Raw genomic sequence first — 53,633 nt, 5'->3', positions numbered from 1 at the left:
GGCCAGCTGAAGCGGCCCACGGCCCGGCCCGGCACGCTGAGCGTGGTCACGAAGCTGGCCGGGGTGGGCAGCATGCCCCCGTAGGCGGAGAGGCGCAGCAGGTTGTTGTCCGGGTCGGTGGCCGTCACCGTGCGCGTGAGGGTGGTGCCGGCCACCACGCACGTGTCGCGCGGCACCGTGATGGTCGGGCGCTGGTTGCTGCTGGCAAACACCGTTATCTGCATGTCGCGCACGACTTCCCCAATCAGGCGTTTGCCGCCGAACGCGTCGCGCCGCCATTCCTCCACCACAAACGCCACGTTGTACTCGCCCAGGCCCAGCGGACTCGGTGCGTTCCAGACGAGCTGCCCCGTGCGCACATCTATTTCCAAAATGGCGGCATTGCCGGGGGCGCCTACCGGCGGACCGGCATAGGCCACCTGTACGCCATTGCGGGAAACCGATTGATCTTGCGGATACACGTAGCCGGGCAGATCGACCGGGTTGGGCACGTTCCCGTTGTTTAGCACTCCCAAAACGCCGCGCGGTTCCCACTGGCACACACGCAGGCGGTACACCAAGGAGTCCCCATCGGCATCGAAAGCCGCAGGATTGTGCAAAAACACCTGCCCGGCGGCTGCCCGGTCCACGGCCGGGGCGTTGAGCACAGGCGAGTGGTTGACACCGACCAACGGACTGATGTTAATCTTGGTGTGGATGTAGAAGTTGCGCGAAGACGACTGCGGAACGTTGCGGATGCCTCCGTTACGATTCTCACCAATAAAGCTGATGGTGTAGCTACCGGCGGCGGCGTACGTGTGGTCAAAATAATACACGTTACGGTTTACACCGTTGCCAATATTGACGCGGCTCACCCGGCGCACGGCATTTTGCCCGCTACTGGTCCCGTCGCCGTAAAAGATGGTTTCCGTATCGTTGTTATCAGCAATCTGGGAAGCGTCCGTGTAGGTCACCATCTTAAAAAAGATGCGCAGCGGGTTGCGGGCGGCCGTAGTATCGGTCTGAGCCTGGATGTCGCCGGCGCGGATGTGGGTAGCCCGGGCCGGGAATGCAACCAGTATGCTAATTGCGCCTAAGAACGCCGAACCGGCCAAAGCCCGTAGGCAGCCGCGGAGTAATGAAAGAATCATACTGCTAGACGGTTAGAAAGCGTCGGCAAGAAAAAAAGACGGTAAAAAAGGATGATATCATCCTAACAAACGCCGCAAACAATCGGTTGTCCTAACGGCATCATCGTTGTAACGGCAAGTCCGGAGCACTGGTTCACCGGCCCGGCAGCCATTTGGCGGGAATGCAAAGCGAATTGTTTCGTTGCGGGTCGGGGTGTACCTTTGACCGGTTCAACCGACCTTTTTCTCACCCTTCCGTTCACCTATGAGTTGGCTTAGCAACGCGCTTACCAGCAGCATTGGCCGCAAAATCATCATGGCCGTCACGGGCCTGTTCCTGTGCTCGTTCCTGGTGGTTCACTTAGTCGGCAACCTCCAGTTGTTTAAGAACGATGGCGGCGCCGCTTTTAATATCTACTCCCATTTCATGGGGACCAATCCCGTCATCCGCACCCTGGAAATCGGGCTGCTGCTGGGGTTTGCGTTTCACATTTACGAGGCCGTTGCCCTGACCGGCAAGAACCGTAAGGCCCGGGGCGGCCAGGGCTACGTAGCCAACCACATCGAGCAGAACTCGCCCTGGCAGTCCCGCAACATGGGTCTGCTGGGCACCATCATCCTGATCTTCCTGCTGGTCCACCTCTACAACTTCTTCTACCGCGCCCGTTTCGGCGACCTGGACCCGGACATCAACAACAACGCCGACCTCTACACGCTGGTCGTCAGCTCGTTTCACCAGTGGTGGTACGTGCTGCTCTACGTGCTGGCGCAGGTAGCCCTGTGCTACCACCTCATCCACGGCTTCAAAAGCGCCTTCCAGTCCCTGGGCCTGACGCACCGCAAGTACACGCCGCTGGTTACGTACGCGGGCTACGCCTTCGCCGTGCTGGTATGCGCGGGCTTCGCGGCCATGCCGCTGTACTTCTTCTTCCAGTAACCCACCCGGTCTAGACTACTTATGATCCTGGACGCCAAAATCCCCGACGGCCCTATCGCCGAGAAATGGGACAAGCATAAGTTCAACGTCAAGCTCGTCAACCCCGCCAACAAGCGGAAGTACGACGTCATCGTGGTGGGCACCGGCCTGGCCGGGGCTTCGGCCGCCGCCTCGCTGGCCGAGCTGGGCTACAACGTGAAGGCCTTCACCTTCCACGACTCGCCCCGCCGCGCCCACTCCATCGCCGCGCAGGGTGGCATCAACGCCGCCAAGAACTACCAGAACGACGGTGACTCGGTGTACCGCCTGTTCTACGACACGGTGAAGGGCGGCGACTACCGCGCCCGCGAAGCCAACGTGTACCGCCTGGCCCAGGTGTCGGTGAACATCATCGACCAGTGCGTGGCCCAGGGCGTGCCCTTCGCCCGCGAGTACGGCGGATTGCTGGCCAACCGCTCGTTCGGCGGGGCCCAGGTAAGCCGCACGTTCTACGCCCGCGGCCAGACCGGGCAGCAGCTGCTGCTGGGCGCCTACTCGGCCCTGAGCCGGCAGGTGGCCTACGGCAAAGTGAAGCTGTACACCCGCTCGGAAATGCTCGACGTGGTGATTATCGACGGGCAGGCGCGCGGCATCATCACCCGCAACCTGATTACCGGCGAGATTCAGCAGCACGCGGCCCACGCGGTGGTGCTGGCCACCGGCGGCTACGGCAACGTGTTCTACCTGAGCACCAACGCCAAGTACTGCAACGTAACGGCTGCCTGGCGCGCCCACAAGAAGGGCGCCTTCTTCGCCAACCCCTGCTTCACCCAGATTCACCCCACCTGCATCCCCGTCTCGGGCGACTACCAGTCGAAGCTGACGCTGATGTCGGAGTCCTTGCGCAACGACGGGCGCGTGTGGGTGCCCAAGACGGTGGAAATGGCCGAGCGCCTGCGCGCCGGGCAGATTCACGTCAACGACATCAAGGAGGAAGACCGGGACTACTTCCTGGAGCGCAAATACCCCGCCTTCGGTAACCTGGTGCCCCGCGACGTGGCCTCGCGCAATGCCAAGCAGATGTGCGACGAAGGTCGGGGCGTGGGCTCCTCGGGCCTGGCCGTGTACCTCGATTTCAGCGAAATCATCAAGCGCATCGGCGCCGACGGGGTGAGCCAGAAGTACGGCAACCTCTTCGCCATGTACGAGAAAATCACCGACGAGGACCCGTACAAGCAGCCCATGCGCATCTACCCGGCCGTGCACTACACCATGGGCGGCCTGTGGGTGGACTACAACCTGCAGACCACCATTCCGGGCCTGTACGCCACCGGGGAGTGCAACTTCTCCGACCACGGCGCCAACCGCCTCGGCGCTTCGGCCTTGATGCAGGGCCTAGCCGACGGCTATTTCGTGATTCCCTACACCATCGGCGACTACTTGGCCAAGACCAAGCCGGTGCCCGTCGATGCCAAGCACCCGGCCTTTGCCGAGGCGGAAGCAGCGGTGCGGGAGCGAATCAGCAAGTTCCTGAGCATCAACGGCACGCGTACGCCGGACGACTTCCACAAGGCCCTGGGCCACATCATGTGGGAGTACTGCGGCATGGCCCGCACGGCCGAGGGCCTGCAGCACGCCAAAAAGGAAATCCAGAAGCTGCGCAAGGAGTTCTGGCAGGACCTGAAAGTGGTGGGCGTAAACGACGACCTCAACCAGACCCTGGAAAAAGCCGGCCGCGTAGCCGACTTCCTGGAGCTGGGCGAGCTGATGGTGGACGACGCCTACAACCGCAACGAAAGCTGCGGCGGCCACTTCCGCGAGGAGTACCAGGATGCCAAGGGCGAAGCCAAGCGCGACGACGAGAACTACGCCTACGTGGCCGCCTGGGAATACATGGGTGACAACCAGCCGGAGCGTCTCAACAAGGAGCCGCTGGAGTTCGAAAACGTGAAGCTGTCGACCCGCAGCTACGAGTAGGTTGAAGGAATTCTGAATTATGAATGCTGAATTCTGAATTAGTTGATGGCCCGGCCGTCCGTCAGAATCCACAGCACGACCCCAATTCAGAATTTATAATTCAGAATTCAAAATTTGAAATAGAAATGGCTGGAAGTAACCCCAATGCCAAACCAATGAACCTCACGCTGAAGGTGTGGCGGCAGCAAAACCGCAACACCCAAGGCAACATCGTGGATTACCAGGTGCGTGATATCTCCCCGGATATGTCCTTCCTGGAAATGCTCGACGTGCTGAACGAGGACCTGCTGCGCAAGGGCGACGAGCCCGTGGCCTTCGACCACGACTGCCGCGAAGGCATCTGCGGCTCGTGCAACCTGTTCATCAACGGCCGCGCCCACGGCCCGGAGCCGGGCACCACGACCTGCCAGCTGCACATGCGCAAATTCTCCGACGGCGACACCATCACCATTGAGCCCTGGCGCGCCGAGGCTTTTCCGGTGAACAAGGACCTGTCGGTGGACCGCTCGGCGTTTGACCGCATCATCCAGGCCGGCGGCTACGTGTCGGTAAACACCGGCGGCGTACCCGACGCCAACGAAATTCCCATCCCCAAGTCCATTGCCGACCAAGCTTTTGACGCGGCTACCTGCATCGGCTGCGGCGCCTGCGTGGCGGCCTGCAAGAATGCTTCGGCCATGCTGTTCGTCTCGGCCAAGGTATCGCAGCTCGCGCTGCTGCCCCAGGGCCAGGTGGAGCGCAAAACCCGCGTGGAGAACATGATTGCGCAGATGGACAAGGAAGGTTTTGGCGCCTGCACCAACATCGGCTCCTGCGCCGCCGAGTGCCCGGTGGGCATTTCGCTGGAAAACATTGCCATCCTGAACCGCGAATTCCTGGCGGCCAAGGCTACCTCGAATAACCTTGCCTAAGGCTTCGTAGTTTGCAACGCAGAAAAGCGAATCAGCCCGGCTGGTTCGCTTTTTTGTTGTTCTCCCGCGTCGGAATTGAGAATCAAGAAGGTCGAGCCTGCCTGCTGGGCGCCCTAATTCTTAATTTTTAATTCTTAATTTTTAATTGACCCGATGATAACCATCGTTGCCAGTACCAATCGGCCGAACTCCCGCGCCCGGCGCATCAGCGAGCTGTACGCCGCCCAGCTGCGCGAATTCGGGGCCGAGGTGCAGATTCTGGACCTGGCCGCCCTGCCCGCCGACTTCACGGCCACGGCGCTTTACCACAACGTGGGCAGCCACCCGGAATTCAACGTGCTGGTGGATATGGCCAGCTCGGCCGATAAGCTGGTGTTTGTGGTGCCGGAGTACAACTGCTCCTACCCCGGCGTGCTCAAGGCCTTCATCGACGGGCTACCCTACCCCGGCGGCATCCGCGACAAGAAAGCGGCGCTGGTGGGCCTCTCGTCGGGCACGCAGGGCGGGCTGCTGGCCCTGAGCCACCTTACCGACGTGCTGATGTACCTGGGCACGGCCGTGCTGCCCATGCGCGTGCGCCTGCCCAACATCGAAGCCAGCCTTACCACCACCGGCGAGCTGCGCAATCCGCTGTTCGAGCAGCTGTTGCGGGAACAAGCGGAACAATTGTTGCGGTTCTAAGTGCGAGGCGGCCAACCCGCGGCGCCGGAACCGCATCATCGGATAACAACCCGGCCTTCACGTTATCTTTAGGCCTGCCACTGCTTCTTTCGCCGCTATGCACCAGTGCCTGGTCGTGTTCCTTTCCCTGCTCATCCTGCTGCAGTCGTTCAGCCGGGAAGTGCTGGTTTTGGATTACGCCCTGCACCGGCAGCGCATCACGGAACAGTTTTGCGTGAACAAAAACCGGCCCCAACTGCGCTGCAACGGCCGCTGCCACCTGCGTAAGCAATTGGCTAAAACTGACGACGCGGAGAAGAAAGCGCCGCAAAACCACGCCAAGCTCAAGTTCGAAGCCCTGCCGCTGACTCGCTTCTGCTACCAGCCGCCCCGCCGCACCATGCCGGCCGTTCGGGCTGGGTTTGGGCAGCTGCGTGCGCCGCGCATTGGGATGGAAGTGAACCGGGACGTTTTTCGGCCGCCCGTACTGCGGCGCTGATTGCTCCGCAGCACGGGGCGCCCCAACGCCCCTTCTTCCCTACCACCCCAGCTTACCGTTCATGTCTTTCCGTACCCTCCCGGCAGCTCTTGCCACCCTGCTTCTCGGCGCCGCCATCGGCCTGACCGCCTGCGAAGACGATGATCAACCCAGCACCGTCACGACGGGCAAAATCAACTTCGAGTTTGAAAACGTAGTTGGCAGCCAAGCCCTGGTGATAGGCGACGCCTATTCGACGCTGGCCGGCGAACAGATTACCGTCAGCAAGTTCAACTACATCCTCAGCAACTTCCAGTTCACCAAAACGGATGGCACGGTGTGGGCGGAGCCCGAAAGCTACCACCTCGTGAAGCAGTCCGATACGAACTCGCGCAAGTTTGCCATCGAGGGCGTCCCGTTTGATACCTACACCAAAGTCACGTTTACCATCGGCGTCGACAGCGCCCGCAACATGGCGGGCGCGCAGACGGGCGCCCTGGCCCCGAACAACGACATGTACTGGGGCTGGGTCTCGGGCTACATCTTCCTGAAGCTGGAGGGCACCTCGCCGCAATCGACCAGCAACGGGGTCTACAGCTACCATGTCGGCGGCTTCCGCAAGCCCTACGTGAGCATGCGTACGGTGTCGCCGGCGTTGCCCACGGGCGTGGCGTCCTTGCAGGTCACGGCCAGCCAGTCTCCGGAACTCCACCTGAAAGCTGACGTGCAACGCGTATTTGCCGGGCCCCACCCCGTCAGCCTGCGGCAAATGAGCGGCACGGGCCACGGCGCCGACTCCAGTGGCGTGAAACTGGCCATCAACTACGCCGCCGGCATGTTCCGCATCGACCACGTGCACAACGGCGACTAAGCCTTCCTGCTCATGAAACGTGCTTGGACAGCCCCGCTGGCCGCCGTGCTGGCGGGGCTGCTCATGGCAGGGTGCCACCCCGATGCCGACGTGCTGACCTCGCCCGAGGCGGTACCCGGCAGCGTTGTGCCCCGTAATTTTCCGCCGCCCGCATACGGCCCCGAGCAAAACCCGCCCGACCGCGCTACCTTCGAGCTGGGCCGCAGCCTGTTCTACGACCCGCTGCTCTCGCGCGACAGCACCATTTCCTGCGGCTCCTGCCACCGCCAGGCCGATGCCTTTGCCGATGCCGGCCGCCAGTTGAGCCTGGGGGTGCAGGGTCGCCTCGGGCCCCGCAATGCGCCGCCCCTACAAAACATGCGCTGGCGCCGCACCCTGATGTGGGACGGTGCCGTGTCGCACATCGAGATGCTGCCGCTGGCACCGCTCGGCAACGCCCTGGAAATGGACGAAACCCTGCCGCACGTACTGGCGAAGCTCAACCGTCACCCCAGCTACCCGGCGCGCTTTGCCAGCATCTACGGCGCGGGCCCCATCACCTCTTACCAGTTGCTGCGGGCACTGGCGCAGTTTACGGCCGCCCTTACTTCCGCCAACAGCCGCTACGACCAGTACGTGCGCCACGAAACGGGCGGTACCTTCTCGTCCGCAGAACTGCGCGGCCTGGCCGTATTCCAGGCCAACTGCGCCAGCTGCCACGCCACCGACCTGTTCAGCGACGAAACCTACCGCAACAACGGCCTGGACGGTAGCTTTCCGCAGGATTCGGGGCGAGCGCACATCACTGGCCGCCCGGCGGAACGCGGCTTGTTCAAAGTACCGTCGCTGCGCAACGTGGCGCGCACGGCGCCCTACATGCACGACGGCCGCTTCCAGACGCTGGCCCAGGTGCTCGACCACTACGACCACGGCGTTGTTAGCTCCGCCACCCTCGACCCGCTGCTACGCCGACCCGATGGCCGCCTCGGCCTGCCCCTCAACGCGCAGCAGCGCACCGACCTGCTGGCCTTTCTGCAGACGCTTACCGATGACTCGTTTCTACACAATCCGCAATTGGCGCCGCCACAGTGAACCGCCCCCCGCGAATCGTAGTTACCTTTCCACCACCGCTATTCTCTTTCGCCTGTGCCGCACCTTGTCACGCTCCGCCGCTTGTTCTCCCTGGCTGCCGCCACCGCGTTGCTGGTGGCCGCCTGCAAGCCCGATAAGGACGTAGAACAGGCCTTTCCGGCACCCACGCCCCTGACGCTGGCCAGGCCTCAGGATTTTCCGGCCATAGTGCCCATGCCCGCCGACAACCCGCTGACGGAGGAAGGAGTGGCGCTGGGCCGGATGCTCTTCTACGAGAAGAAGTTATCGGGTGACGGCACGATTTCGTGTGGTTCCTGCCATCAGCAGAGCAAGGCCTTTACCGACGGTCGGGCACGGGCCATCGGCGTGGGTGGTCAGCAGCACGCTCGCGGCAGCATGGCTCTGATAAATATGGCTTGGGAGCAGGATTTCACCTGGGATGGAGCACATACCAAGCTGGAACAGCAAGCGCGTACGCCGCTGGAAAACCCGGTGGAAATGCATCAGTCGCTGGCGACGAGCGTGACCAAGCTGCAGGCCACAAATAACTACCCCAAGCTTTTCGGCCGCGCCTTCGGCTCGTCGCGCATCACCGAGGAAAACGTGCTAAAGGCGCTGGCCCAGTTTGAGCGCACGCTGGTATCGTCTAACTCGCGCTACGACAAAGCCAAGCGCGGGGAGTCTTACTTATTGCCTAATGAACTGCAGGGCAAGCAATTGATGGGCCACGCCACCACCTTTGTACGCGGAGCCGAATGCCAGCACTGCCACGATACGGAGCTGTTTAGCGGTCCGACCCATACGTTCTTCAACAACGGCCTCGACCTGCCGCCTTTCACCGATCCGGGCCGAGGCGGCATCACCGGCGTGGCGTTCGAACGGGGGATGTTCAAAGCCCCTACCCTGCGCAACATCGCCCTAACGGACCCCTACATGCACGATGGGCGCTTCAAAACGCTGGAAGAAGTGTTGGATCAGTACAGCGAGCATGTGCAGATCAGCCCTAACCTCGATCCGCAGTTGGTGAATAGTCCCAACGACCCATCCAAAAAAATCATGCTTACGGCAGCAGAGAAGCAGAAAATCATTGCTTTCCTCCACACCCTTACCGATTCCACCTTCATCACCGACCCACGCTTCTCCGACCCCAACCCGTAGTCGGTTTCGGGAAATACTTATAAACAGGAAGCCCCGCTCAGCAATTGAGCGGGGCTTCCTGTTTATAATCCGGCGGGTCGCTTAGTCCACGTTGTCGTGCAGGAAGCGGTTGTCGCCGAGCAGCTCGTTGTCGTCCGAGAGGTTGAAGCGCGAGATGTTGCGCTCCGACGAGGGCTGCACCTGCTCCAGCTTCACTTGGCGGCGCAGGTAGGCCGGCACTTCCAGCTGCTCCTTCATCGCGTCGTTGGAAATGCCGTTGCTCAGCTCCATCAACCGGCGACGGCGCTCCTCGGCGCGGGCATCAAGCGAAGGCCGCGAAGCCGGGGCGGCCTGCGGCGCCTCGGGGGCAGCCGTCGGCTGTTGCTGCACGGCCTGCAGCGGCTCCGGCGCCGACGGCGCGGGGTACACCACCGGCGGCACGAAGGGCGAGGGCGACTGTTCCAGATCGAAGCGGGCCTGGGGCTGCTCCGGCTGGGCCGACGGCGTCACGGGCGGATACTCGGCGCTGGCCACGGGGGCGGCTACCGGAGCAGGCGGCGTCGCCACGGGGGTAGCTGCCGGCCGCACTGCGGCTACGGGCTCGTGCCGGTCCTTGTCGAACAGGTTGATCTGCGGATCGGCCGTCACGGGCATGGTTTCCGTCTTGGCGGGCTGCAGGTCGCTGAAGCCGCCCATGATGGAGATGCTGTGCGTGTCGCGGGCGAAGCCGGTGGCAATAACCGTCACGCGGATGCTCTGACCCAGCGTGGAGTCGATGCCGTGGCCAAAAATCACCTCGGCATCCTGGCCGGCTTTGGCCTGAATGTACTCCGTGATTTCCGTCAGCTCGTCCATTTCCAGCTCGGCCTGGTCGCCCGACATGATGCTGAGCAGGATTTTTTGCGCGCCGTGGATGTCAGTGTTGTTGAGTAGCGGCGAGGCCAGGGCCTCTTCGGCCGAGCGCCGGGCGCGGTTCTCGCCCTCGGTGATGCTCGAGCCCATCACGGCCGCGCCCGAGTCCTTCATGACGGTTTTCACGTCTTCAAAGTCCACGTTCACGTCGGCCGTCACGGTGATGATTTCGGCAATGGACTTGGCGGCGGTGCTCAGCACGTTATCAGCCTTGGCGAAAGCCGAGCGGATGGGCAGGTTGCCGTACATCTCGCGCAGCTTGTCGTTAAGGATGACGAGCACCGTGTCGCAGTTTTCGCTCAGGTCGCGGATGCCCATTTCGGCCTGCTGCCGCTTCTTGCGCCCCTCAAACATGAAGGGTGCCGTCACGATGCCGACCGTCAGGATGCCCAGCTCCTTGGCTACTTTAGCAATGACCGGGGCCGCACCGGTGCCCGTGCCACCGCCCATGCCGGCGGTGATGAACACCATTTTGGTCCCGTTGCTGAGCAACTCGCGGATTTGCTCCCGGCTTTCGATGGCGGCCTGCTTGCCGCGCTCGGGGTTGGCGCCCGCGCCGAGGCCTTCGGTCAGGTCGACGCCGATTTGCAGTCTATTGGGCACCGAAGAACTCTGCAAAGCCTGCTTGTCGGTGTTGCAGATGACGAATTCGACGTCCTTGATGCCCTGGGAGAACATGTGGTTGACGGCGTTGGAGCCGCCGCCGCCCACGCCAATCACCTTGATGATGGACTTGCCCTGGGGGGTAATATCAAATTTAAAATCCATATGGCGGGGGAGTCAGATGGCGGGAGAAATGGCCGGGGGCTTGACGTACCAAATGGTTAAATGGCTGGGAGTTCGGGCGCCGATGTGCGCTGCTTGAACGTCCAACCATTTAACCATCTGACAATGTAGCCATTTAGTACTGTTTGTCGTCGAAATCGTCGATGAGCAGGCCTTTCGTACGGCTCAGAATGTCGCGGAAGAAACCGGCGGCCTTGCTCGGCTGCTTGGGTTGCTCGGGCTGCTTCGGCTGATCCGACTTGGCCTGCTGGCCCTGGGGCTGCACCGGCTGGGTGTTCTGCCGGGCCGGGGCCTCGTGGGGCCGGGTCATGGTGTACTCGTCGTACTGCTGGCGGCCGCCGCGGTCATCCAGGGAGCGGTAGCCCGACAGCACGAGGCCCACCGTGGTAGCGTACATCGGCGACTTGACGGCCTCGATGCGCGACTTGCCCAGGTGTTCGTTGGGGTAGCCGATGCGGGTATCCATGCCGGTGATGTACTCGGTGAGCTGCACTAGATTCTGCAGCTGCGAGCCACCACCCGTCAGCACGATGCCGGCGGCCAGGCCTTTCTCGAAGCCGGTGCGCTGAATCTCGGCGTACACCAGCTCCATGATTTCCTCCATGCGGGCCTCGATGATGTAGGCCAGGTTCTTCAGGCTGATTTCCTTGGGTGCCCGGTCGCGCAGACCGGGGATGCTCACGATTTCGTATTCGGAAGCTTCCTCGGCAATGGCCTTGCCGAACTTCACCTTCAGCTGCTCGGCCTGGTTCTGCATCACCATGCAGCCCTGCTTGATGTCCGAAGTGATGATGTTGCCGCCGAAGGGCAGCACCGCCGCGTGGCGGATGATGCCGTCCTTGAAGATGGCCAGGTCGGTGGTGCCGCCGCCGATGTCAATCAGCACCACACCGGCTTCCTTCTCCTCGTCCGACAGCACCGACATGCTGGACGCCAGCGGCTCCAGAATCAGGTTGTCGATTTCCAGCCCAGCCTTGGTGACGCACTTGTTGATGTTGTTGATGGCCGTGCTCTGGGCGGTGATGATGTGGAAGTTGCCTTCCAGCCGCACGCCCGACATGCCCACCGGGTCCATGATGCCCTCCTCGTAATCCACCTTGTAGTCCTGGGGCATTACGTGGATGATTTCCGAGCCGGGCGGCGTCACCAACCGATACATGTCGTTGGTGAGGCGCATCACGTCTTCCTGGGTAATTTCCGAATCGGCGGAGGCGCGGGTAATCGAGCCGTTGTGTTGCAGCGACTTGATGTGCTGCCCGGCAATTCCCACATTGACAATGCCGATATTAATTCCCGACTGCTCTTCGGCCTGGCGGATGGCGCGCTTAATGGCGTCCACGGTCTTGTCGATATTCGACACGATACCGCGCACCACGCCTTCCGACACGGCTTTGCCCATGCCCAGAATTTCGAGCTTGCCGAATTCATTTTTGCGGCCCACTAAGGCGCAGATTTTGGTGGTGCCGATGTCGAGGCCGACGACGATTTTATCTTGTTGCATGGGGTGAGTCAGGGCAGTGGAGAGGTGTTCGGGAGGGCAACTAGGGCAGAAAACGCAGAAATCCAGCGCATTTAAACGCTGGCGCTATTCGCAAATTATTTGGTTTTGGAATTCCACATTGACGCGGTGATAGGTGTCCCATCCTAAAGCTGGGGGAATTTGGCGGTAAAATACCATTAGTTTGGCAAATTTTTCCGGAATATTCTCCGGATATCCAAACTCCACGCGCTGGTCACCTACCTGCTGGGTGAAAATTATTTTCCCATTCGGGGACAAAAATACTTCGGCGACCTGAGCCCGCCAGAAAGCGTGTTCGTCTACGTAACGCAGAAATTCAAGATACCGCGTTCCGGTAGAATCTTGGAAAAATTGAGCATTTAATGGCGTACCTCCAACTCGGGCAATGGGCACGACCCGCGCCGAGTACAAGCTCGACAGTGGCAGCGGCTGCCCGTCGGCGTCGAGGTAGCGGTCCTGGGCGGCATCGGGGTGCACGAGGCGGGCAATGGGGCGGTTCTGGCGCACATCGGCGTGCAGGTTGCCGCCCAGGTCGCGGTACACCTGTGCGTCCTTCACGAACGGGTGCGTCTTGAGGCGGCCTTCGAGGGCGCGCAGGTCCAGGTCCTGCGGGGCGGCGCCGCGCAGCTGCTGGTTTCCGTCGCGCGTGAGCAGGGCCGTCACTTGCTGTTCGCTGATGAAAAAGTTGTTGAATTCGTTGCTGATCGTGACGATGACCGCGCCCACCGGCCGCGAGGCCTGCCGCACGGAGGCAAAGACCGACAGGGCCGTCAGCAAAAGCAGACAGCCAATACCGAAAAGTACATTTTTTGCCTTACGCTTCAGCGCCATACCACTTATTCCGCAAGATTTTTTTCAATTCCGGCACCAGCTGGTCGATGTCGCCGGCGCCCACGGTGGCAATGACCTCAAACTCGTCGTCGGCGTAGCGTTCGGCCTGGATGGCCTGCTCTTTCGAGAGCAGGGCCTTGCGCGGGCTGGTGAGCTTGTCGAAGATGATTTCGGAGGTGACGCCCGCCATCGGCAGCTCGCGCGCCGGGTAGATGGGCAGCAGGATGACCTCGTCGGCCAGGCTCAGGCTCTGGGCGAAGCCCTCGGCAAAGTCGCGGGTGCGGCTGAAGAGGTGGGGCTGGAAGATGACGCGCAGCTTCTTGCCAGGGTATAGGGCCCGCACGGAGCGCAGAAACGCCTCGATTTCGCGCGGGTGGTGGGCGTAGTCGTCGAGGTAGGCCCGCTTCTCCCCTTGCGTCACCACGAACTCGAAGCGGCGGTTGACGCCGCGGTAGGCGGCTACGGCTTCGGGCAGCCGGCGCCAGTCGAGCCCGACGAGGTGGGCGGCGGCGGCGGCGGCCAGCATGTTTTCCACGTTGTGAAAGCCGGGCACGGGCAGCTCTAGGCCGGGCACGTGGGCATTTCCCAGGCCCGGCGCCACCAGTTCGAAGCGGAAGGTGTGGCCGTGGGCGTGCACGTCGGCGGTGTGCAGGTCGGGGCCCTGCTCGGCGCTGAGGCCGTAGCGCAGCACCCGCACGCCAGGCTGCACCGCGGCGGCCACGCTGGCGTCGGCGGTGTGGTTGAGCAGCAAGGTGCCGCCGGGCTTGATCTGGCTGGCGAAGTCGCGGAACGACTGCACCAGCGCGTCCTTGTCGCCGTAGATGTCGAGGTGGTCGGCGTCGGTGCTGGTGACGATGGCCACGTCCGGGTGCAGGGTGAGGAAGCTGCGGTCGTACTCATCGGCTTCGACGACAATGGGCACTTCGGCGGTGGTCAGTCCTGGGTTGTCGGTTGCCAGTTGCTCGGCCGAGGGGGGCAGCAGCAGGTTGGAGCCCAGGTTCACCGAAATGCCGCCCAGGAATGCTCCGGCGGGCAGGCCGGCGTGGTGCAGCAGGTGCGCCACCATGCTGCTGGTCGTGGTTTTGCCGTGGGTGCCGGCCACGGCCACGGTGCGGCGGCCGGTAGTGAGCAGGCCCAGCACCTGGCTGCGCTTGCGAATGTCGTAGCCGTTGTCCCGCAGCCAGGCCCACTCCTTGTGGTCCTTGGGAATGGCGGGCGTGAGCACCACCAGGGTCTTGTCTTTGTTGTCGCGTACTTCGGCTGGCAGGTGCTTGGGCGCGTCGTCGTAGTGAATCAGGATGCCTTCCTGGCTGAGCGCCTCGGTGAGCGGGGTGCGCGTCTTGTCGTAGCCCCACACGTGGTGGCCGTTGGCCCGAAACCAGCGCGCCAGGGCCGACATGCCGATGCCGCCGATGCCGAGGAAGTAGACGTAGGGAAACTGGGCGACGGGGTTCATCAGCGGGCTTGCTTGGCGCGTTGGCGGTCAATGAGGGCTTCCAGCTCGTCGACGATGGTACTCGTCGCGGCGGGCCGGGCCAGGGGCTGGATGTTGCGGCGCAGCTCATCCTGCCGGGCCGGGTCGCTCAGCAAATCCAGGGCCACGTCGTAGAGCTTGTCGGCGGCTTCGGCGTCGGTGACGAGCAGGGCGGCGGCGCGCGTGGAGAGGGCGCGGGCGTTTTTGGTCTGGTGGTCTTCGGCCACGTTGGGCGAGGGCACCAGCACGCAGGGCTTGGCCGTCAGGCACAGCTCCGACACCGACAGGGCCCCGGCGCGGCTGACAACCACGTCGGCGGCGGCGTAGGCCAGGTCCATGCGCTTGATGAATTCCAGCGCGTGCAGGTTGGCGCCTTGGTAGTCGGCGGCCTGCTGCTCGGCGGTGGGGAAATAGAGCTTGCCGGTTTGCCAGAGCAGCTGCACGCCGGCCTGTTGCAGGCGCGGCAGGGCGGCGGCCGTGGCCTGGTTCAGGGTGCGGGCCCCGAGGCTGCCGCCGATGACGAGCAGGACGGGCTTGTTGGGGTCGAGGCCGAAGAACTTCAGCGCCTCGGCCCGGTCGCCGCCGGCAATTTCGCTGCGTACGGGGTTACCGGTCAGCACGAGGCGGTCGGCGGGGAAAAACTGCTCCATGCCCTCGTAGGCCACGCAGATTTTGTCGACGCGGCGGGCCAGCAGCTTGTTGACGAGGCCGGCGTAGGAATTCTGCTCCTGAATGAGGGCGGGCACGGCGCGGGAAGTGGCGGCCAGCAGCACCGGGGCCGAGGCGTAGCCGCCCACGCCCACCACCGCGTCGGGGCGGAACGACTCGACCAGCTTGCCGGCCTTGCGCACCGATTGAAACACTTTCAGCGGGAACAACAGGTTTTCGGGCGTGAGGCGGCGCTGCAGGCCGCTGATGTTCAGCCCCACGATGCGGTAGCCGGCCTCGGGCACCCGGGTCATTTCCATGCGGCCGTTGGCGCCCACGAACAGGATGTCGGCGTCGGGGCGGCGGCGCTGCAGCTCGTTGGCAATGGCCACGGCCGGGAAAATGTGCCCACCCGTGCCGCCGCCGCTGATGATGACGCGGCAGGAGGCATTGGGGTTGGGCTCGATATGAGTGGGTGCTGACATCAGGGTTGGGTATTCGATTTTGTCCACGCCTCTAGCGGCACGTCAAATTCTTCGCAGGCAAAATCCTTTGCCATTTCTTCCGTGTCCTGCGGGTAATCGTACAGGCAGACACCGTGGTAATTATAGACGTACAGGTAGCAGCCTACAGCCGGCAGGTCCGGCTCCAGCTCAAAACGCTGGTTGTTAAAGTAAGCCACAGAGGTCATTGGAGCGTCGGCTGTTGAATGCTACGCCAGGGCGGTTTGTTTTGGAATGCGCGCTTCGTCTTCCGGCTCGCCCGTCATCGGGCGGATTTCCCGCTCACCGCGGCTCACGCTCAGGATGACACCGATGCTGATGCCGGTGAAAATCAGCGAGGTGCCGCCCATGCTCAGCATGGGCAACGGCAGACCGGTGATTGGGCCCAGGCCCACAGCCACGCCCATATTCACCATGGCCTGCAGCACCAGGCTGAAGCACAAACCCGCCGAGAGTAGGCCTCCGAAGGCGCCGTAGCTGCGCATCACCGTGAGCAGGCCGCGGTAGAGAAAGGCGAGGTAGAGGAACAGCACCCCGATGCCGCCGAGCATGCCGTATTCCTCGATGATGATGGCGTAGATGAAGTCGGAGTACGGGTGGGGCATGATGTTGCGCTCGGTACTCTGCCCGGGGCCCTTGCCCGCCACGCCGCCGGTCGCAATGGCTATATAGCTGTGCTCCAGCTGAAACGGCACCGGCTTGCTCTTGTCGGTGAAGCTCTCGATGCGCGACTTCACCGTGCCCCAGCGCTGGCCCAAGGTCAGGGCCACGCCGCCCAGGCTCATCACAATCAGAATGGTGAGCAGCATGTGCTTCAGCGGCACGCGGCCGATAAACATCAGCAGCAGGCAGGTGAAGAACAGCAGCAGGGCCGTGGAGGCATTCGACAGCACGATGAGGCCGCAGATGACGCCCACCCAGAGAATCACGGGCAGCAGCGTGGTTTTGAAGTTGTCGATGTACTGCTGGCGGCGGCTGAGCATGCTGGCCAGGTGCGAAATCAGCGCCAGCTTGGCCAAGTCGGAAGGCTGGAAGGTCTGGTTAATCACCGGAATGGTCATCCAGCGGGCCGCCCCGTTCACGCTGCCGCCCATCAGGTAGGTAAACAGCAGCAGGGGCACCGACAGCAGCAGCGCGTACAGCGAGAGGCGCGAGTAGTGCCGGTAGTCGATGCGGTGGGCCACCCACATCAAGGCCAGCCCGACGAAAATCAGGCTGGTGTGCTTGAACAGAATCATTTCCACCGAGCCGGCGCGGCCGCGCAGCTCGTTTTTGTACGCCAGCGTGCCGGTGGCGGAGTACACCACGGCCATGCTGATGAGCGAAAACACAATCACGATGCCCCAGAGCACCGGGTCGCCCTTTAGATTGCGCTGCAGCCAGGTTTTGACGGGTTCCATCGGCAAGTGGTGAAATGGTGAGTTGGTGAAATGGTGAGTTGATGGGCAGCGAAACGGTTACGTCAGAACGACAAACTCACCATTTCACAATTTCGCCAACTCACCGACGGCGTGGGCGAATTGCCGGCCGCGGTCCTCGTAGTTCTTGAACAGGTCGAAGCTGGCGCAGGCGGGCGAGAGCAGCACCACGTCGCCGGGCTGGGCCAGGACGGCGGCGCGGCGCACGGCCTCGCGCACGTCCTGGGTTTCTTCCACCACCGGCACCACCCCGTCGAAGGCGGCGCGCAGCTTGGCGTTGTCGACGCCGAGGCAGATCAGGGCCTTCACCTTTTCCCGGGCCAGCGGCAGCAGCGTTGAGTAGTCGTTGCCCTTGTCGGTGCCGCCCGCAATCCAGACCAGCGGAGCCTTCACGCCGTCGAGGGCGTACCAGGCGGCCTCCACGTTGGTGGCCTTGCTGTCGTTGATGAAGGGCACTCCGTTGATTTCGCCCACCGGCTGCAGCCGGTGCGCGGCGTTGCTGAAGGAAGGCAGCGCCGCCTCCAGCTGCTCCACCGACAGGCCGGCCACCCGGGCGGCCAGGATGGCGGCGGCCATGTTCTGGCGGTTGTGCTGGCCAATCAGCGGCGAGCGGGCAATGCTCACGTCCTCCGGGCCTTCGTCCTGCACCTGCGGCACGTCGAGGCGCAGCGTGGTTTCCGACACGTAGCGGGCGGCGCAGCGGATATCGGGGCGCTGGTGCAGGCTGAAGGGCAAATCGTTGGTATCCACGAACACCGATTGGTACTCCTGCTGAATCAGCCGGTCGTCGGCGTTGTAGACGAAGTAGGAGTTGCTGTCCAAGTTGCGGGTGATGCGCAGCTTGGCCTGGGCGTACTCCTCGATGCGGTAGTGGTAGCGGTCGAGGTGGTCGGGGGTGATGTTGAGCAGCACGGCCACGGTGGGCGTGTAGTCGTAGGTATCGTCGAGCTGGAAAGAGCTCAGCTCCAGCACAAACCAGTCGAAGGTATCCTCGATGACCTGCTCGGCGAACGAGTGACCCACGTTGCCGGCCAGGCCCACGTTGTAGCCGGCCTCCTTCAGCAGGTGGTAGGTCAGCAGCGTGGTGGTGGTTTTGCCGTTGGTGCCCGTAATGGCAATGCTCTGGGCCCGGGTGTAGCGGCTGGCCAGGTCGATTTCCGACATAACCTTGATGCCCTTTTCGCGCACGGCCTGCATTACCGGGGCTTTTTCCGGAATGCCCGGGCTCTTCACGATTTCGTCGGCCGCCAGGATTTCTTCGAGCGTGTGCGTGCCCTCCTCGAAGCGGATGCCGGCCTGCGTGAGCTTGTCCTTGTAGGCCGGCTTCAGCGCCCCGCCGTCCGACACGAACACATTGTAGCCTTTGGCCTGCCCGAGCAGCGCCGCCCCTACCCCGCTTTCGCCGGAGCCGAGAATGACCAGTTTTTTGCCTTCGCCGGAGTGCTGCATGGGGTTAGCGCAGTTTCAGGGTCACGAGAGTGAGAACGGCCAGCATGATGCCCACAATCCAGAAGCGCGACACGATTTTGGACTCGTGGTAGCCCAGCTTCTGGTAGTGGTGGTGCAGCGGCGACATGCGCAGCAGGCGGCGGCCTTCGCCGTACTTCTTCTTGGTGTACTTGAAGTAGCTCACCTGCACGATAACCGACAGGTTTTCAATCAGAAACACCCCGCAGAGCACCGGAATCAGCAGCTCCTTGCGCACGATGAGCGAGAGCACCGCAATGATGCCGCCGATGGCCAGCGAGCCGGTGTCGCCCATGAACACCTGCGCTGGGTAGCTATTGTACCACAAAAAGCCCACGCAGGCGCCCACGAAGGCGGTACAGAAAATGGTCAGCTCGCCCACGTTCGGAATGAACATGATGTCGAGGTAGTCGGCCAGCACGGCGTTGCCGCTCACAAAAGCGAAGATGCCCAGCGTAGTGCCGATGATGGCCGAGGTGCCGGCCGCCAGCCCGTCGAGGCCGTCGGTGATGTTGGCCCCGTTCGACACCGCCGTGATGATGAAAATCACGATGGGAATGTAGAAGAAGGCGTAGTACTCGTTGAAAAAGTCACCGGCGGTGGCAAACAGGTCGCCGTAGTTCAGCTCGTTGTTTTTGGCGAAGGGAATGGTGGTAATCATCAGCTTCACGTCCTGATAATACCGGCTGGCATCGACGGCCGAAAACTGCCCGTTCGGCAGCAGGTACTGGCGCACCGTCACGTCGTGGCTGAAGAAGAGCACCCAGCCCACCGTCAGCCCCAGCCCGATCTGGCCCAGCATCTTGAAGCGCCCGGCCAGGCCCTCCTTGTCCTTTTTCACCACCTTGATGTAGTCATCGACGAAGCCGATGAGGCCCAGCCACACGGTGCTGAGCAGCATCAGGATGACGTAGATGTTGTCGAGCTTGGCGAAGAGCAACGTGGGCACCAGAATGGCCAGCAGGATGATCAGGCCGCCCATGGTCGGGGTGCCCTTCTTCTCCATCTGCCCGGCCAGGCCCAGGTCGCGGATGCCCTCCCCGATCTGCCGCCGCCGCAGAATGGCAATCAGCTGCTTGCCGAACAGCTGGGCAATAATCAGCGAGGTGACCACGGCCATGGCGGCGCGGAACGAGGTGTATTGCATTACCCCCGTGCCGGGCACGTTGTAGTGGCGGTGCAAATAATCGAAGAGGTAGTAGAGCATTGGTCAGGGCTGGTGCGACGCCGGTTCAGGCGTCAGGAAGCCGCAAATTTTCGGCTTTTTCGGCAGTGGTCAAACGTTGCGTTTGTCGTGATTTTGTGCTATTCCGGTGGTGTTGAACGAACTCACCTGAACGTCATTCCGAGCTTGTCGAGGAATCTCGCGTGCTGATGCCAGGTAGTAAAATCCTGTTGTCCGGCTATTACTCTCGGACGTCAGCACGCGAGATGTCTCGACTTCGCTCGACATGACGTTCTAACAACGGCCTCATAAGCTCAGCAACTCATACGCCTCCTGCAGCACCAGCCGGTCGTCGAAGGCGGTGCGCTGTCCCTGGATTTCCTGGTAGTTTTCGTGGCCTTTGCCGGCCACCAGCACGATGTCGCCGGGGCGGGCCAGGGCGCAAGCGGTGCGGATAGCTTCGCGACGGTCGGGCACGGTGAGGTATTTATCGGCGTCGGTGGGGCGCACGCCGGCCTGCATCTGGTCGAGGATAACCTGCGGGTCCTCGTAGCGCGGGTTGTCGGAGGTGAGCACGGCGCGGTCAGAGAGGCGGCAGGCTAGGTCGGCCATAATGGGACGCTTGGCCGCGTCGCGGTTGCCGCCGCAGCCCACCACCGTGATGACGGCCTGCTCGGGGCGGCGGATGTCGGCAATGGTCTGCAGCACGTTTTCCAGCGCGTCGGGCGTGTGGGCGTAATCCACGATGCCTACCACGCGCTTGCGCGGCGACACCACCGGCTCGAAGCGGCCCGGCGCCGAGGTCAGCCCCGACAGTACCGTGAGCGTTTCTTCGGGCTCCTCGCCCAGCAGCACGGCCGCGCCGTACACGGCCAGCAGGTTGTAGGCATTGAACACCCCGATCAGGCGAAACTGCACCTCGCGCCCGTCCACTTCCAGCAGCAGGCCTTCCACGCTGTTTTCGATGAGGCGGCCGCGCACGTCGGCGGCCCCGCGCAGGGAGTAGGTGGCTTTGCGGGCCTTGGTGTTCTGCAGCATCACCATGCCGCGCTTGTCGTCGGCGTTGGTGAGGGCAAAAGCCCCGGCCGGCAGCATGTCGAAAAAGCCTTTCTTGGCCTTCAGGTAGTTGTCGAAGGTGCCGTGGTAGTCGAGGTGGTCGTGGGTGAGGTTGGTAAACAGGCCGCCGGCAAACTGCAGCCCGGTCACGCGGTGCTGCACCACCGAGTGCGAGCTGACTTCCATAAAGGCGTGGGTACACTTGGCGGCCACCATGCGCGCCAGCAGCTCGTTGAGCCGGATGGCGTCGGGCGTGGTGTGCGTGGCCGGAATGACGTCCTCCCCGATCTGGTTCTGCACCGTCGAGAGCAAGCCGGCCTTGTAGCCGCGGGCCGAAAACAGCTTGTGCAGCAGCGTGGCGCAGGTGGTTTTACCGTTGGTGCCCGTCACGCCCACCAGCTGCAGCTGCTTGCTGGGGTGGCCGTAGAAGGCCGCCGCCATGTGGCCCATGGCCTCAGCGCTGTCGGCCACCAGCACGTAGCTCACCGCTTCGCTCAGCTCGGCCGGCAGCTCCTCGCACACCACCGCCGTAGCGCCCTGGGCCACGGCTTTCGGGATGAACTGGTGCCCGTCGGCCTGTACGCCGCGCAGGGCGAAAAACACCGCGCCGGGCGCGGCCTGCCGCGAATCGAGCGTGAGGCTGCGCACTTCGGCATCGGCCGGGCCGCGCTGCTCCCGCACCGTTACGGCCGCGAGCAGGTCAGTGAGTTGGTGAGAGGCGGATTGGGAAGAAGTCAAGGCGGAAAAGCGGGAAAGTCAGCGGAAGAAATTAGGCCCGGCGGCCGGCGCGGCTGCGGCCCACGGGCTGGGCGGCAGCCGATTTGGGCCGGGCCGGCTTCTGGCCCGGAAACAGCTCGTCGGGCCGGGTGATGGGCTGGCCCGTGGGCGACACCGGCTCGGGAATCACCGTGGGCTCGGGGGCCACGGTGGGCTTGGGCGGGGCGTAGGGCAGCACCGGCGCCGGGGCCTTGGCCACCAGCGTAGGGTCTTTCAGCTCCAGCACCACCGTGGCGCCGCGCGTCACCGGCACACCGGCCGGCACGGATTGGCGGGCTACCCGGCCCGCGCCCACGGTGCGCACGCGCAGGCCGCGGTTTTCGAGCAGAAACAGCGCGTCGCGGCGGCTGAGGCCGGCCACGCTGGGCATGCGGCCGCGGCGCACCGGCAGGGCATTCCACTGCACCTGGCGGGCGCCCTCGGCGGCCTGGCCCTGCACCCAGTCGTCGGGGGCGGTGCCGGCGGCCTGGTTGGTCACGCCCATGTGGTTGCAGATCAGCTGCAGATCCTCCTGCATGCCGCCGTAGCTGGCGGGCACCAGCGTTTTGCGCACCGGGGCGCGGGCCAGCAGGGGGCGCTGGCTGGCCTGGTCGCGGGCCATGGCCTTGTCGGCCACTTCGCGGAACACCGGGGCGGCCACGTCGGCGCCGTAGATGCGGCCGTTCTTGGGCGAGTCGACCACCACGATGCACGAGTACTTGGGCTTGTCGGCCGGGAAGTAGCCGCAGAAGGAAGTCGAATAGGTCTTGGTGTAGCGGCCGTTCTTGAATTTCCAGGCCGTACCCGTTTTGCCGGCAATGCCGAAATCGGGCGTGCGGATGCCGCGGGCGGTGCCGTGGGTCACCACGCCTTCCATCATGGCCTTCACCTTGGCCAGCGTGGCGTCGGAGCAGATTTTGGGGTTGAGCACCTTGGCCTCAAACCGCTCCAGCACCTGCTCGTCCTGGCGGATTTCCTTGACAATCATCGGCTGAATCTTCACCCCGTCGTTGGCCACGGCGTTGTAGAAGGCCAGGGTCTGCAGCGGGGCCAGCTTCAGCTCGTAGCCGATGCTCATGGTCGACAACGACGTGTGGCTCCAGGAGCGGTCCGTGGGGTCCTTCACATAGGGCTTGGCCTCGCCCGACATCTGGAAGCCCAGCGGCTGGTGCAGCCCGAACTTCTTCAGGTAGTCGGTGTAGTCGGCGGGCTTGGCGGCGAAATGGTCGTTGACCAGCTTGGCCACCCCGATGTTGGAGGACTTCTCGAACACCTGCTGCACGGTGATGCGGCCGTAAGGGTGGGAGTCGGTTTTGACGGCCCCGGCAATCTTCATCGAGCCGGTGCGGCCGGTATTCACGGTGTCGGTGAGGTCCAGCTCGGGGTTGTCTTCGAACAGGGCCATCATCGAGGCCAGCTTGAAGGTGGAGCCGGGCTCGGTGCGGCCCTGGTCGGCAATGGCGTAGTTGTAGTCCTCGCGGTACACGCCCTCGGCCACCTTGCCCAGGTTGGCTACGGCCTTGATTTCGCCGGTTTTCACCTCCATCAGAATCACCGTGCCGTACTGGGCGTTGTTGTCCATCAGGCTGCGCAGCAGGGCGTTTTCGGCCACGTCCTGCAGGTTGATGTCGATGGTGGTCCGGATGTCGAAGCCGGCCTGGGGCTTGATTTCCGAGCCGTCGTACACGGGCTTGAGGCCGCCGGGCAGGCGCTCAAACAGCGCCTCGCCGTCCTTGCCGGCCAGCTCCTTGTTGTAGGTGTACTCCAGGCCCGCGCCGTGCTTCTCTTCGTTCACGAAGCCGATGGTGCGCTGGGCCAGCCCGCCGAAGGGCCGGAACCGTTTGTCCACTTTCTCGAAGATGACGCCGCCCTTGCGCTTGGCCCGGAAAATGGGCCAGGAGGCCAGCAGCTTCTTTTCCTGGAAGTTGATCTGCCGCGAGTTCAGGCGGATGTAGCGGCTGTTCTTTTTATACGCGTTGACGAGCCGCTGGCGGTATTCGCGCGGGCTCCGGTCCCCGAAAAAACGGGAGAGCAGCAAAGCCAGCGAATCGGCCTTGCTGTCGAACAGCTCGCTGCTTACCACCGACGGGTCCCAGGCCACCCGGTAGAAGGGCAGCGAGGTGGCCATGATGCTGCGCCCATCGGCGGCGAAAATGCTGCCGCGGGTGGCAAACACCGGCTGGTACACGATGCGCCGCTGCTGCTCCAAGGAGCGCCACTTCTCCCCTTCCTGGTACTGAATGCGCTGAATCTTCCAGACAATGGCGCTGGAAAACAGCAGCACGCCCAGGAAGGCGAGGCGCACCCGGGTGACAATGGATTTCTTAACGCTGCCCTGTTGCTGCTTGCTCATGGCTGGTGGGCGTTAGTGTTGCGGTTCGGCTTCGGGGGCCGTTTCCGGTTCGGCGGCCGGTAGCACGGGCGCGGTGGCCGCGGCGGCCAGCGAGTCGCGCACTGCCTGGGCGGCAATGGAGTCGGCCGTCAGCACCGGCAGCTCGTCGAGCCTGGCTTCTTCCAGCCCGCCGGCCGGCACCTTGATGCTGAACGGCGGCGAGGAGCTTTCCACGAGGCCGTAGGCGGCCACTTTGCGGGCCACCTCGCTCTGCTTGCTGGCCTCCATGTAGTCGGCCGACAGCGTGGTGTAGTCGGCGCGCAGGTCTTCGGTTTCGGTTTTCAGGCGCTGAATGCTGCGGTTCATGCGGGCCGCGTAGTGCGTGTTGCCGATGTAGACCAGAATCAGGAACATCACGAACAGCGTGTGCGGCAGAAAGCGCACTGGCACCCCGTCGCGAAACAGCCCGTCGACGTTGACCACCCGCTCCACCAGGGAGAAGATGCTCCACGTCGACTGCTTGCGCGGCTTGGGCTCGGGGCGCGGGGCGCGCTCGGCTTTGGGCGCGGGCTCGGCGTCCGGTTCGGGCGCACGCGTGGGCTCAGGCGCCGGGGGCGGCACCACTTCGCGCGGCGTGTTCTGGCGCGGCTGGGCGGCGGGTGGACGAGCGGTATTTACAGCCACGGACGGTTCAGGACTTAGGGTTCAGCGGGAAATCGTTCCGGATTCCAATCCGCAATTTAGCGCTGCGGGCCCGGTTGTTCAGCTGCAGTTCTTCCTCCGACGCGGTAATGGGCTTGCGCGTCAGCACCTCGAAGGGCTTTTGGGGGTTGCCGTACAGGTCCTTGTCGGCCTCCCCGAAGAATTTGCCAGCCGCCAGGTAGTTCTTCACCAGCCGGTCTTCCAGGGAGTGGTATGACATGACCACCAGCCGGCCGCCGGGCCGCAGCACCTGCGCGCATTGCTCCAGCATGGCCTTCAGCACGTCCATTTCGTTGTTCACCTCGATGCGCAGGGCCTGAAACACCTGCGCGAGGTACTTGTTTTCCTTGCCGCGCGGGGTGCAGCTGGCAATGGTTTTCTTGAGGTCGGCAATGGTCTGAATGCCGCGAGTACCCCGGCCCTGCGCCACGGCTTTGGCCAGGGTGCGGGCGTTCTGCACCTCGCCGTACATGCCGAAGATGCGGTGCAGCTCGCCCTCCGAGTAGTCGTTCACCACGTCGGCGGCCGTGGGGCCTTCGTCGGGGTTCATGCGCATGTCCAGCGGCCCGTCGAAGCGGGTGCTGAAACCGCGCTCCGGGGTATCGAACTGGTAGGACGACACGCCCAGGTCGGCCAGCAGGCCGTCCACGGGAATAGCGCCGCGGTTGTCCAGCTCGCGCTGCAGCTCCCCGAAGTTGGCGCGGATGAAGGTAAACCGGTCGCCGCGCGGGCCCTGCTGCAGCACCTGGGCCTGCCGCTCGGCGTCGGCGTCCTGGTCGAAGGAAAACAGGTGGCCCTGCGGCCCGAGCTGCTCCAGAATAGCCCACGAGTGTCCGCCACCGCCGAAAGTCACGTCGACGTAGCGGCCCTCGGGGCGCAGGTCGAGGCCGTCGAGGCACTCCTGCAGCATCACGGGGCGGTGGTACGTGGCGTTGGGGGTGTCCATGCTCATGCGGCGAGGCCGCCGGCGGGCGGGGTATCGGTGGTAAGAAACTTCTGGGCCAGCTTGGAGAAGCTCTGCTGGTCTTTGATCAGGAACTCGTCGTAGCGCGTGGGGTCCCAGATTTCGCAGCGGTTGCCCATGCCCACCACAATGGCTTCCTTCTCGATGCCGGCGTAGCGGCGCATGGAGCCCGGCAGCCCGAAGCGGCCGATGTTGTCGAATTCGACCTCGGTCATGCCACGGAAGAAGTTGCGCTGAAACTGCCGGTATTCCTCGTTGAACTCGTCCAGCGCCATCACCTTCTCGTGAATCACCTGCCAGGCCGAGCGCGGGTAGAGCACCAGGCAGGGCTCGAAGCCGCGCACCAGCACCAGCTGATTGCCCGACTGCTCGGGCAGGTTGGCCTTCACCTTGGCCGGCAGCACGAGCCGCCCTTTCGGGTCAAGCTTGCAGTCGTATTCGCCGGAGAGCAGGTGCATGGTGAGGATGGAAAACAGGGTCGGTAAGCAAAAGTACGCAAGCCTCGTGAAAAGGCCACCACCTTTTACCATTTTCTACCACCTGATAAAATGCGCTTAACAGGCCTGTTTGGGCGGTTTTTAACTGTGCGTGGTAGCGAGTGGGGAAGAAAGTGGTAAATCCAGTAAGACCGTTGCCAAAATGGCAGACGCCAGAACGTGCCAGGACCGGCAAGGCTGTGGCGAAGGCTTGAGCCCGCGTCCGCCAGGAGCCATCCACTGATTTTGTTCAAGCGGACGCGAACGGAACCGCAGGCAGGCGAAGCCAAGCCCGCGCTGCGTTCCAAATCCTGCACGCACCGCGCCGCATTCTGTACCAGGTCATCCGCGCGGCGGCTTGTATCTTTGGGTTGTGAACCAACGCTCGTTGCTCCTGCGCCTTACCAGCCTGTGGCTGGCCCTGCTGGTCCTTACCGCTTCGGTGGGCCTGACGGTGCAGCAGCACACCTGCCACCTGAGCGGCCGCACCCAGCGGGCGGTGGTGCTCACGCCGCACCACGGCTGCGCCCCCGCCGGCATGACGGTAGCCGGGTGCCAGCGGCCGGCCCCGCTGAAACAGCCGAGCGTCAAGGATGGGTGCTGCGAGTTCAGCGCCCACCACCACAAGGTCGACGCCTCGGCCCACGACCTGGGCTTGGGCAAAGTGCCGGTGCCGGCCCTGGTGGCCGTGCTGCCCCCCGCGCCGATGTGGCCCCAGCCCGCCGCCGCTGCGGTTGCTGCCCAAACGCGTATTCTGCACGCCGCCGATGCCTCGCCCCCAGCCCGCGCGGGCCGGGCGCTGCTGACGTTCGTGTGCGTGCTCGTGGTCTAGAGCAGGATTCTTCGCGCCGCCAGGGCGGTACCCGCGGGTGCGCCCTGGTCCCATCAGCTCGACCGTAGCTGGTGCTCAACCGCCGGAAGAATTCTAACTTTCTGACCTCATGGCCGCTACTTTGCGAAGCTGCGTGCTGCGCGCCCTGCCCCTGCTCACGCTGGGAGCCGCGCCCGCCGCCTTCGCCCAATCATCCGCCGCCCCCGCCCGGGGCGAAGTCACCGACGGCGCCACCCGCGCCGCGCTGCCCGGCGCCGTGGTGCGCTGGCTCGGCACCGACCAGGCCACCACTACCGACGAGCGGGGCCTGTTTGTGCTGCCCTACTCTACCAAAGCCACCTCCGACCGCCTCGTCGTCAATGCCCTCGGCTACCGCGCCGACACGGTGCAGGCCGGGCCCTACGTGCGCATTGCGCTGAAAGCCAACGCCGAGCTGCAGGAAGTCGTCATCACCGACCGGGCGCCGAGCTACTCCTCGCTCACGCCCACGAATACCCAGGTCATCAGCAGCCGCGACCTGACCAAGTCGGCCTGCTGCAACCTGGCGGAGAGCTTCGAAACCAACGCCTCAGTGGAAGTCACGACCACCGACGCAGCCTCCGGAGCCAAGCAGATTCAGCTGCTGGGCCTCGATGGCAGCTATTCCCTGCTAACCGTCGACAACCTGCCGGCGTTGCGCGGGCTGTCGTCGCCGTACCGGCTGAACTACCTGGCCGGGCCCTGGATAGAGAGCATCGACATCATCAAGGGCATGGGCTCGGTGGTCAACGGCTACGAGTCGATTTCGGGGCAGGTGAACGTGCGCCTGAAGGAGCCGGAGAAGACTGACCGGCTCTTGTTCAACGCCTATGTCAACGACTTCGGCAAGTTCGACCTGAACCTGAACACCTCGGCCCGCATCAACGCGAAGTGGAGCACGGCCCTGCTGCTGCACACCGACCACCTCGGCACCCGCGTCGACCGGAATAAAGACGGTTTCCTGGATTTGCCGCTGGCCACCCAGTACAACGTGCTGAACAAGTGGAAGTACAAGTCGGGCAAGGCCGTGGTGAGCGAGTGGGGCATGGGCGCCCTGCGCGAAACCCGGCAGGGCGGGCAGGTGGATTTCCGGGCCGATGACGCCAGCAACGCGGCGTACGGCATCACCCAGCAGACCACCCGCTACACGGCCTACGGCAAGACCTCCTACACCTGGCCCACCAAGCCCTACCAGAGCCTGGGCCTGCTGGTATCGGGCACCAGCCACGACTTCCAGTCGAGCTACGGGGCCAGCACCTACGGCGTGAGCTTCGACTACACCCACGACCCGGACCACGCCGGGCACTTCCGCCCGCAGCGCCAGTACAACGGCCTGCAGCGCACCGGCCTGGCCACCCTGCTGTTCCAGAGTGCCATCGGCAACACGGCCCACGTGTACCGCCTCGGCGCCAGCTACCTCTACGACGACTACCAGGAGCACCTGCGCACCGGCTTCCGCGCGGGCGAAACGGCTGCGCAGGAGCGGCTGCGCAGCCTGCGCGCCCGCACCGAGCGCGTGCCCGGGGCCTTTGCCGAGTACACCTACCAGAACTCCAAGAACCTGACCGTGGTGGCCGGGGCCCGCGCCGACTACCACAACCTCTACGGCTGGTTTCTGACCCCGCGCCTGAACGTGAAGTTTGACGCCACCCAGAGCACTGTGCTGCGCCTGGCGGCCGGTCGGGGCTACCGCGTGGCCAACCCCATTGCCGAAAACACCGGTATGCTGGTAAGCAGCCGCCCCTTCAGCGTGGCCACCGATTTGCAGCCGGAAAAGGCCTGGAACGTGGGCGGCAGCTTCTCGCAGTACTTCACGGTGGCGGGTCGGCAGGCCACCTTCGTGGTCGACTACTACCACACGCTGTTCCAGAACCAGGTGGTGGCCGACCCCTACACGGTGCCGTCCCTGCTGCTGATCCGCAACCTGGAGGCCGGAGGCCGCTCCTTCTCGCGCAGCTTCCAGGCCGAGGTGCAGGTGGAGCCGCTCAAGGGCCTGCAGGCCAAGGCAGCCTATAAGTGGCTGGACGTGAAAACCACCTACGGCGGCGAGCTGCTGCCCAAGCCGCTCACGCCCCGGCACCGCCTGTTTGCCAACCTCAGCTACGCCAGCGCCTTCGACAAGTGGCGCGGCGACCTGACGGCCCAGTGGTACGGCCGCCGCCCCTACGCCCCCGGCCTCATGCACCAGCACGACGCCGGCAGCCCCGACAAGGTGCTCTACTCGCCGCGCTACGCCACGCTCAACGCCCAGCTCACCCGGGCCTTCAAGCGACTGGACGTGTACGCGGGTGTGGAGAACCTGACCAACTACCGCCAGCGCAACCCCATCGACGCGGCCGATCAGCCCTTCGGCCCGACCTTCGACGCGGCCATGAACTGGGGGCCCATCTACGGGCGTTTGACCTACGTGGGCCTGCGCTTCCGTCTGGAATAGTTATTGCCAACGCCCGGTGGCCCGCCGCGGCCGGGTATTTTCTTCTTGCTTGACTTCTTTGCTGATATGAACCTCTTCCGCTCCCTTCTGCTGACTTTCTCGGTTGTTTTCACCGCCGCCGCTGCCCAGGCCCAAACCGCCCCGGCCGCCAAAGCCAAGCCCGGCACCGAGCAGGTGCAGATCAAAACCTCGGCCGTGTGCGACATGTGCAAGGCCCGCCTCGAAAAGTCCCTGGCCTACGAAAAAGGCGTGCAGTCGGCCCTGCTCGACGTGCCCTCGCAGGTGCTGACAGTGACCTACCGCGCCGACAAAACCACGCCCGAGGCCCTGCGCGCCGCCGTATCGGCCACCGGCTACGACGCCGACGCCACTGCGGCCAACGCCAAAGCCTACGACCGGCTGCCCGACTGCTGCAAGAAAACCAACGCCGTACACTAAGCCCAGCCGCTGACTAGCGGGCACACCATCAACCTACTGCGGCGGGCTGGCCGTTGGAGCAGCGCTCCGACGACCAGCCCGCCGCTGGCGTTTCGCGGGGGCAGCTTTAGGTCAGAGCCGCCATCTGGGTTTCGAATTCAAGCTGCAACCGCAGGGGCAAGGGCCGGTTGAAGCGCCGTCGGTGCGTGCCCGACAGCTCCAGCGTAAACCAATCGGCCCGCAGGTAGTCGAGCAAGTTCACGCGGCCCTGAACCTCCATTTCGATGTGGTCGGGCTGAATGTCTTCCTCATCGAAAACGGCTAGCAGCGCCTTGCGGCTCTGCGTGGTGATGAAACAGTTGCCGCTCGACAGCGCCGCCAGCGCGGAGCGGTGGTGCGCCCGGCCGCTGGGATGGGCCGGGGGCAGCAGCTCCAGCCGCGCGGCGCGCAGGTACAGCGCCACCACGCCGGGTTGGGTAAGCGGGCCGAGGCACTCCAGATTGCCCGGCAGGGTCGCTTCGATCAGGTATATCTGTTCGAGCGAGGGGTCGATGCGCAGTTTAACGGAACGCGTCCGGATGGTAGAGGCCAGGGGCCGGGGCCGCTCGCGGCGCGCAATCGTCAGCGCCACCCCTAATACCACCGGGGGCGGGGCTGCAGTGCTGAGCTGAGCCATGGGACAGAAAAGGGTAAGCGTGCAACAGGGTAAGCAGCAGGAAGTGGAGTACAAGTCGCAGATAATCAGCGGTGATTACCACGTGGCCGGGTGGTGTCGGCGGGTCATTCTCTATTTACGCAAAACTTGTCACCTTAATTGCTTAAAATGAAAAAACCTTTGCCCGGGGGTCGACCAACTACCTCTGGCAGTCGGTCAACTGACATTCTTTGGGGGATGAACTAGCGTGGGCGGTGCCTGCTTAGTATATTCACCGCCGTTCTTGCCGCTCTACCGCCCATGAAGATTTCTTGCTTGCTTCTCGATGATGATCCGTTGGTGTTGGACCTGCTGCAGGCGTACGTGTCGATGACGGACGTGCTGGACGTGAAGGCCACCTTTACGGACCCGTTGGAGGCGCACAGCTACCTGCTCGAAAACCCCGTGCAGGTGCTGTTTTCGGACGTCACCATGCCCCACCTCTCGGGCCTCGACCTGGTTCGCTCCTTGCACGAGCCGCCGCTGGTAGTGCTGATGACGGCCTACCCCCAGTACGCCATGGAAGGCTTCAACCTGGACGTGTGCGACTTCCTGCTCAAGCCGATTTCGCTCGACCGTTTCCTGAAAGCCGTTAACAAGGTGGCCGGGCTGCTGCGGGCCAGCCAGGCCCCGCCCGCCGGCGCCGACGACCTGCTCTCCGGCTGGGGTTCCTTCTTCATCCGCACCGATTCGCAGTTCGTGCGCCTGCACTACCGCGAGGTGCTCTACATCGAAGCCCTCAAGGACTTCACCAAAATCAACACCGTGGATGGGCGCACGCACCTGACCCTGGTGAACCTGAAAAACATCGAGGAGCAGCTGCCGGTGGGCATGTTCGTGCGCACGCACCGCTCCTACCTCGTCAACGCGGCCCGCATCGAGTCACTGAGCAGCCAGGAGGTGAAAGTGGGCGGCCGCGCCCTGCCGCTGGGCCAGACTTACCGCGACCAGGTGACCGAGCGCGTGGTGAACAAGGCGCTTATTCGGCGACAACACTAGAGGCAACACTAGGCCCCGCTCCCAGGGAGCGGGTACGGGCCACCGCCGCATCGGGGGCCGGGGCAGCAGACGGTTCCGCCGCCAGTACGGTGAAGCGGAACGTCGAGCCCCGGCCCTCTTCGCTCTCGAAGCTGAGCTGGCCGCCGTTGCGCTCCACGAAGTCCTTGCAGAGGCGCAAACCCAGGCCGGTGCCCTTCTCGCGGGCCGTGCCCAGGGTGGTATGGTGGCCCGCCTCGCCGTAAATCTTGGTGTAGTCGGCCGGGGCAATGCCCACGCCGGTGTCGCGCACGCTCACCTGCCACCACTTGCCCTGCCGCTCGGCCGCGAGCGTGACGGTGCCGCCCGAGGGCGTGAACTTAATGGCGTTGGAGAGCAGATTGCGCAGCACCAGGCGCGTCATGTTCAGGTCGGCGCGGGCGGGGTACTCCTCGCGCAGATGATTGATTACCAGAATATTCTTGCGCTCCGCGTCGCCTAGCAGCAGCGAGAGGCATTCCTCGGCAACGGCATCGAGACGAAAGTACTCGGAGCGCGGCCCGCCGCCCTGCATCTGGGTGGCGGCCCAGTTGAGCATGTTGTCGAGCAGGCGCAGCGTGGTGTCGAGGGTACGGGTGAGGCGGTCGGTGTGCTGGGCCATCTTCTCCTGCGAGAGGCTGCCGAGCGACAACAGCGTCATCAGCGAGTACAGGGAGCTGAGTGGGCTGCGCAAGTCGTGCGAAATCACCGAAAACAGCGTGTCCTTGGTGCGGTTCAGGCGGTCCAGCTCCTCCTTCTGCCGGCTGATGGCGGCGTTTTGGCGCTCCAGCAGCAGGTTGATGCGCAACTGCTCCTTGCGGCCGCGGTAGAGGGCGGCCACCGTCAGCAGCAGCAGCACGGTGCCCACGGCCAGCACGTTGCGGGCCAGCTTCTGCCGGCGCAGGTTGGCTTCCTGCACTTCCCGCTTTTTGATGAGCAGCTGAATTTCGCGCTCCTTCTTCTCGGTTTCGTAGCGCGTGCGCAGCTCGGCCACCTGCTCGGCGCGGCGCTCGGCGGCGGCGCTGTCCTGCAGGCTCACGTAGCGCGACAATGCCGCCAGCGCCGGGGCCACTTCGCCGCGCTGCCGGTAGAGGTTCGACAAGCTCTGGTAGACCTGCCCGAGGCGGGCCTTGCTGCCGGCCCGCTGCACCAGGGGCTGGGCGCGCGCGAGGTACCGCTCGGCGGTTTCGGCGTTGCCCAGGGCCACGTTGCCCCGCGCCAGCGACTCGTAGAGCGTGGCCTCCAGCTCGGCCGGCGGCGCGTGGCGCGGCAGCTGGCCCAGGGCGCGGGTGTAGTAACCGAGGGCCACTTCCTGGTTGCCGACCACGGTGGCGTAAGCCTCGCCCGCGCTGTGCAGGGCGTAGGCCACGCCCACGCTGTCGTGCAGGGCGGTGGACTGCTCGGCGCTCTGGCGCAGGTAATAAACGGCCCGGCTAAAGTGGTGCTGCTCCAGGTGCATGCGGCCGATGGCGTGCAACGTCACGGCGGCGCTGCGCAGATTGCCCAGCCGCTGCCAGATGCCATAGGCACGCTGGTAGCCGTTGAGGGCAGCGGCCCAGTTCCGCTCACTGGCGTAGAGGTCGGCAAGGTGCTCGTAGGTGTGCGCTTCGGCCGTGGCGTCGTGCAGGCTGCCGAACTGCTTCAGGGCCTGCACGTAGCTGACGCGGGCCCGCCCGGTGTCGCCCTGGGCGAAGCGCACCCGCCCGAGCAGCAGCCAGGTGTCGGCCGTGGGCTTGCCAGCCTGTTGGTAGAGTCGCAGGGCTTTTTGGGCATGGCCCAGAGCCTGGTCGTAGCGCTGCAGGTGCAGCAACGCGGTGGCCACGCGCGCGTGAGCGGCGGCGGTAGTGCCCGCCGAGCCACCCGTAGCCAGCTTCAGCTCGCGCCGGGCAGCCTGCAGCGACTCCGGCTCGGCCGAAGTCAGCGGGGCGTAACGCAGGCTGCCGGGCAGCCCCACCTCATCGTCATCGTCACGAACCTCGGCGCGCGCGGCGGGCGCCAGCAGCCAGCCCAGCAGCAACAGCCAGCCCAGCAGGCGGTAACGGCAGAGCGTATGGCGAAGGGTTGCGGGCATGTCGATTCGGGCCTGGACGGGAGTCCAAAACACTGGCTTCTTCTTTGGCTACCTAAAAATAGGAAAAAAGAAGGACAATCGACTTTTGCCGCGTCAGCTATTTGCTAAGCTCAGCCTTCATTTGGTCCGCCAAAGCCGCCACCACGGTAAATAGGGCTGGTCGTGGTGCTCGTAGTGGTAGCCGAAAAAATAACAGCTGACGAAGGCCCACAGGTGATGCGGCAGCTGCGTGCGCGACTTGTGCGGGTTGTCGGGCGCATGTTCCCCACGATGGGGCAGGTACGTCCCAAAATAGAATAATTGCACCGTAGCAAGAACGGCCGGCACCATCCAGAAGGCAATGACGTTGCCCATCGGGAAAAAATACTTTAGCACGTTGTAGGTTACGGCCATCAGCAGCACCTGCCAAACGGTAATGTAGTTGCGCGCAAACCGCAGCAGCCACGGCAGAAACGCCTGGCGCTGACCGTCGTGAAAATCGGGGTCAGCGGGAGTGGCCACGTGGCGGTGGTGGGCGTGGTGGCGGGGCAGCAGGCGCGGAAACCAGTTGTAGGCAAACAGCAGCGCCCCGGCGGTACCGATGGCATTGTTGAGCCGCTTATTGGGGCTGACCACGCCGTGCATGGCATCGTGGGCGGTGATGAAGAGGCCGGTGTAGAGGTGGGTCTGCAGCAGCAGCAGCAGGTAGGGCGCGGGCGTGCGCCAATCGGGCCGATAGAAAGCTAGCAGGAACGTCAGCAATGCCGACCAGCAGACGATAATCAGGCCGGCCACTGCCACGCCCCGCCAACCCAGCGGCGCGGGTTTCACCCGCGGTGGATGAGCGAATGAGTGAATGAGTGGATCCTCGTTCACAGCAGCGCCAGCGTTGATTTTTTCTTCTACTTCCCTCATTCGCTACTCACTCATTCACCGCCTCACAGGCGCAGCAAGGCGTCGCGCACGTCTTCCATTAGCCACATGGGGGTGCTGGTGGCGCCGCAGATGCCCACCGTCTGACCGGGCCGGAACCACGCGGCGTCCAGCTCGTCGACCTTGGAGATGAAGTGGGTGTTGGGGTTGGTATCCTTGCAGGCTTGGTAGAGCACCTTGCCGTTGGAGCTTTTCGTGCCCGACACGAACATCACCTGGTCGTACTCGGCGGCGAAACGACGCAGCTCCAGGTCGCGGTTCGAGACCTGACGGCAGATGGTGTCGTTGGCCGACACCTGGTAGCCGCGGGTTTCCAGCTCGTTTTTGATGCGGTAAAACGAGTCGGTGCTCTTGGTGGTCTGGCTGTAGAGCGTGATGTTGGCGGGCAGCTCGTGGCGCAGCAGCTCGTCGAGGTTCTCGAACACCACCGCGTCGCCGCGGGTCTGGCCGAGCAGGCCCTGCACCTCGGCGTGGCCGTGCTTGCCGTAGATGAAAATCTTGTCCTTCCGGTCGTAGCTGGTCTTGATGCGGTTCTGCAGCTTGAGCACCACCGGGCAAGAGGCGTCGATGAGCGTCAGGTCGTTCTGCAGGGCCATCTGGTAGGTGCTCGGCGGCTCGCCGTGGGCCCGGATGAGCACTTTCTCGCCGCGCAGCCCGGCCAGGGTGGCGTAGTCGATGATGCGCAGGCCACGCTTTTCCAGCCGCTCCACCTCTTCGTCGTTGTGCACGATGTCGCCGAGGCAGTACAGATACCCCTGCTCGTCGAGGATGTCTTCCGCCATCTGGATGGCGTAAATCACCCCAAAGCAGAAGCCGGAATGCGGGTCGATGCGGACGCTGAGATTGAGCGACATGGTGAGAACTTAACCGCGTAGAAAGAGAGAAGGTTGCAGGATAACGAAAGGCGGAAGCGGAGTCAGAGGCGGCCGAAGACCCGGCGGCCTTCGAAGTCGCGCACCACCCGCTCTTCGACGGGGCTGGCACGGATGATTTCGTTGTCGCGCCAGAACTGCGGGTTGTAGCGACGCTTGCGAATCTGCTGCAAATCGTTGGTTTGCTGGCTCATGGCGGCGTACGACTGCCCTTTCAGCCGCGGCGTGAGCTGGTACACTAGAAAGTACGAGGACACGTGGACATCCTCAGTGAAAGCCTCGCGCACCAGAAACTGCATATCCAGCTCGGCCCGCTTGCTGGCCAGGCGGGTGAGTGAGTCGGCCACGGGTACCAAGTCGGTGGTCAGGTGCAGCATGGCGCCCTCCTGGCTGGCGCCCGGGCCTTTCGCGCCGCCGGTGTTGAGCATGGCGTCGGCGGGCAGCAGCAGCTCCAGGCGGTGCAGGGCGGCAGTGGCCGGGTCGATGTAGAGCTTGCCGGTGGCAGCGGTGGGCGTGCCGGCGGGCGGCGCGAAGCTCACCACGGCCAGCTCACGCTCCTGCTCGGTCAGGTAGGCGTCGAGCGAAAACGTGCAGACCTGGAGGCCGGCCGGGCTTAGCGGCAGCAGCAGGCGGCTGGGCTTGTCGGCGGCCGTCTGAAACAGGGGCAGCAGGCGGGTAATGGCCGAAAAGTTGGTGAAGTCGACACCGCCGGGCGTATAGGCGAAGCGGGCCTCGCCCAAGTCCCATCCGTCGATTTTCTGCGGGGAAAAGCGGATATCGGCGAAGGCGTCGAAAAACTCGCGGTACTGCCCGGCCTGACTGGTTTTCTGGCGGTAAAAGCCCTTGCCGTAGTAGGTATCGGCCTGGTGGCGCAACAGCTTGGCGTAGGCGCGCCGCACCAGGGCCGTGGCCTGCTCCCGGCTGCTGACGCGCACCTCGGGCAGGGCTACCACGCTGGCCGGCAGCGTGACGGTGAGCGGCTGCCCGCCCGCGGGCACGGCCGCCGTGGTGCGCTGGTACCCCACGCCGAACACTACCAGCTGCGGTGCCGGGGCGGCCAGCCGCAGCCGGAACTCGCCCACTTCATTGGTCGCCGTGCCACTGCTGCCGTCGGGCAGGACCACGCTCACGAAGGGCACCGGCTGCTGCTTTTCATCCACCACTCGCCCCTGCACCACCAGTCCCTGGGCGCGTAGGCCCGCCGCACTGCCGAGGCCGAGCAGCAACAGGCTGCCCAGGCGCCGCAACGCGGTAGCGGGTTGGTGAATTGAGGTAGTGGTCATGGTGTGGTTCGGGAGGCGGCTTGTCAAAAGGTTTATATCGGCAGTTGACGCACGCGGTGGGCCTGTTCGTCGCTGAGGTGCTTCCCCTGCACTAGGTAGTCGCGCACCACCTGGAAGGCTTCCGCGTCGAGGCCGGAGCGCGGGTGTTCCAGCAGCGTTTGCACCAGCAGGCCCTTGTCTTCCTGCACGTGCTTGCTGGCGCCGAGGAAGCTGGGCAGGTTGCTTTCGATGCTGAAGCGCAGAAAGCGGATTTCGGGGTGCTTGGGGTCGAGGCGCACGGCGTGGTCGAACAGGCGGCCGGCCGTCTTCACCCGGTCGAGCTTGTCGAACAGCCCGCCGGTGTGCTTGGCCAGAATGGCTTCCGACGCGGCTTTGTAGGCCAGCACCACGGCGTTGTCGGCCGTGTACTGGCTCATCAGCTCGTGGAAGCGGCGACTGGCAGCTTCGTCGTGGGCGGCCTGGCGGTAGTGGCGGCGCAGGGCGGGCAGCGCGTAGGGCGAGTGGGCGTCGGTATCGGCGGTAGAAAGCACGGCGGTCAGGCAGGTAAGCAGTAGCAACGCTGGGTCAGTGAGGTTGGGGGCGGCTTGGGTTAGAGGGCACGCAGGCGGTAGCGGAAGTACGAGCCGAGCAGCAGCAGCAGCTTGGTGTTGTCGGGCACGCGCACGCGGCCGGCCAGAATACGGGCGGCGGGCAGCTGGCGGATTTTGTCGAAGAGCTTGAGGTAGTACACGTAGGCGAGGTACACGCCCAGCCGGGCCGTGCGCGGCAGCGCGCAGATACCCTCGTAGCCGGCCTCGAAATCGGCCCGGATGTCGTCCTCGATGGCGCGCTTGGCCGCGTCGTCGAAGGCCTCGTAGCGCAGGCCGGGGAAGTACACGCGGCCCCGCTCCTCGTAGTCGGAACGCAGGTCGCGCAGGAAGTTGATTTTCTGGAAAGCCGCCCCCAGGCGCCGGGCCGGGCGGCGCAGGCGCTCAAACTCGGCCTCGTCGCCCGCGCAGAACACGCGCAGGCACATCAGCCCCACCACCTCGGCCGAGCCGTAGATGTATTCGTCGTAGAGCTGCTGGTCGTAGTCGATATCCTCCAGATCCATGGCCATGCTGTGCAGAAAGGCCTCGATAAAGTCCTTGTCGATGCCGTAGCGGTGCACGGCCAGCTGGAAGGCGTGCAGCACCGGGTTCATGCTGAACTGCTCGTCGATGGCGCGGTAGGTTTCGTCGCGAAACTCGCGCAGCAGGGCCGCCTTGTCCCGGTCGTGGAAGGTGTCCACGATTTCATCGGCCCAGCGCACGAAGCCGTAAATGGCGTAAATGGCCTCGTGAAAGCGCACGTCGAGGGTGCGGATGCCCAGCGTGAACGAAGTGCTGTAGCACTGGGTGATGCGCTTGCTGCAGGCCAGACTGGCCCGGTCGAACAGGGCCACGTGGTCCACGACGGGCGGCGGCGAAACGGCGGGTGGCGGCAGAGTGGCCATGCGGGGTGTTGTTGGTGTGGGCTGCTAGCGCCCGCCGCCACGGCGGCAGGTGAAAGACAAGGCAGGTAAGAACTGGCTGCGGACCGGGTGGGGAAGCTTGCGCCGCGCGTCAGCGCTGACTATAAGATACGGGATTCAGCCCGCTTGCCGGCGCCGCCGGAGCTGGGGCCGCCGGTTTGGGAACCGGGTATTCCTTCTCCACCTCCCCGGCCACCACCTGCCCCGAAATCAGGGACGGCGGCACGCCGGGTCCGGGCACGGTGAGTTGGCCGGTGAAGTAAAGGTTGGCGACTTTGGGGCTTTTCAGCGAAGGTTTCAGAATAGCCGTCTGGCGCAGGGTATTGGCCAATCCGTAGGCGTTGCCCTTGAAGGCGTGGTAATCGGCCACGAAGTCGCGGTGGGCGTAGCTGCGCTGGTAGGTCACCCACTCGCGCACGGGCTGGCCGGTGTGGCGCTCCAGCCGGGCCATTACCATGTCGAAGTAACACTGGCGGGTGGCCTCGTCGTCGCCGCTGATGCCGGGCGCCACGGGGATGAGCAGGAACAGGTTTTCCTGGCCCGCGGGCGCCACCGAAGGGTCGGTTACGCTGGGCACGCAGGCGTAAAACAGCGGCTTGGCGGGCCAGCGCGGCGCCTCGTAAATCTCGTGGGCGTGCTGGTTGAAGTCCTCGTCGAAGAACAGGTTGTGGTGCTCCACGCCGTGCAGTTTGTGCTTCAGCCCCACGTAAAATAGCAGCGACGAAGGCGCCATCGTACGCGTATCCCAGTACTTGGGCGAGTAGTGCCGGTGCTCGGGCGCCAGCAGGTGCTGCTCCACGTGGTGGTAGTCGGCCCCGGCCACCACCACGTCGGCGGCGTAGCGGCCGGCAGCGGTGCGCACGCCGGTAGCGCGGCCATCTGCCACCTCGATTTCCTCGATTTCCTGGTTGTACTCGATGCGCACGCCCTGCTCCTCGGCCACCCGCACCATAGCCTTCACGATTTCGTGCATGCCGCCCAGCGGGTACCAGGTGCCCAGCACCAGGTCGGCGTAGTTCATCAGCGAGTACAGCGCGGGCGTGTTCTGCGGCGTGGCGCCAAGGAAGAGCACCGGAAACTCCATCAGCTTCACCAGCTTGGGGTTCTGAAAGAAGCGGCCCACATGGCGGCGCATGTTGGAAAGCAGGTCCAGCCGCACCGCATCTACCAGCAGACGCGGGTCGGCAAACTCGCGCACCGAGCGGCCGGGCTTGGTCACGAATTTGCCCATGCCCACTTCGTACTTGTAGCCGGCCTGGGCCAGAAACGCGTCGAGGCGGTGGCCGGCGCCGGGCTCCAGCTGCTCGAAGGTGCGGCGCAGCGCGTCCATGCCCGCGGGCACCGGCAGCACGTCACCGGGGCCGTAGATGACCTGGTACGAAGGGTCGAGGCGCACTAGCTCGTAAAAGTCGGCGGGGCGGTGGCCGAAGCGGGCGAAGAACTGCTCGAACACGTCGGGCATCCAGTACCAGCTCGGACCCATGTCAAAGGTGAAGCCCTGAGCCTGAAATACCCGGGCGCGGCCGCCGGGGCCGTCGTTTTTTTCCAGCACCGTCACCGCGTAGCCGCGCTGGGCCAGGCAGGCCGCGGCGGCCAGGCCGGCAAAGCCGGCACCGATAACAATAACCCGGGGAGCGGAAACGGAAGGAATCAAGTGGGGCGGCGGGGTGAAATGGTCGTGGTAAGCTACCGATTGCGGCAGGACTTTGTTGCGCTGGCTGGGCAATTATTGGTAGGATTTCCCATTAAATCTTCTTAACCCAACACCTTGCTGGCCATTGACAGGATTCTCAGTACGCCATCAGAGGCCAATATTAGCTCCAACAAAGATTGATACCATACTACCCGTCTGCTTTGCCAGCCCGGGTAGCGGCCACGAAAAAGGCCGCAAGCCACGGCCTCCTTGAGGTTGCAGCTTGCGGCCCGTAACGCGCCCGGCGTAGTTACTCCTTCCCCCTACGCGCCGGGTGCGTAGACCTTAAGGGCATCTTTCAGCTCCTTGCGGGCAATGTGAATGCGGTTCTTGACGGTACCAATGGGAATTTGCAGCTTCTCCGCAATTTCCTGGTACTTGTAGCCGATGTAGTACATCATAAACGGCGTGCGGTACTCGTGGCCGAGGTGGGCAATGGCCTCGTTGATGTCCGTCACCACGAAGTCCGACTGGGCGCCGTTGTGGGTGATGTAGTTTTCGTCGGTATTGAAGTACTGGAAGTACTCGGTGGTGTCAATGTGGCTATTGCGCTTCGTTATCTTGTTGTAGTTGTTGATAAACGTGTTGCGCATTATGGTGTAGAGCCACGCCTTGAGGTTGGTCCCGGTCTTGAACTTCTCTTTGTTCAAGAGGGCCTTCAGCAGCGTTTCCTGCACCAAGTCCTTGGCATCATCGGCGTCGCGGGTCAGGTTCATGGCCGCGGGCCGGAGTGAGTAGGAAATCTTCTGTACTTGGTCGGTGAATTCCAGGGAAGTCATACAGCCTGTTTAACGTTTGGTGACCAAAAGCTAAACAAACATACGAAAGAACTCCCTAAGCATACGGTCACCCCCACTTTTATTTGCCCGGTTTCGGCCAAGACCCCGATATAGTCGGCAAACGGGCTAATTTATCCGGTGAATGCGTAAAGTACCGCCACGAGTGGTTTCTTGAGCCCTATTTGGCCGTAAACTTATAATAACAACCTGAAAGCAAGATATTTACACTGAATTCACACGAAATATCTACGCAACAAAACGCCGACTAACCGGCCAGCTCCACCGCCGTCAGCTGGTCTACGAGCCCGATAAAGTCGGTTATGCGCTCCACGCGCCGGAAGCCGGGCGGCAGCACCACGTCAGGCTGGTGAACGAGCGGGCCGTAGAGCACGAAGTCGATGTCGGCGCAGAGGTGGGCGAGCTTGCCGAGGAACTGCGGCAACTGGTCGCGCTCGGGCACCGTGGTGAGCACCGTGGCCACGTGCTGGGGCCGGTAGTGTTGGCACACTTTGGCCAGCTCGCAGATGGGCAGGTTTTGGCCCAGGTACAACACCCGGAAGCCGCGCACCCGCAGCAGGTAGTTCATAAACAGCAGCGCCAGCTCGTGCAGCTCGCCTTCGGGCAAGAACAGCACCCAGCGCGGCGCCTCGTCGTGCTCCGTGATGGGCAGCGCGTCGGCGGCGGCCAGCAGCTTCTGGCGCAGCAGGTGAGTGGCCAGATGCTCCTGGGCCGGGTTCAGGCTACCCGTTTGCCAAAGCACCCCCACTCTGTATAGAAAAGGGTACACGATGTTCATCACCGTAGCCTCGAAGCCAATTTCCTCGGCCGCGTGCGACAGCACGCAGCTCAGGCGCCGCTCGTCCATGTCGAGGGTAGCGGTGAGCAGGGCGGTAATCTGGGGGTTGAACTGGTGCGGGTCGTCGCAGCAGGCGGCCACGGCGCGGCACAGCTCCTGCTCTGAGAGGCTGGCCACGTGCGAGATGCGGTGCCCCCGCTCGCAGAGCGTAGCGACGTTGAGCAAGCGGCGCAGGTCCGAGTCGCAGTACGTGCGGATGTTGGTGGCGGTGCGCTCGGGGCAGAGCACGCCGTAGCGCTGCTCCCACATCCGGATGGTGTGCGCCTTGATGCCCGAGAGGCTTTCCAGGTCCTTGATCGAAAACTGTCCCACGATAATCGGGTGGTAATAGGTGGGCTAAGTGTTACGAGGCGAGGAAGCGGTTCCGGCGGCACGCTTGGCAGCCTGTCGGCGGGCCAGGGCGAAGAAGCGGGGCGACACCCACAGCAAACCGAATTCCTCGCTTCCGTCGCGGGCGGTGGTCTTGTGGTGGATTTTGTGGGCCATGTTCAGGGCCCGCAGGTAGGCACTGTCGGCGCGTTTCCAGAAGCGCAGGCGGCGGTGAATCAGCACGTCGTGCACCAGGAAATACACGGTACCGTAGGCGGCAATGCCCGCCCCTACCCAGTAGCGCCAGTCCTTGCTGGCGCCGCCGTACACCATCAGCAGCACCGAAATGGCCCCGTAGAACACGAACGAGAGGTCGTTGCGCTCGAAGCGGTGCGGGTGGCGCACGTGGTGCGAGCGGTGCACAAACCACAGCGGGCCGTGCAGCACGAAGCGGTGCATGAACCACGCCACGAATTCCATTCCCAGAAACGTGAGCCCGGTAAGGGCCAGACCGGCAGGCAGATTCATGAGGGGCTAACCGCCGATGCGCGCAGATGTTTGCAAACCCCGCTGCGCCCGGCCAAAATGAACGGTTCGAAACCGGAAGATACGCAGCTCAACAGCAAAAAGTAGCACCGCCGGCGGTACTGACTTGGCATCCAGCGGGATATAGTGCCCGTGAGAGGCTAACGGTACTACCGGCCGTCATTGCGAGCGAAGCGCGGCAATCTTTCCTCTAATAGCACCGCCGCTACAGTACTTACTGACCGAAACGACACCGCCCGAAACTGTGCAATGACAGCTTCGGGCGGTGGGCATTTCAGCGGCGGCACACTAGCCAGGACCGATTGCTTCGCTTCGCTCGCAATGACGCTGATGCCGCCGTGCTCCGGTGCAGCCAGCAACTGCTAGGCTAGTTCCAGGTAATCTTCTCCTTATTCAGGAAAGCCGAGATGCCGCGGCGGCAGTCGTCCGAGCCGCGGGCTTCGGCGTTGAGGCGGGCGGCGTAGCGCAGGCCTTCCTCCAGGGGCAATTCGGGCAGGCGGGCAATCATTTCCTTGGTCACCTCCATGCTCTGGGCCGAGTTTTCGACGCAGAGGCGGCGGGCGAAGCGGTACACGTGCATGGCCAGCTCGTCGGCGGGCACCACCTCGTTGATGAGGCCGTAGCCCACGGCTTTGTCGGCGCCGAATACGTCGCCGGTGAGCAGCAGCTGCTTGGTGCGGGCCTCCCCGATTTTGCGCAGCAGGAATACGCTCACGATGGCCGGCAGGAATCCAATTTTCACCTCGGTGTAGCCGAATTTGGCTTCGGGCACGGCGAAGGCGAAGTCGCAGAGCGTGGCCAGGCCGCAGCCGCCGGCGAGGGCGTGGCCCTGCACCTGGGCAATGACGATTTTCTTGAGCGTGTAGATCTGGTGAAACAGTTGCATCAGGTGCGTGGAGTCGGCCAGGTTCTCGTTGTAGCCGAAGCCCTGCAGCTCCTGGATGTAGGCCAGATCGGCGCCGGCGCAGAAGGCCGGGCCCTCGGCACGCAGCACGATGACCTTGCAGGTCGCATCGTTTTCGGCGTATTCGAAGGCAAGTTTCAGCTCCGAGACGAGCTCCGAGCTAAGGGCGTTGCGTTTTTCGGGGCGGTTGAGCGTGATGAAGCCGATGGAGTCATTGGCCTCATAGCGAATGTACTGCAACGCTTCGAGCTCCTGGGTAGCCATGTCTTCCATGAGTTGTTGCGTGGTCGGTGTGGTGGAGGGCCCGGCGGCGCGTTGTTCTCCCGACCGGAGAAATGGAGCCCGAACGGCCCGGTGCGCGGCAGTGGCCCGGAAAGGGCGTGAGTCAAACCTAACAAAAATGATGCGACAATGAAAGAAGTCAAGGCCGCATTGCGTCGGTTTGGGAGAATGTACGGAGTAACAAAGAATTTGGACGGCGGCGCCCACCAGATACTCGGCCGCAATCGGGCTTTAGTTGCCCGCCCCCGGCCGCACGACTTCCACCCAGGCGCCCTGCATGGTCACGTCGTGCACGCGCAGGCCCGCAGCCTGCAATTGGGGCGTGAGCTGCTCCACGTACCAGCGCCGGCACGAGGAATCGAACACGTACACCGGCCGGGTGCCAAAGGTGGCCCGCAGCTGCTCGGGCCACACCCGGGCGTTGCGGCGCAGCACCACCACGTCGACGGCCGCCGGGCGCTGGCCCTGCCACAGCCGCCCGTGCACCCAGGCCACGCGGCGGCCGTGCCAACTGAGCAGCACCGGGCCGCGCCGGGGCAGGGCACGCACGGCGGCGGCCGTGGTGTCCCAGCCGGCCACGTAGCGCACCGCCCGGTTGCCGCGCCCGATTAGGCCGGGCAGCACGCGGTAGGTTTGCTCGGTGTTGTTGAGCGGCAGGGAATCGGGCGTCATCACCAGGGCCGCGGCCCCGTCGTGCAGACCCACGGCCGAGCGGCGCGGGATGCTGTAGATGATCAGGCGCTGGTCTTGGGCAGTTTCGCGGGCTTCGGCCACGCGGCTGTAGGCGAAGCCCACGGCCACCGCCACCCCCGCGCCCAGCCACACCAGCCGCCGCCACGCCAGAAACGCCAGCCCGGTACCGATGAGCAGGTAGAGCAGCCAGGTTTGGGCGGGGGTGAGGTGAATGCCCTGCACCAGGGCGCCGGGCAGGGAGCGGCCGACCAGGATAATGTATTCGTTGAAGCACCAGATCAGCCCCTGAAACACCCAGCCGATGCCCTTCGGCACCCAGAGCAGCCAATCGGCGCCGGTTTGGGCCGCCAGCCATTCCATCGGCAGCGCCACGGCTTGCAGCAGCAGCCCTACGTACAGCGCCACCGAGGAAATCGGCACGGCTATCAGGTTCGAGAGCAGAAAGTTGAGCGGAAACTGGTGGAAGTAGAACAAGCCCAACGGAAACGTGGCCACCTGCGCGGCTATCGACAGGGCAATGGCCTGCCAGATCCCGTCGAGCGACCAGCCGAGGGCAAGCATGAGTTTCTGCTGCCGCTTCGACTGCCAGGGGCGCTTTTTCTTGGCCATCCACTCCTGCGCGTCGATTTTGTCGCCGATCAGCGGCTGCAGGTACACGATGCTGAGCACGGCCAGAAAGGACAGCTGAAACCCCACGTCGACCAGCAAATAAGGGTCGTAGAGCAGCAGGCAGAAAGCGGCCACCGCGAGCGTGTTGTACATGTTGCTCTGCCGGCCGGAAGCCTTGGCCACGGCCACGAAACTGAACATTACCGCCGCCCGCAGCACCGAAGCCGACAGGCCCGTCAGGAAGGCGTAGCTCCAGATGACCAGCAGCCCCAGCGCCGCCGACCAGTACCGAAAGCCGCGGGTGTGGCCGAAGAAGCGGCGCAACCCGATTTGCAACACCGCAAACAGCAAGCCCACCTGCAGGCCCGACACGGCCATGATGTGGGTGGTGCCGGTGCTGGCGTAGGCCTGCTTGGTTTCGGCGTCCACGTCGTCCTTCAGGCCCAGCACCAGCGCGTCGGCAATGGCAAACTCGCGCGGGGCCGTCACATAGCGCCGGAACACGCCGTCGAGCCGCCGGGCGCACTGCATGCTCCAGAGGCGCAGCCAGCTGGGCGGCGCCTGCCCGATGATGCGGTACTGATCGGGGTGAATGAACTGCTGGTGGTAGATCTGGTGGTAGGCCAAGTAGCGGCGGTAATCGAACTCGCCGGGGTTGAGCGGGGCCTTGGCCGGGGCCGGGGCCCCGCGCACCAGCCATACGTCGCCGTAATGCGGGGCGGCCACTTCGGCCTCGTAGCGCGGAATCGAGACGCGGATGCCGCCCCGCGCCGGCCGCCACTGCCCCGCCACCCGCACGGCCGACACGCGCAGCGTGTTGGCAAAGGTGTTGGGGCGCACCACCGGCCCGTCGTCGACCACGGCGCGGTAAAACTCGATATCGGGCTGCTGGTAGAGGTGGTCGGGCTGGCGGCTTTCGGTGGCGTGCTGAGCCACGGTGGTGCCCGCCAGCACCGTCACCAGCAAGCCCAGCACACCCACGGCATCGTTCAGGCTGGGCACGTTTCGGCGCACGGCCCACCGGTGCGCGGCCAGAAATAGAACCACCGCGCCGGCCAGCCAGGGCAGCAGCTCCGGCAGCGCATTGGCCCGGTAAAACCAGATGATGATGCCGGCAATCAGCGCCAGCACGAGGCGCACGGCCGGATGGGTAGCCCACGGAATGGTAGTGGAACGGATAGCCATCAACGAATCGAAACAAAAAATCCTAACCCGGTAATCACCGCAGCAGCAGCAGGGACCGAGTTAGGAAAATTCTTGTACGCAGGCAAGCGCCAGGTTACTTCACCAAGCGTTGAGGGCTACGATTTTGGCCGCACCCAGCGCATTTTGTAGTGCTCGATGCCGGCTTCGGTGAACTGCTCCCCCAGCGTTTCGAAGCCGTGGCGCAGGTAGAAATTCACCGCCGTCAACTGCGCGTGCAGGTACACCTCGGCGTCGGGGTGTTCGGCGGCCACGTCGCGCAGCACGGCGTGGAGCAAAGCGGCGCCCACCTGATGGTTGCGGTAGCCTTCGAGCACGGCGAAACGCTCCAGCTTCACGCCATTCTCAGTCACGCGCCAGCGGGCGGCGCCGCAGGGCGTACCGTCGGCGGTGCGGGCGAGGTAGTGCCGGGCGTCGGTTTGGTCGTGCTGGTCATGCTCCTTTTCGGCCGGCACGCCCTGGCCTTCCACGAAGACTTCGTGGCGGATGGCAAAGGCGGCTTCGCGGTCGGCAGGCGCGGTAATTCGGTGGGCGGTGGTCATCAGTAGCGCAGTGGAAGACGGCTTGAAAGTAATGGTGCCACGACTTTTGAGCCGTGGCACCACCTGGTTAGTCGTTTACGAAATCGGGCAAGCCGACTCTACGCCGCCATTTAGCTCTGCTCGTGGTTAACGGGCAGCTCGTCGGCGGGCAGGTCCTCGGCCTGGTCGGCGGGGCGCTGGCCGGGCTGGTAGTAGCGGGCCGGGCGCACCGGCCGCTCGGCCTGGGCACGTTGCTGGTCGGCGTCATGCTTGTCGTAGGCCAGCACGATTTGCTTCACCAGGCGGTGACGCACCACGTCCTCGGCCGACATTTCCACGAAGGCAATGCCGGGCACGTCCTGGAGGATATCCAGCGCCTGAAACAGGCCCGACTTGATTTTCGTCGGCAAGTCCACCTGGCTCCGGTCCCCGTTCACCATCACCTTCGCGTTCGGGCCCATGCGGGTCAGAAACATCTTCAGCTGCGAGGGCGTGGTGTTCTGGGCCTCATCCAGCAGCACGAAGGCGTGGTTCAGCGTCCGGCCGCGCATATAGGCCAGCGGGGCTATTTCGATGGTCTTGTTTTCGAGATAGAACTTGAACTTCTCCGGCGGCAGCATGTCCTCCAGCGCGTCGTAGATCGGGCGCAGGTAGGGGTCGACTTTTTCCTTCATGTCGCCGGGCAGGAAACCGAGGTTTTCACCGGCTTCCACCACGGGGCGCGAAATGATGATTTTCTTGACCTCCTTGTTTTTGAGCGCGCGCACGGCCAGGGCCACCGAAATGTAGGTTTTGCCCGTCCCGGCCGGCCCGAGGGCAAACACCAGGTCGTTCTTGTTGACGGCATCCACGAGGCGCTGCTGGTTGGCCGTTTTGGCCTTGATGACGCCGCCCTTGGCCCCGAACAGAATCACGTCGGGCGAGGAAGCCAGGCGGGCATCCTGCATTTCCTCGTCGGAAGCGCCCACGTACTGGGCCACGGTTTTGTCCGTCACCTGCCCGTATTCGTGGTAGTGCTCGATCAGCGAGGAAAGGATGTCGTTGATGCGCTGGATGACGGCCGTCTGGCCCTGGATTTTTATTTCGTTGCCGCGCGAGATGATTTTGCTGCCGGGAAAGGCAGCGGCCAGCTGGCGGATATTCTGGTTATCGGGCCCCAAGAAGTCGATGAGCGACACATTCTCGAGCGTGATGACTTTTTCGACCAAACTAATTAGGAGAGTAAACGCCTAAGGCGCAGTGGTGGGAAGAAAAGAGCCCGTAGCGAAAAGCGGTCAGTCCGGGCCGAATGCCTACTTTTGCCGCCCCACGGGTGGGTAAAACAATAGTACGCATTCTTCTTAGAAACGGCGAATGGCGCTGATTACGTTCCTCTCGGACTTCGGCTACCGCGACCATTACGTGGCCGCGGTGAAGGCGCGCCTGCTGCGCCTGGCCCCCGCCGTGCCGGTGCTGGACATCACCCACGCCATCGAGCCCTTCAACGTGGCCCAGGCCGTGCACGTGCTCGGGGCCGTGTTTGCCGACTTTCCGGAAGGCACGGTGCACCTGATCGGGGTGGATGACCACGGCGTGGGGCGCCGCGGCTGGCACGCGGCCAGCTGGCGCGGGCACCACTTCGTGGCGGCCGACAACGGCATCCTGACCCTGCTCACCGACGCGCGCCCCGACGATTTGGTACAGCTGCCTACCCCCGCCGAGTGGCCCGCCTCCCCCACCCGCGACGTGCTGGCCAGCGCCGCCGCGCACCTCGCCCTGGGCCGCCCGCTCACCGACCTTGGCCCGCTGAGCACCGAGCTCTACCAGTTGCTCAACCGCCAGCTGCGCCTGCAGGACCACCGCATCACCGGCCACGTGGTGCACGTCGACCACTACGGCAACCTCATCACCAACATCACCCGCGAGGCCATCGAGGCGGTGGGCCACGGGCGCTCCTGCACCATTCACTTCGGTCGCGAGGCGGTGCGCGGCGTGGCCCGCCACTACCAGATGGCCGACCCCGGCGACGCCGTGTGCGTGTACAACAGCCAGCAGCAGCTCTGCATCGGCGTCAACCAGGGCCACGCCGCCGAGCTGCTCGGCCTGCACTTCGACTCACAGGTGGACGTGCGGTTTCCCCAGGAATAGGTGAAATGGTGAGGTAGTGAACTGGTGAGTGTCGTTCTATTTGCGCGAAATGCGCGATGCCGCGCCTCCCGAACATCAAACTCACCAGTTCACCACCTCACCATTTCACCAGCTTATGCTAATAAGAATCGTGCGCATGACGTTCCGGCCCGAGGCCGTGGCGGAGTTTCTCGACGTGTTCCGGGCCTCCGAGGACCGGATTCGGCAGCAGCCGGGCTGTCGGCACATGGAGCTGTGGCAGGACGCCGAGCAGCCGCACGTGTTCTGCACCCACAGCCACTGGGACTCCGCTGCCGACCTCGACGCATACCGCCGCTCCGCGCTGTTTGGCGAGGTGTGGCCGGCCACCAAAAAGCTGTTTGCAGCGCCCCCGCTGGCGTTTTCGGTGAACCCGGTAACGGCCGCTACGGCCCAGCTGCCGGCCGCCCCGGCCCCACTCTCCCCGCCCGATTCGGTGCTGTAGCCCGCAGCGCCGCCGGCCGCCGGCTTCGGCCGTCCGGGAGCTTTTCCCGTTGATGCTGTTTTACCTTTCGCGGCCCGTTTGCGCCGCGCTTCCCCGCATGCAGCCCGATTACTTCGCCTTCTACGACCTGCCCGAGAGCTTTCTGCCCGACGAAAAAGCCCTCAAGGCCAAATACTACGCCCTGAGCCGGCAGTACCACCCCGATTTCCACGCTACGGCCGCGCCCGAGGAGCAGCGCCGCGTGCTGGAGCTATCGACGCTGAACACCAACGCCTACCGCACCCTTAGCCACTTCGACCTGCGCCTGCAGTACGTGCTGCAGCGCCACGACCTGCTGGAAGAAGGCAAACAGGAGCTGCCCGCCGATTTTTTGATGGAGGTGATGGAGCTGAACGAGCAACTGATGGAGCTGGAGTTTGAGCCCGATCCGACCGTGGCCGCCCAGGTGCAAACCGAAGTGGAGCGGCTTGAGAATGAGCTGGAAGCCGAAGCCCGCCCGGTGCTCGAAGGCTACGCCGCCCTGCCCGCAGAGCAACGCCCGGCCGCCCTGCTGCAAGTGCGCACCTACTACCTGAAACGGCGCTACCTGTTGCGCATCCGCGAAAGTCTGGCTAAGTTTGCCACCCGATCCTGAACAACGGTCCGCGTTGTTCCTCTTGCCCAGATGGCGGAATCGGTAGACGCGTTGGTCTCAAACACCAATACCGCAAGGTGTGCCGGTTCGACCCCGGCTCTGGGTACTAAGAATTACTGACGGAAGGCCCTAAAACCTGCTTAGCAATACGCAAAAGCAGTTTTTAGGGCCTTTTTGCGTCCGGGACTTTTTGGATTTACAACCATTTGCGGCCGCATTTGTGTCACCAAATCTGTCACCAAAAATGACCATCAAATTCGTCCTGCGGGAAGACAAAGCCGACAAAAACGGGCTGGTCCCGGTGTTCATCGATGCCACGTTTGAGGGGCTGCGCCTGCGTTGTTTCACCCGCGAAAAGTGCTTGCCCAAAGAATGGAACGCTGACAAGCAGCGGTTCCGGAAAGGAAAAACAGGGGCTGAAGAAGCCAACAACGTGCTCGACGCTATTGCCGAGCGGGTACAGAAGCGCTACCGGGACCTGCGCACGGCGGGCATCCCTCCTACCCTGGCGCTGCTGCGCGACGTAATTAACCCGGCCGCGGCGAAGCCGGAGCAAGGCATGGCCGAGGCCATGACAGCGTTTATTGAGGTGCTGCGCGGGCGGGGCTACGCCCTCAACACGCTGCGGCATTACGGCACGGCCCGCAACCACTTGGCCGCATTTCTGGCTTCAGGGAAGCGCAAGAAAGTCAGCGTGGCGGATTATGACGGCGCCGTTCACGACGAATTTGTGAAGTACCTGCGCACCACGTGCGGATTGAGTGCCAATGGGATTTACACGGTGCTGAAAGACGTGAAAACCTTTCTGCGGCACGCCCAGGACGAGCGGAAGCAAAAGCTGGGGCTGGAGCTGAAGCGCGTGGAAGTGCGTTATGCCGATCAAGCCAAAACTTACCTGACTGGGGCCGACCTGGCTGCTCTTGCCGCGGTAAAGCTGCCCAAGACCCTGGAGCCGACGCGGGACGTGTTTTTGTTTTGCTGCTATACGGGCCTGCGCTACTCGGACGTATCGGCGCTGCATGGTGGCAACCTGCATGCCCTGGGGGCTAACGGCGACGGGGACCGGGTACTACGGCTGGTGCAAACCAAGACGCGGGCGACGTTGAGCATCTACCTGAGCCGATTGGCAGCGGAAATCCTGGATCGGTACGCGGCGGCGGAACGCTCGGGGGAGGGTGCCAAGCTGCTGCCGGTGCTGGCCAACCAGCCGATGAACCGTTACCTGAAGAAGATAACGCAGCTGGCGGGCCTGACCCGATTGGTGGAAGTGGTTAGCACGGCCGGCGGCAAGGTGGAGAAAGAAGCAGTGCCGCTGCACGAGCTGGTAACCATGCACACCGCCCGGCACACGTTTGCCGTGCAAAGCCTGCTGCGCGGCATGCCCGTGGCGGTACTGCAACGGGTAATGGGCCATGCTAAGATTCAGAACACGATGAAGTATGCCCAGGTAGTAGAAGAGCTACAGCACCAAGCCATGCGGGCCGCCTGGGATGGGCCGGCCAACCAGAGCAGTCAAGACGCACCGGACGGGGCTGTCTGCTCGGTTCTGGCAGCTGCCTGATACAGCAGCGTTATACCCAACACAGCCCGCTGCGGATCAGTCCTCGGCGGGCTGTTTCATTTGGTTGCTACCTTGGCTCGTGGTGCCTTCGTGGTGGCTTTGTCCTGGCTTCGAGCCGGGCGCCGACCTCAGTGTATGCTTACGTATTCAGGGCGGTGCTGACCTCGGCAACGTCGAGGCCGGTGTAGGCGCAGAAGTCCTGCACGGTTACCAAGGCGCCCTGGGGTTTTCCGGCGGCCTGGCGGGCGCGGCGCAGCAGGCGCTTGGCCGCGTCGTAGCTGCGGCCGGTGAGCGTGGCCACGTCTTTGGGATAGAGGCAGATACGTGGCATGGCGTTGTAGTGGTGTAAGAGGGGTTAAATGGGGCAACTAGCGAATATCAGCAAAAATAGTTGCACAACTTTGATTTACACCGGTGCCGATAAACCTGCTACGCGGTTCCGGTCAGCAACTTTTTTTCACCCAAACCCTTTTTCTACAATGGCACAACAAACCGGAATTCTGGGGTTGCGTGGCACGGTGGGCGGGTTGGTGTTCCGCAAAGACGGCTCGGTGGCCCAAAAGCCGGCGAGCAACAAAGCGGCTTTCGCCAACAAGGCCAGCATGGAGCGCACCCGCGAAAACGCCAACGAGTTCGGCCTGGCGGCCAGGTACAGCAAGCTGCTGCGCGACGCGCTGCGCGTGGCCATTTCGGCGGCCAGCGACAGTCAGGTGGCGGCCCCTCTCACTAAGGTGATGCGTGAGGTCATTGCGCTGGACGACACCAACGACCGAGGCCAGCGCGTGTTCGACGCGGCCAACTCCGCCCCGCTGCTGGGCTTCAACTTCAACGGTGCGGCCGGCATCGGCCAGACGATGTACTTCCCCTTCGAGGTGACGGGCAACGGCGCCGACGTGACGCTGAGCATCCCGGCGCTTATTCCCGTCAGCGACATTGCATCTCCGCAGGGCGCAACGCACTTCGAGGTGGTGTTTGCCGCCGCCGAGCTGGACATGGAAGCCTTTACTTTCAAGGGGGCTCCTGTGGCGGTTCCGCTGGGTGTGCTGCCGATCAACTCCGCTCCGCTGGCCAACCAGCAAGTGGTGGCCACGTTCCCGGCCGCGCCGGCCGCGGCTTCCCTGGGGGTGGGGGTAGTCGGCATCAACTTCTACCAGCAAGTGAACGGCAAGTTTTACCCGCTCAATAACAACGGCACCAACCCGCTGGCCATTGAGTACGTGGCATAAGCGCGCTGCAACCTAGTAGAAGCGGCCGGCTGGCAACGGCCGGCCGCTTTGTTTTTCCACCCTCTAACCAACTTTTCTTATGCGCCTATCGGCGTATCAAACCCAATACAAGCGGCGCATGAAGCGCGCCATCAGCCAGCGGGCATCGGCCGATAAGAAAGCCCGGCGCTACGCGCAGCTGCTGGCCGACGCCCTCACACTGGCCGGCAGTGCGGCCGCGCAGATGAACGCGCTGAACCAACTCTACAACGTGGACGTGAGCACGCAGACGCTGCTGGTGCACGACCTGCACTGGTGCACGACCTGCAGCAGCTCGTGATGCCGGCGCAGCTTACCGGTATGCTCGGGCAAAGCACACCTGGCGAAGAGGTCGTACTGTTCAACCAGATTCCGGACGGGAACGGTGGTCAAGCGTTGCCTGCCGACCGGCTGTTTGGCGAGGCAGTGGCCGGTACACCCTTTACTCCATCCCAGCCAGTGGAAACCGACACGTTACAGTCCGGAAGGTCGATAGTGGTGGACGGTTAAACAGCATAGAATTTTCTAACTCTTAAACGAAGAGCCAGCTTCTAATAAGGAGCTGGCTTTCTTGTCATAGTTATCCGAGATACTTAGGAATAGTTTTGTCGAGACGTGTGCCTCTCTTGGTCAGGTGCTCGTGAATTACTAAACTGCACCATTGACACTATTTTTTCCACTATCACATGAGTACACCGGCGCAAGCGGCGGAGAATACCATTGGTTTGAAGGGCATAGTCGACCTGATAGACCTTAATTTTTTGGTGCCACAATACCAGCGGGGGTACCGCTGGACCAAGACGCAGGTCATCGAACTGCTGGAAGACTTATTGCATTTCAAAGAGTCAGCCCCCCCTAACACGTTCTATTGCCTACAGCCGGTGCTGGTGAAACGCAGGGGGGACCAGTGGGAAGTAATAGATGGACAGCAACGGCTTACCACTATTTACATTCTAGCGGTGGTCTAATACATGGTGCATCGTCGATTATGCTCGTCAATGACGAGTTGAATGCGGACGTGGTGCATGGCC

General features: G+C 63.7%; 50 protein-coding genes, 1 tRNA gene and 1 pseudogene. 21 read left to right on the top strand and 31 right to left on the bottom strand.

From position 1 onward, the window contains the following. Nucleotides 1–956: pseudogene (locus tag FDY95_RS26060) on the bottom strand (gliding motility-associated C-terminal domain-containing protein); the annotation flags it as partial. A gap of 418 nt (nucleotides 957–1,374) precedes the next feature. On the opposite strand from FDY95_RS26060, the gene FDY95_RS26055 reads away from it, so the two are divergent. From FDY95_RS26055 to FDY95_RS26020, 8 genes are all read left to right on the top strand, one after another. Next, nucleotides 1,375–2,046 carry a succinate dehydrogenase cytochrome b subunit gene (locus FDY95_RS26055; protein WP_138082706.1) on the top strand — a complete coding sequence of 224 codons (672 nt, stop codon included), beginning with the start codon at nucleotides 1,375–1,377 and terminating at the stop codon, nucleotides 2,044–2,046. Nucleotides 2,047–2,067: 21 nt separating this feature from the next. After that, on the top strand, nucleotides 2,068–4,002 hold the full coding sequence (locus FDY95_RS26050) for a fumarate reductase/succinate dehydrogenase flavoprotein subunit (protein WP_138082704.1): 1,935 nt from the start codon (nucleotides 2,068–2,070) through the stop codon (nucleotides 4,000–4,002). Nucleotides 4,003–4,157: 155 nt separating this feature from the next. Continuing rightward, complete coding sequence (locus FDY95_RS26045) at nucleotides 4,158–4,913, top strand: succinate dehydrogenase/fumarate reductase iron-sulfur subunit (RefSeq protein WP_138082702.1); 756 nt, start codon at nucleotides 4,158–4,160, stop codon at nucleotides 4,911–4,913. 153 nt (nucleotides 4,914–5,066) lie between these two features. Next, nucleotides 5,067–5,594, top strand: coding sequence for an NADPH-dependent FMN reductase (locus FDY95_RS26040; RefSeq protein WP_138082700.1), 528 nt, complete (start codon nucleotides 5,067–5,069; stop codon nucleotides 5,592–5,594). A 97-nt stretch (nucleotides 5,595–5,691) separates the two neighbouring features. Then, nucleotides 5,692–6,072 (top strand): hypothetical protein, encoded by a 381-nt coding sequence (locus tag FDY95_RS26035; protein ID WP_138082698.1) that lies wholly within the window; start codon nucleotides 5,692–5,694, stop codon nucleotides 6,070–6,072. 61 nt (nucleotides 6,073–6,133) lie between these two features. Next, nucleotides 6,134–6,922, top strand: a complete 789-nt coding sequence (locus FDY95_RS26030) for an MbnP family protein (RefSeq protein WP_138082696.1) — start codon at nucleotides 6,134–6,136, stop codon at nucleotides 6,920–6,922. A gap of 12 nt (nucleotides 6,923–6,934) precedes the next feature. Beyond that, nucleotides 6,935–7,993: a cytochrome-c peroxidase gene (locus FDY95_RS26025; protein WP_138082694.1), complete on the top strand. Its 1,059-nt coding sequence runs from the start codon at nucleotides 6,935–6,937 to the stop codon at nucleotides 7,991–7,993. Between the two features lie 54 nt (nucleotides 7,994–8,047). Further along, nucleotides 8,048–9,151 carry a cytochrome-c peroxidase gene (locus tag FDY95_RS26020; RefSeq protein WP_246074134.1) on the top strand — a complete coding sequence of 368 codons (1,104 nt, stop codon included), beginning with the start codon at nucleotides 8,048–8,050 and terminating at the stop codon, nucleotides 9,149–9,151. An 81-nt stretch (nucleotides 9,152–9,232) separates the two neighbouring features. Here the strand turns inward: FDY95_RS26020 and ftsZ are convergent, their stop codons facing one another. From ftsZ to mraZ, 14 genes are all read right to left on the bottom strand, one after another. Beyond that, nucleotides 9,233–10,810, bottom strand: coding sequence for a cell division protein FtsZ (ftsZ, locus tag FDY95_RS26015; RefSeq protein ID WP_138082692.1), 1,578 nt, complete (start codon nucleotides 10,808–10,810; stop codon nucleotides 9,233–9,235). 133 nt (nucleotides 10,811–10,943) lie between these two features. Further along, nucleotides 10,944–12,329 (bottom strand): cell division protein FtsA, encoded by a 1,386-nt coding sequence (gene ftsA, locus FDY95_RS26010; RefSeq protein WP_138082690.1) that lies wholly within the window; start codon nucleotides 12,327–12,329, stop codon nucleotides 10,944–10,946. Nucleotides 12,330–12,413: 84 nt separating this feature from the next. Further along, nucleotides 12,414–13,178 (bottom strand): cell division protein FtsQ/DivIB, encoded by a 765-nt coding sequence (locus FDY95_RS26005; RefSeq protein ID WP_246074133.1) that lies wholly within the window; start codon nucleotides 13,176–13,178, stop codon nucleotides 12,414–12,416. Continuing rightward, a complete protein-coding gene (gene murC, locus FDY95_RS26000; RefSeq protein ID WP_138082688.1) occupies nucleotides 13,162–14,634 on the bottom strand; it encodes a UDP-N-acetylmuramate--L-alanine ligase in 1,473 nt (490 codons plus the stop codon). Before murC ends, FDY95_RS26005 begins: the two co-directional genes overlap by 17 nt. After that, a complete protein-coding gene (murG, locus tag FDY95_RS25995) occupies nucleotides 14,634–15,785 on the bottom strand; it encodes an undecaprenyldiphospho-muramoylpentapeptide beta-N-acetylglucosaminyltransferase (RefSeq protein WP_138082686.1) in 1,152 nt (383 codons plus the stop codon). The genes murC and murG overlap by 1 nt, the downstream gene beginning before the upstream one ends. Then, a complete protein-coding gene (locus FDY95_RS25990) occupies nucleotides 15,785–15,982 on the bottom strand; it encodes a hypothetical protein (protein WP_138082684.1) in 198 nt (65 codons plus the stop codon). The genes murG and FDY95_RS25990 overlap by 1 nt, the downstream gene beginning before the upstream one ends. Nucleotides 15,983–16,012: 30 nt before the next feature. Further along, nucleotides 16,013–17,203 (bottom strand): FtsW/RodA/SpoVE family cell cycle protein, encoded by a 1,191-nt coding sequence (locus tag FDY95_RS25985; RefSeq protein ID WP_138082682.1) that lies wholly within the window; start codon nucleotides 17,201–17,203, stop codon nucleotides 16,013–16,015. A gap of 84 nt (nucleotides 17,204–17,287) precedes the next feature. Beyond that, nucleotides 17,288–18,670 (bottom strand): UDP-N-acetylmuramoyl-L-alanine--D-glutamate ligase, encoded by a 1,383-nt coding sequence (murD, locus tag FDY95_RS25980; RefSeq protein ID WP_138082680.1) that lies wholly within the window; start codon nucleotides 18,668–18,670, stop codon nucleotides 17,288–17,290. A 4-nt stretch (nucleotides 18,671–18,674) separates the two neighbouring features. After that, complete coding sequence (gene mraY, locus FDY95_RS25975; RefSeq protein ID WP_138082678.1) at nucleotides 18,675–19,895, bottom strand: phospho-N-acetylmuramoyl-pentapeptide-transferase; 1,221 nt, start codon at nucleotides 19,893–19,895, stop codon at nucleotides 18,675–18,677. A gap of 264 nt (nucleotides 19,896–20,159) precedes the next feature. After that, the gene (locus FDY95_RS25970; RefSeq protein ID WP_394348405.1) at nucleotides 20,160–21,647 is read right to left on the bottom strand and encodes a UDP-N-acetylmuramoyl-L-alanyl-D-glutamate--2,6-diaminopimelate ligase; all 1,488 of its coding nucleotides are present in this window, start codon (nucleotides 21,645–21,647) and stop codon (nucleotides 20,160–20,162) included. A 31-nt stretch (nucleotides 21,648–21,678) separates the two neighbouring features. Next, entirely contained in the window at nucleotides 21,679–24,018 is a 2,340-nt protein-coding gene (locus tag FDY95_RS25965; RefSeq protein WP_138082676.1) for a penicillin-binding protein, read from the bottom strand. A 12-nt stretch (nucleotides 24,019–24,030) separates the two neighbouring features. Next, nucleotides 24,031–24,681, bottom strand: a complete 651-nt coding sequence (locus tag FDY95_RS27090) for an FtsL-like putative cell division protein (protein WP_317129522.1) — start codon at nucleotides 24,679–24,681, stop codon at nucleotides 24,031–24,033. Nucleotides 24,682–24,688: 7 nt separating this feature from the next. After that, the gene (gene rsmH / locus FDY95_RS25955) at nucleotides 24,689–25,645 is read right to left on the bottom strand and encodes a 16S rRNA (cytosine(1402)-N(4))-methyltransferase RsmH (RefSeq protein ID WP_138082674.1); all 957 of its coding nucleotides are present in this window, start codon (nucleotides 25,643–25,645) and stop codon (nucleotides 24,689–24,691) included. A gap of 2 nt (nucleotides 25,646–25,647) precedes the next feature. Beyond that, nucleotides 25,648–26,121: a division/cell wall cluster transcriptional repressor MraZ gene (mraZ, locus tag FDY95_RS25950; protein WP_138082672.1), complete on the bottom strand. Its 474-nt coding sequence runs from the start codon at nucleotides 26,119–26,121 to the stop codon at nucleotides 25,648–25,650. A 391-nt stretch (nucleotides 26,122–26,512) separates the two neighbouring features. Between mraZ and FDY95_RS25945 the strand changes: the two genes are divergently transcribed. The 3 genes from FDY95_RS25945 (at nucleotide 26,513) to FDY95_RS25935 (ending at nucleotide 29,861) form a co-directional block, all read left to right on the top strand. Next, nucleotides 26,513–26,971 carry a hypothetical protein gene (locus FDY95_RS25945; RefSeq protein ID WP_138082670.1) on the top strand — a complete coding sequence of 153 codons (459 nt, stop codon included), beginning with the start codon at nucleotides 26,513–26,515 and terminating at the stop codon, nucleotides 26,969–26,971. Nucleotides 26,972–27,080: 109 nt separating this feature from the next. Beyond that, nucleotides 27,081–29,423: a TonB-dependent receptor gene (locus FDY95_RS25940; protein ID WP_138082668.1), complete on the top strand. Its 2,343-nt coding sequence runs from the start codon at nucleotides 27,081–27,083 to the stop codon at nucleotides 29,421–29,423. A 66-nt stretch (nucleotides 29,424–29,489) separates the two neighbouring features. Further along, nucleotides 29,490–29,861 carry a heavy-metal-associated domain-containing protein gene (locus tag FDY95_RS25935; protein ID WP_138082666.1) on the top strand — a complete coding sequence of 124 codons (372 nt, stop codon included), beginning with the start codon at nucleotides 29,490–29,492 and terminating at the stop codon, nucleotides 29,859–29,861. Between the two features lie 106 nt (nucleotides 29,862–29,967). Here the strand turns inward: FDY95_RS25935 and FDY95_RS25930 are convergent, their stop codons facing one another. Next, a complete protein-coding gene (locus tag FDY95_RS25930; protein ID WP_138082664.1) occupies nucleotides 29,968–30,516 on the bottom strand; it encodes a hypothetical protein in 549 nt (182 codons plus the stop codon). A 279-nt stretch (nucleotides 30,517–30,795) separates the two neighbouring features. Here FDY95_RS25930 and FDY95_RS25925 point away from each other — a divergent pair, with 279 nt between their 5' ends. Beyond that, complete coding sequence (locus FDY95_RS25925) at nucleotides 30,796–31,533, top strand: LytR/AlgR family response regulator transcription factor (protein ID WP_138082662.1); 738 nt, start codon at nucleotides 30,796–30,798, stop codon at nucleotides 31,531–31,533. Here FDY95_RS25925 and FDY95_RS25920 read toward each other — a convergent pair. From FDY95_RS25920 to FDY95_RS25855, 14 genes are all read right to left on the bottom strand, one after another. Beyond that, the gene (locus tag FDY95_RS25920) at nucleotides 31,514–33,619 is read right to left on the bottom strand and encodes a tetratricopeptide repeat-containing sensor histidine kinase (protein ID WP_138082660.1); all 2,106 of its coding nucleotides are present in this window, start codon (nucleotides 33,617–33,619) and stop codon (nucleotides 31,514–31,516) included. The two genes, FDY95_RS25925 and FDY95_RS25920, sit on opposite strands and share 20 nt — an antisense overlap. Nucleotides 33,620–33,736: 117 nt before the next feature. Further along, nucleotides 33,737–34,429, bottom strand: a complete 693-nt coding sequence (locus FDY95_RS25915; RefSeq protein ID WP_246074132.1) for a fatty acid desaturase — start codon at nucleotides 34,427–34,429, stop codon at nucleotides 33,737–33,739. 107 nt (nucleotides 34,430–34,536) lie between these two features. Beyond that, on the bottom strand, nucleotides 34,537–35,385 hold the full coding sequence (locus FDY95_RS25910) for a 4-hydroxy-3-methylbut-2-enyl diphosphate reductase (protein ID WP_138082656.1): 849 nt from the start codon (nucleotides 35,383–35,385) through the stop codon (nucleotides 34,537–34,539). A gap of 62 nt (nucleotides 35,386–35,447) precedes the next feature. After that, nucleotides 35,448–36,686, bottom strand: coding sequence for a carboxypeptidase-like regulatory domain-containing protein (locus FDY95_RS25905; protein ID WP_138082654.1), 1,239 nt, complete (start codon nucleotides 36,684–36,686; stop codon nucleotides 35,448–35,450). A 32-nt stretch (nucleotides 36,687–36,718) separates the two neighbouring features. Further along, complete coding sequence (locus tag FDY95_RS25900) at nucleotides 36,719–37,216, bottom strand: hypothetical protein (RefSeq protein ID WP_138082652.1); 498 nt, start codon at nucleotides 37,214–37,216, stop codon at nucleotides 36,719–36,721. A 59-nt stretch (nucleotides 37,217–37,275) separates the two neighbouring features. Continuing rightward, nucleotides 37,276–38,160, bottom strand: a complete 885-nt coding sequence (locus FDY95_RS25895; protein WP_138082650.1) for a phytoene/squalene synthase family protein — start codon at nucleotides 38,158–38,160, stop codon at nucleotides 37,276–37,278. 109 nt (nucleotides 38,161–38,269) lie between these two features. After that, entirely contained in the window at nucleotides 38,270–39,832 is a 1,563-nt protein-coding gene (locus FDY95_RS25890) for a phytoene desaturase family protein (protein ID WP_246074131.1), read from the bottom strand. A gap of 302 nt (nucleotides 39,833–40,134) precedes the next feature. Continuing rightward, entirely contained in the window at nucleotides 40,135–40,650 is a 516-nt protein-coding gene (locus FDY95_RS25885) for an RNA polymerase sigma factor (RefSeq protein ID WP_111478994.1), read from the bottom strand. A gap of 265 nt (nucleotides 40,651–40,915) precedes the next feature. Beyond that, nucleotides 40,916–41,818 (bottom strand): MerR family transcriptional regulator, encoded by a 903-nt coding sequence (locus FDY95_RS25880; protein WP_138082648.1) that lies wholly within the window; start codon nucleotides 41,816–41,818, stop codon nucleotides 40,916–40,918. Between the two features lie 24 nt (nucleotides 41,819–41,842). Then, a complete protein-coding gene (locus FDY95_RS25875) occupies nucleotides 41,843–42,343 on the bottom strand; it encodes a sterol desaturase family protein (RefSeq protein WP_138082646.1) in 501 nt (166 codons plus the stop codon). Nucleotides 42,344–42,728: 385 nt separating this feature from the next. Next, nucleotides 42,729–43,538: an enoyl-CoA hydratase/isomerase family protein gene (locus tag FDY95_RS25870; RefSeq protein WP_138082644.1), complete on the bottom strand. Its 810-nt coding sequence runs from the start codon at nucleotides 43,536–43,538 to the stop codon at nucleotides 42,729–42,731. A gap of 240 nt (nucleotides 43,539–43,778) precedes the next feature. Continuing rightward, on the bottom strand, nucleotides 43,779–46,034 hold the full coding sequence (locus FDY95_RS25865; protein ID WP_138082642.1) for a ComEC/Rec2 family competence protein: 2,256 nt from the start codon (nucleotides 46,032–46,034) through the stop codon (nucleotides 43,779–43,781). A 116-nt stretch (nucleotides 46,035–46,150) separates the two neighbouring features. After that, nucleotides 46,151–46,594, bottom strand: coding sequence for a GNAT family N-acetyltransferase (locus FDY95_RS25860; RefSeq protein WP_138082640.1), 444 nt, complete (start codon nucleotides 46,592–46,594; stop codon nucleotides 46,151–46,153). A gap of 110 nt (nucleotides 46,595–46,704) precedes the next feature. Then, nucleotides 46,705–47,781, bottom strand: coding sequence for a PhoH family protein (locus FDY95_RS25855; RefSeq protein WP_138082638.1), 1,077 nt, complete (start codon nucleotides 47,779–47,781; stop codon nucleotides 46,705–46,707). A gap of 145 nt (nucleotides 47,782–47,926) precedes the next feature. Here FDY95_RS25855 and FDY95_RS25850 point away from each other — a divergent pair, with 145 nt between their 5' ends. The 5 genes from FDY95_RS25850 (at nucleotide 47,927) to FDY95_RS25830 (ending at nucleotide 51,358) form a co-directional block, all read left to right on the top strand. Further along, nucleotides 47,927–48,700 carry an SAM hydrolase/SAM-dependent halogenase family protein gene (locus FDY95_RS25850; protein WP_138082636.1) on the top strand — a complete coding sequence of 258 codons (774 nt, stop codon included), beginning with the start codon at nucleotides 47,927–47,929 and terminating at the stop codon, nucleotides 48,698–48,700. 115 nt (nucleotides 48,701–48,815) lie between these two features. Continuing rightward, a complete protein-coding gene (locus FDY95_RS25845; RefSeq protein WP_138082634.1) occupies nucleotides 48,816–49,163 on the top strand; it encodes a putative quinol monooxygenase in 348 nt (115 codons plus the stop codon). 97 nt (nucleotides 49,164–49,260) lie between these two features. Further along, nucleotides 49,261–49,797 carry a Fe-S protein assembly co-chaperone HscB gene (gene hscB, locus FDY95_RS25840; protein WP_138082632.1) on the top strand — a complete coding sequence of 179 codons (537 nt, stop codon included), beginning with the start codon at nucleotides 49,261–49,263 and terminating at the stop codon, nucleotides 49,795–49,797. Nucleotides 49,798–49,821: 24 nt separating this feature from the next. Continuing rightward, nucleotides 49,822–49,903, top strand: a tRNA-Leu gene (locus FDY95_RS25835). 138 nt (nucleotides 49,904–50,041) lie between these two features. Continuing rightward, nucleotides 50,042–51,358, top strand: coding sequence for a site-specific integrase (locus FDY95_RS25830; RefSeq protein WP_138082630.1), 1,317 nt, complete (start codon nucleotides 50,042–50,044; stop codon nucleotides 51,356–51,358). 139 nt (nucleotides 51,359–51,497) lie between these two features. Here the strand turns inward: FDY95_RS25830 and FDY95_RS25825 are convergent, their stop codons facing one another. After that, a complete protein-coding gene (locus FDY95_RS25825; protein WP_138082628.1) occupies nucleotides 51,498–51,689 on the bottom strand; it encodes a hypothetical protein in 192 nt (63 codons plus the stop codon). 148 nt (nucleotides 51,690–51,837) lie between these two features. Here FDY95_RS25825 and FDY95_RS25820 point away from each other — a divergent pair, with 148 nt between their 5' ends. The 4 genes from FDY95_RS25820 (at nucleotide 51,838) to FDY95_RS25810 (ending at nucleotide 53,570) form a co-directional block, all read left to right on the top strand. Further along, nucleotides 51,838–52,584 carry a hypothetical protein gene (locus tag FDY95_RS25820; RefSeq protein WP_138082626.1) on the top strand — a complete coding sequence of 249 codons (747 nt, stop codon included), beginning with the start codon at nucleotides 51,838–51,840 and terminating at the stop codon, nucleotides 52,582–52,584. Nucleotides 52,585–52,663: 79 nt separating this feature from the next. Beyond that, nucleotides 52,664–52,903: a hypothetical protein gene (locus tag FDY95_RS26890; protein WP_246074130.1), complete on the top strand. Its 240-nt coding sequence runs from the start codon at nucleotides 52,664–52,666 to the stop codon at nucleotides 52,901–52,903. Continuing rightward, entirely contained in the window at nucleotides 52,879–53,112 is a 234-nt protein-coding gene (locus FDY95_RS26885) for a hypothetical protein (RefSeq protein ID WP_246074129.1), read from the top strand. Before FDY95_RS26890 ends, FDY95_RS26885 begins: the two co-directional genes overlap by 25 nt. Before the next feature lie 176 nt (nucleotides 53,113–53,288). Next, a complete protein-coding gene (locus tag FDY95_RS25810) occupies nucleotides 53,289–53,570 on the top strand; it encodes a DUF262 domain-containing protein (protein WP_138082624.1) in 282 nt (93 codons plus the stop codon). Nucleotides 53,571–53,633: the final 63 nt, after the last annotated feature.

This window comes from Hymenobacter jeollabukensis (assembly GCF_005771675.1).
Lineage (GTDB): Bacteria > Bacteroidota > Bacteroidia > Cytophagales > Hymenobacteraceae > Solirubrum > Solirubrum jeollabukense.
This window is presented reverse-complemented; position numbering and strand designations above follow the sequence as displayed.

Bases quoted from the DNA above. Each gene is read 5' to 3' on its own strand.
- mraY (WP_138082678.1), bottom strand. From the start codon at position 19,895: ATGCTCTACTACCTCTTCGATTATTTGCACCGCCACTACAACGTGCCC.
- FDY95_RS26005 (WP_246074133.1), bottom strand. From the start codon at position 13,178: ATGGCGCTGAAGCGTAAGGCAAAAAATGTACTTTTCGGTATTGGCTGT.
- FDY95_RS26055 (WP_138082706.1), top strand. From the start codon at position 1,375: ATGAGTTGGCTTAGCAACGCGCTTACCAGCAGCATTGGCCGCAAAATC.
- FDY95_RS25850 (WP_138082636.1), top strand. From the start codon at position 47,927: ATGGCGCTGATTACGTTCCTCTCGGACTTCGGCTACCGCGACCATTAC.
- FDY95_RS26025 (WP_138082694.1), top strand. From the start codon at position 6,935: ATGAAACGTGCTTGGACAGCCCCGCTGGCCGCCGTGCTGGCGGGGCTG.
- FDY95_RS25810 (WP_138082624.1), top strand. From the start codon at position 53,289: ATGAGTACACCGGCGCAAGCGGCGGAGAATACCATTGGTTTGAAGGGC.
- mraZ (WP_138082672.1), bottom strand. From the start codon at position 26,121: ATGCACCTGCTCTCCGGCGAATACGACTGCAAGCTTGACCCGAAAGGG.
- FDY95_RS25875 (WP_138082646.1), bottom strand. From the start codon at position 42,343: ATGAATCTGCCTGCCGGTCTGGCCCTTACCGGGCTCACGTTTCTGGGA.
- FDY95_RS25870 (WP_138082644.1), bottom strand. From the start codon at position 43,538: ATGGAAGACATGGCTACCCAGGAGCTCGAAGCGTTGCAGTACATTCGC.
- FDY95_RS26890 (WP_246074130.1), top strand. From the start codon at position 52,664: ATGCGCCTATCGGCGTATCAAACCCAATACAAGCGGCGCATGAAGCGC.
- FDY95_RS25920 (WP_138082660.1), bottom strand. From the start codon at position 33,619: ATGCCCGCAACCCTTCGCCATACGCTCTGCCGTTACCGCCTGCTGGGC.
- FDY95_RS25845 (WP_138082634.1), top strand. From the start codon at position 48,816: ATGCTAATAAGAATCGTGCGCATGACGTTCCGGCCCGAGGCCGTGGCG.
- murD (WP_138082680.1), bottom strand. From the start codon at position 18,670: ATGCAGCACTCCGGCGAAGGCAAAAAACTGGTCATTCTCGGCTCCGGC.
- FDY95_RS25940 (WP_138082668.1), top strand. From the start codon at position 27,081: ATGGCCGCTACTTTGCGAAGCTGCGTGCTGCGCGCCCTGCCCCTGCTC.
- FDY95_RS25885 (WP_111478994.1), bottom strand. From the start codon at position 40,650: ATGACTTCCCTGGAATTCACCGACCAAGTACAGAAGATTTCCTACTCA.
- FDY95_RS26040 (WP_138082700.1), top strand. From the start codon at position 5,067: ATGATAACCATCGTTGCCAGTACCAATCGGCCGAACTCCCGCGCCCGG.
- FDY95_RS25925 (WP_138082662.1), top strand. From the start codon at position 30,796: ATGAAGATTTCTTGCTTGCTTCTCGATGATGATCCGTTGGTGTTGGAC.
- FDY95_RS26050 (WP_138082704.1), top strand. From the start codon at position 2,068: ATGATCCTGGACGCCAAAATCCCCGACGGCCCTATCGCCGAGAAATGG.
- FDY95_RS25930 (WP_138082664.1), bottom strand. From the start codon at position 30,516: ATGGCTCAGCTCAGCACTGCAGCCCCGCCCCCGGTGGTATTAGGGGTG.
- FDY95_RS25905 (WP_138082654.1), bottom strand. From the start codon at position 36,686: ATGACCACTACCTCAATTCACCAACCCGCTACCGCGTTGCGGCGCCTG.
- FDY95_RS25830 (WP_138082630.1), top strand. From the start codon at position 50,042: ATGACCATCAAATTCGTCCTGCGGGAAGACAAAGCCGACAAAAACGGG.
- murG (WP_138082686.1), bottom strand. From the start codon at position 15,785: ATGTCAGCACCCACTCATATCGAGCCCAACCCCAATGCCTCCTGCCGC.
- FDY95_RS26035 (WP_138082698.1), top strand. From the start codon at position 5,692: ATGCACCAGTGCCTGGTCGTGTTCCTTTCCCTGCTCATCCTGCTGCAG.
- FDY95_RS25985 (WP_138082682.1), bottom strand. From the start codon at position 17,203: ATGGAACCCGTCAAAACCTGGCTGCAGCGCAATCTAAAGGGCGACCCG.
- murC (WP_138082688.1), bottom strand. From the start codon at position 14,634: ATGAACCCCGTCGCCCAGTTTCCCTACGTCTACTTCCTCGGCATCGGC.
- rsmH (WP_138082674.1), bottom strand. From the start codon at position 25,645: ATGGACACCCCCAACGCCACGTACCACCGCCCCGTGATGCTGCAGGAG.
- hscB (WP_138082632.1), top strand. From the start codon at position 49,261: ATGCAGCCCGATTACTTCGCCTTCTACGACCTGCCCGAGAGCTTTCTG.
- FDY95_RS25965 (WP_138082676.1), bottom strand. From the start codon at position 24,018: ATGAGCAAGCAGCAACAGGGCAGCGTTAAGAAATCCATTGTCACCCGG.
- FDY95_RS25895 (WP_138082650.1), bottom strand. From the start codon at position 38,160: ATGGCCACTCTGCCGCCACCCGCCGTTTCGCCGCCGCCCGTCGTGGAC.
- FDY95_RS25825 (WP_138082628.1), bottom strand. From the start codon at position 51,689: ATGCCACGTATCTGCCTCTATCCCAAAGACGTGGCCACGCTCACCGGC.
- ftsA (WP_138082690.1), bottom strand. From the start codon at position 12,329: ATGCAACAAGATAAAATCGTCGTCGGCCTCGACATCGGCACCACCAAA.
- FDY95_RS25935 (WP_138082666.1), top strand. From the start codon at position 29,490: ATGAACCTCTTCCGCTCCCTTCTGCTGACTTTCTCGGTTGTTTTCACC.
- FDY95_RS26030 (WP_138082696.1), top strand. From the start codon at position 6,134: ATGTCTTTCCGTACCCTCCCGGCAGCTCTTGCCACCCTGCTTCTCGGC.
- FDY95_RS25865 (WP_138082642.1), bottom strand. From the start codon at position 46,034: ATGGCTATCCGTTCCACTACCATTCCGTGGGCTACCCATCCGGCCGTG.
- FDY95_RS25820 (WP_138082626.1), top strand. From the start codon at position 51,838: ATGGCACAACAAACCGGAATTCTGGGGTTGCGTGGCACGGTGGGCGGG.
- FDY95_RS25860 (WP_138082640.1), bottom strand. From the start codon at position 46,594: ATGACCACCGCCCACCGAATTACCGCGCCTGCCGACCGCGAAGCCGCC.
- ftsZ (WP_138082692.1), bottom strand. From the start codon at position 10,810: ATGGATTTTAAATTTGATATTACCCCCCAGGGCAAGTCCATCATCAAG.
- FDY95_RS26045 (WP_138082702.1), top strand. From the start codon at position 4,158: ATGAACCTCACGCTGAAGGTGTGGCGGCAGCAAAACCGCAACACCCAA.
- FDY95_RS25910 (WP_138082656.1), bottom strand. From the start codon at position 35,385: ATGTCGCTCAATCTCAGCGTCCGCATCGACCCGCATTCCGGCTTCTGC.